Below are 56,104 nucleotides of genomic sequence, written 5' to 3' on the forward strand. Positions count from 1 at the left end.
TCAGTGGACGCCTACGTATCTGCCCGCACCATCTCCACCCCCGCCGGCCCGCGACGCGATGGCCAGCCTTCCTGGAACACCCAGCGCAACTCGTCGATGCCGGTCAACCGGTACCGCTCGTTTGCCAGTGAAGTCGAACCGGTCACCCTGCCGGACCGCACCTGGCCCGACAAGGTCATCGAGCACGCACCGTTGTGGTGTGCGGTCGATCTGCGCGACGGCAACCAGGCGCTGATCGATCCGATGAGCCCGGCCCGCAAGCGCCGCATGTTCGAACTGCTGGTCAACATGGGCTACAAGGAGATCGAGGTCGGTTTCCCGTCGGCCAGCCAGACCGATTTCGACTTCGTCCGCGAGATCATCGAGCAGGGCGCCATCCCCGACGACGTCACCATCCAGGTGCTGACGCAGTGCCGCCCGGAGTTGATCACCCGCACCTTCGAAGCCTGCGCGGGAGCGCCGCGAGCGATCGTGCACTTCTACAACTCGACGTCGATCCTGCAGCGCCGCGTGGTGTTCCGCGCCGACCGCGAGGCTGTCAAGAAGATCGCCACCGACGGCGCCCGGCTGTGTGTGGAGGAAGCGGCGAAATACCCCGGCACCCAGTGGCGCTTCGAGTACTCCCCCGAGTCCTACACCGGCACGGAGTTGGAGTACGCGGTCGAGGTGTGCAACGCCGTTGCCGAGATCGTGCAGCCCACCCCGGACGTACCGCTGATCGTCAACCTGCCGGCGACCGTCGAGATGGCCACTCCCAACGTCTATGCCGACTCGATCGAGTGGATGCACCGGCACTTGACCCCGCGAGACTCGATCATCCTGAGCCTGCACCCGCACAACGACCGCGGAACCGCGGTCGCCGCAGCAGAATTGGGCTACCAGGCCGGTGCGGACCGCATCGAGGGATGCCTGTTCGGCAACGGTGAGCGCACCGGCAACGTCTGCCTGGTGACGCTGGGCCTGAACCAGTTCTCCCGCGGGGTTGATCCGCAGATCGACTTCTCCAACATCGACGAGATCCGCCGCACCGTCGAGTACTGCAACCAGCTGCCCGTGCACGAGCGGCACCCCTACGGCGGGGACCTGGTGTACACCGCGTTCTCCGGCAGCCACCAGGACGCCATCAACAAGGGCCTGGACGCGATGAAAGTAGCTGCCGACGAAGCAGATTCGGATGTCGACGACATCCTGTGGCAGGTGCCGTACCTGCCGATCGATCCCAAGGACGTCGGCCGCACCTACGAGGCCGTCATCCGGGTCAACTCGCAGTCCGGCAAGGGCGGCGTCGCCTACATCATGAAGGCCGACCACGGACTGGTGCTGCCGCGCCGGCTGCAGATCGAGTTCTCCCAGGCCATCCAGGCGATCACCGACGGTGAGGGCGGCGAGGTGTCGCCCAAGGAGATGTGGGACGCGTTCGCCGACGAATACCTGTCACCGGTACGGCCGTTGGAGCGCATCCGCCAGAAGGTCGTCGGCGCCGAGGTCGACGGCGGTACCGATGTCATCGAGGCCGTCGTGAAGATCGACGGCACCGAGACCGAGATCACCGGCCAGGGCAACGGACCCCTGGCCGCGTTCGTCGACGCCCTGGGCACAGTCGGTTTCGACGTCAGCGTGCTGGACTACTCCGAGCACGCGATGTCGGCGGGCGAGGAAGCCGCCGCGGCCGCCTACGTCGAGGCATCGATCGGCGGGCGCACGGTGTGGGGCGTGGGCATCGCGACATCGATCACGACGGCATCGCTGCGAGCCGTGGTCTCCGCGGTGAACCGAGCTGCCCGAATCGGCGCCATCCCAACGACTTAAGGTTCTCCCGACAATGTGAGGAGTAGGTCATGGACTGGGGTTCGACATGGGATTTCCTCTGGCACTTCCTGATCATCTTCGCCTGGATTGCCTACCTGCTGGTGTTGTTTCAGATCCTGGTGGACCTGTTCTGGCGTGATCACACGACATCCGGCTGGATCAAGGCCGTCTGGGTGATCTTCCTGATCGTGTTCCCATGGGTGACAGCGCTGATCTACCTGATCGCCCGCGGTCAAGGCATGACCGAACGCGCGCGCGAAGCCGCGATAGCGGCGAAGAAGGACACCGACGCGTACATCCGCGAGGCCGCCGGGCGTTCGCCCGCACAGGAGATCGAGCATGCCAAACAACTCTTGGATGCCGGAACCATCTCCCAGCAGGAGTTCGAGTCACTGAAGGCCAAGGCCCTCAGCTAGATTCGGCGGTCTGGTGCGAAGCGACCCCGGAAACTCAGGTTTCGAACACCACATCGAGCACGCGGTCGATCAGCCCGGCAGGGTCATATCCGTCGGGCTGATCGATCGTGAGGTTGCTGAACGTCAGCCCGTTCAGCAGCCGGGTCAACTGGTCCACCTGCTCGGGTGATGCGTCGATAGCTGCCGACGCGAGGATCAACCCGGCCGTCTTCATCGCGGCGTGCTGCAATTCGAAGAGGAACGGTCGCAGTTCGGGTCGGCGGGTGGCCTCGATGAACAGCTCGAAACGCGCCAGATGCCGTCGGCGCGCAGCCTCGTCGGGATCGGCCACCATCCGCGTCAGCAATGCGGCCACCCCGGCCCGGTCCATCGGTGACGGCAGCGCGGACGTGAGCACTTCCACATGACGCCAATGCATGTCGACCACGTGTGCGGCGGTCGCCTCCAGCAGGGCCAGCCGGGTCCGGAAGTAGTTCGACGTGGTTCCCGACGGTAGGCCGGCGCGTTCGTCGACCTGACGGTGGGTGAGGCCGCCGATCCCCGCGTCGACGATGATGTCGATCGCGGTATCGAGGATCGCGGTCCGGCGTTCTGGGTTGGGCGGCATCAGGAATGCCAGCGTAGCCGCCCGATCAGGGCACCGCAGGCACCATCGTCGTGGTCACGGCCCCGGAAACCTCCGCAGGCGGCGGCGGGGTGGGGGTAGGGAATTTCGATTCCTGCCCCGAATCGGCCGTGGTGTGGGTGGTGGCCGCAATATCGGCGCCGTCGGTGACGGCGAACAGCGCGAGCATCGCGATCGCCCCTGCACCGATCAGGGCGGTGAGTGTCTGTTTGTTCAATTTTCAGCCTCCTGCCAACAATGCTGTCAGTGGCCCCAACTCGACGGTACGCCAACATATTTCGCCGAAAGCCTCGCCTCAGGGTCTTGGGGACAGATACACAGGATCCTGCGAGGGTTCCTACTGCCGCGCTTGGGCCGCCACCAGCTCCGAGATGTCAGTCGAGGAGACCGGCATCGAAAAGTAGTAGCCCTGTCCGATGTCGCAGTTGTGTTCGCGCAGCCATGAAGCGGTTTCGGCGTCCTCCACACCCTCGGCGACCACCGTGATCCCGAGATTGTGGGTCAGATCGATCACGGCGCTGACCACGGCCGCCGCCCTGGCGTCCGTCGCGACCGAGGCGATGAAATGGCGATCGAACTTCACTTCGTCGATCGGCAGATCGCGCAGGTAGCTCAAAGCTGAATAGCCGCTGCCGAAGTCATCGATCGCAATCCGGATCCCGTCGTCGCGCAGCTGTTGCAGCACGCTGGTCACCCGGCCCACCTCGTCGAGCACCAGATCCTCGGTGATCTCGATGGTCAGCAGTCCGGGCGGCAGATTCCGTTCCTGCAGTACCCGCCGCACGGTGTCGGGCAATCGCGCGTCGCGCAGCAGCGGTGCGAACAGATTCACCGCGACCGGGACTTCCAGCCCCATGGACGCCCACCGCGCACAGTCGTCGAGAACCTTCCGGAACACCAGATCGGTGACCGGACGCATCAACCCGTGACGCAGGATCAGCGGCATAAACGCCCCTGGCCGAAGCACATTCAGCCGTGGGTGCGGCCAGCGCAGCAGCGCCTCCACACCCGCGATCCGTCCGGTCCGGAGGTCCAGCTTGGGCTGATAGACCATCTCGAGGCCGCCGCGGTCGATCGTGCGACGCAGTTCGCCGAGCAGCCGCACCTGTTCGGCGCCGCTCTTGGCCGACCGGGGTTCGCCGTCGCGGGCCAGTTCCTCGATGTCCGGATCGAGCAGCGTCATGTCCGCGCTGAACGTGTGCACCGTCGAGTTGCGTGATCGCTTCGCGAAGTACATGGCGGTGTCGGCACGTTTCACCAGATCCTCGGCTGTGATGTCGTTGTCCGCCAACGACGTAACAGCCATCCCTGCGCTGGGGTGCATCAGCACCTCATGTCCGTCGATCAGGAACGGGGTGTCGAATGCGGCGATCACACGCTCGCACACCAGGTGCGCCTCGTCGACGTCGCCCTCGAGCAGCAAGGCGAACTCGTCACCGCCGAGCCGTGCCACCGTATCGCCGGCGCGCAGACAACTTGCGATGCGCTCACCGACGCGGATGAGCAGGCTGTCGGCAGCGGGATGCCCCATGCTGTCGTTGATCAGCTTGAAGTCGTCGAGATCAAGCGACAACACCGCGACGCACCGATTGTCGCGGCCGCGCAACGCCATTGCGTGCGCAAGCCGATCCTGGAACAACGTGCGATTAGCCAGCCCGGTCAGCGGATCACGCAACGCCTGATCGGCTGCGGCCGCGAGCAATCGCCGGTTCTCCCAGCCCGAGAGCACCTGTCGGGCGCAGATGAGGGTCATCAGAATGGGAACCAGGATCCGCAGCAGACCGGTCATGACAAGCGCTGGACCCACGGTGCCGGCGATCAGCAGCGGCACATAGGGCAGCCACAACGCGATCGAGGATTGCGGGACCGGCGTCGGCAGGACCGGTGGGCGCGGCCGGCGACTCAGCAACGCGGCCGCACCGAAGCACGACATTCCCAGTACCCAGCCGATACTCGTGATGTGTCCCGGGTGATACCGGTTGGAGCCTTGCAGGAACGCGAATGCGACTCCGGAGAACGCCATCAGCGTGACCCCGCCCATCAGAAGCCACATCACAACGCTGTTGACTGCGCCGGCTCGGACGACGAACACCACCGCCCCGACGAACACGAACAGGATGAACAGCGGGTACAACAGCGCGCGCCCCTGCTCGACGGTGCCCACTCCGGTGGCCTGATACACGTTGCCGAGCACCACCACCCACAACACGAGGAACAACGACGTGGCGACGATCAACGCGTCGAACAACAGCCGAATACGTGAACCCTGCATGGGTTCGGCCGGGAATTGCAGGAAAGCGACCGGAGCCAACACGACGAAGATCAGGTAGAGGAAGTCCGCCGGCGACGGGAACAAACTGCGTTCCAACACCAGAGTCAGATATGCGCGCGTCAGCTCGCCTACGGTCCACGCCGCCAAGGCGATGGCCATGGTGGTCCAGGCGAGGCGGTTTCGTCCGTGGGCGGCACGGGCCGCGACAGCCGCGCACACCGCTGCGTAAGCCCCGAAAGCGGCGAAAGCCACTCCGTCGACGATGCGGACGGCATCGTCGCCGCCCCAGGTGAACGCGAATTCCAAAGCGAGCAGCAGACAGCTGAGCGCCGATACGAGGATGGGCACGGCCGACTGCAGCGGGCTCCTGCGATCGTCCACGGCATCATCACCTCGGTGGACGATGCTAGTGGCGCGACCAGTTAGAAAAGGGCGAACTGCTGACCCTGGTCGACCGAGGGCACGAAGTCGTCGAGTCCGGTGCCATTGGCCACCGAATCGACCGAATCCATGAACTGCCGATCGGACACCACCGGAACCCCGAGTTCCCGGGCCAGATACCCCTTGCCCTGCTCGGGCGTGCGCGCGTTGCAGATGACCAGCGAGGTCTCCGGGTCGACGGCATCGGAGTAGGCGAGGCCGGCGTGGATGATGCGCTCCACGAGTTCTTCGTGGGTCCGATCCACCTCGGCCGACAGCGCGACGCGCATGCCTTGCACCAACGGCGCACCCCGTCGGTACGGCCCCGGGTTCTGGTACGGGCATGGCATCCGGGAGGCCAGCATTTTCAGCGGCCGCAGCTCATCATGGGTGACCCTGCCGTTGGGCCAGCGGCGCCGGGTCACCGGCCGCACCGGCAACCAGACCTCGCGCTCACGAGCACGCTGCAACGCCGGACTCAACACCCGAGACAGCACCAGGGCGTCGTCGAACGCGTCGTGGGCGCGGGTCTGCGGTACCGCCCAGTGCCGCGCCAGCGTCTCGAGCCGCAGGTTGTCCAGGCCGAGGTCGAGCCGTCGAGCGAGCTCAACGGTGCACATGACGGTATCGACCGGCAGCGCCGTCTCGGCGAGCTCAGCCTCGCTGGACAGGAACGCGTAGTCGAACGCGACGTTGTGGGCGACCAGCGTGCGGCCGTGCAGGAGATCGATGACATCGGGGGCGATGTCGGCGAACGTCGGCTGGTCCTCCAGCATCTCGGCGGTGAGGCCATGAATGTGGGTGGGGCCGGGATCGACACCGGGATTGAGCAGGCTGACCACGGAATGCTCGACGCGGCCGTCGGGATCCAGCGCCAGCGCGGCGAGGCTGATGACCCGGGCGTGGCCGGGCCGAAAACCGGAGGTCTCGACGTCAACCACGACCCAGCCGTCCCCCGGCTCGCGGGCTGGTCGACCCCAGGTGTGGCTCACACAGTCAGGATGGCACGCAGGTCCGACAGTCCCCGGGACATCGAATCCGTGTCGGCCGGCCCGTCATTTCACGCATAAACTGCCTTGCGATGCCCAGGCCGACCATGACACTGCGGGGGCGCGCCGCGCTGGCCGCCGGATCCGCCGCGCGCTGGGCTTCCCGGGCGACCGGGCGCGGTGCCGGCGCCATGATCGGCGGCCTCGTCGCGATGACGTTGGACCGCTCGATCCTGCGCCAACTCGGGAGCGGGCGGCGCACCGTCGTCGTGACCGGCACAAACGGCAAATCCACCACCACCAGGATGACCGCGGCCGCGTTGGCGACGCTGGGGCCGGTGGCGACCAACGCCGAGGGCGCCAACATGGACGCCGGGCTGGTGGCCGCGCTCGCCGGCACCCGGGACGCGGCGCTGGCTGCCCTCGAAGTCGACGAGATGCACGTGCCGCACGTCGCTGATGCGGTGGACCCGGCGGTGATCGTGCTGCTGAATCTGTCCCGCGATCAGCTGGACCGGGTGGGTGAGATCAACCACATCGAGCGCACGCTGCGGGCCGGGTTGGCCCGTCACCCCGATGCGATCGTCGTCGCCAATTGTGACGACGTCCTGATGACCTCGGCGGCCTACGACTGTCCTCGGGTGGTGTGGGTGGCGGCGGGCGGCGGCTGGGCCAACGACTCGGTCAGCTGCCCGCGCAGCGGCGAGGTGATCGTCCGCGACGGGGTGGACTGGTACTCGACGGGTACTGATTTCAAGAGGCCCAGCCCGCAGTGGTGGTACGACGACGCCACGCTGTACGGCCCGGACGGGCTGGCGGTGCCGATGCGGCTCTCGCTGCCGGGCACGGTCAACCGCGGCAATGCCACCCAGGCGGTGGCCGCCGCGGTGGCGCTGGGCGCCGACCCCGTTGCGGCGGTGGCCGCCGTCTCCGGGGTGGACGAGGTCGCCGGCCGCTACCAGACCGTGCCGATGGGTGACCACACCGCGCGCATTCTGCTGGCCAAGAATCCGGCCGGATGGCAGGAGGCACTGTCGATGGTCGACAGGAGCGCCGACGGTGTGGTGATCGCGGTCAACGGTCAGGTGCCCGACGGGGAAGACCTGTCCTGGTTGTGGGACGTCAACTTCGAGCATTTCGAGGATGTGCCCGTCGTCGCCGCCGGTGAGCGGGGAACGGACCTGGCGGTGCGACTCGGGTATGCCGGTGTCAGTCATACGTTGGTGCACAACACGATTGACGCAATCTCCTCGTGTCCGAAGGGTCACGTCGAAGTCGTCGCGAACTACACGGCGTTCCTGCAGCTGACGCGGACACTCGGGAGGATGCGTGCCTGAGACCGTACGGATCGGGCTGGTGCTGCCCGACGTGATGGGCACCTATGGTGACGGCGGCAATGCCGTCGTGCTCCGAAAGCGATTGCAGCTACGCGGAATTCCGGCCGAGATCGTCGAGATCACGCTGGCCGACCCGGTGCCCGACTCGCTGGACCTTTACACCCTCGGCGGCGCCGAGGACTATGCACAGCGACTTGCCACCAAACACCTTCTGACGCATCAGGGTTTGCAGCGGGCGGCCGCCCGCGGCGCTCCCGTGCTGGCAATCTGCGCGGCGATCCAGGTGCTGGGGCATTGGTATGAGACCTCGGCCGGCGAGCGGGTCGAGGGGGTTGGCCTGCTGGATGTGACGACTTCACCGCAGGAGAAGCGCACGATCGGCGAGGTGGTGTCCACGCCGCTGGTCGACGGGTTGACGCAGCCGCTGACGGGTTTCGAAAACCACCGCGGTGGAACGGTTTTGGGTCCTGACGCTCTGCCGCTGGCGACGGTCGTCAAAGGCGCGGGAAACCGCGAGGGCGACGGATACGACGGCGCCGTGCAGGGCAGTGTGGTCGCGACCTACCTGCACGGGCCATGCCTGGCCCGCAATCCCGAGCTGGCCGATCTGCTGCTGTCGCGGGTGGTCGGACCGCTGGAGCCCCTCGAGTTGCCAGAGGTCGAGCAGCTGCGCCGCGAGCGGCTGGCCGCCCCCCGCCGGATGTAATCCCTTTTTTTGGCGCCCAAACCGACATTACGCAGCGAAAGTGCGAGTAGATCGCGTCATTTCGTCGATCTCGGCGCCGCCACGGCGAAGATATGCTTCCTTCGCGCGCCATAGAACCTCGGCAGGCCTGTCTTCGGCGATGACGCGAATGACTTCCCACCCGAGCCGCTCCAACATCGGTATACGACGGATATCTCGCACGTATTGGCGCCTGTCGCTGCGGTGTTGGTCGCCGTCGTACTCGAAAGCCAGCTTGAGCGCGCGGTAGCCCATGTCCAGGTATGCAATGGGGACTCCGCCGTCGAGCACCGGAATTTGCGTTTCGGGTGCCGGCAGTCCGCCGTCGATCAGCAGGAGACGAAGCCAGCTTTCTTTTGGCGATGCGGCTCCGGCGTCGATCAACGGCAGGAGTTCGCGCAGTTGCCGGACGCCTCTAACCGGGCCATAGCGCTCCATGATCAGCTCGACACTCTCGGAACAGATTGGTGCCACACGCATTAACGCGTCCAGCCGCGCGAGCGCCGTCGCGCGTTTCTGATATCGACCCAGGTCGAAGGCGGTGCGCGCGATGGTCGTCACCGGCAAACCATCCACGGTCGTGACTTCGTCGTCGCTCACACGATCCATTCGGACTGTCAGCCCGGGTTGTCGTCGTCGTTCGCCCACGAGCACTTCGATCACTACGTCGTCGTCGACCCATTGAGCGCCATGCAATGCCGAGGCGGCGACGCCACCGATTACACCCGTTCGGTCGGTATACAGCCACGCGCCGAGCGCGCGGTCGCACACGGATGGCGTGGCGTACTTCGGGATGTAGACGCCTCGATACATCTGCCGGTACCAACGCTGCAGATCGTGGCGGGAGCGGCCACCGGCCAGCCATTCCCTGCCCAGAAATACTTCAGTCATGTCGGCATCGTCGCTGCGGGGTCCGACAACTCGCCGAGATCGACGAAATGTTGCGATCTACTCGCACTTCTTCTGCGAAGTGTCGGTTTGGGCGATCAGGCGGCCGCGCCCACTTCGGGATTGACGTCGGCGACACTTTCGAATGTCGGCCGGGCGATGTAGTAGCCCTGGAATAGATGCACACCCAGGTCTTGCAGGCACTCCATCTCTTCACGGCTTTCGATCCCCTCCGCGATGAGCCCGATCCCCAGATCGTCGCTCATCTGGACGATGCCCTTGCAGATGGCCCTGCGCGCCTTGTCCTGGTCGACGTCCCGGACCAGACCCATATCGATCTTGACCAGGTCGGGCTGCAGATCCGCCAACAGGTTGAGTCCGGCATGCCCGGCGCCGAAATCGTCGATGGCGACGGTGAATCCGCGCTGCCGGTAGTCGGCCACGATCGCCTGCAGATGCCCGAAGTCCGCGATCTTCTCCGCTTCGGTGAACTCGAAAACGATCCGGTCCGCAGGAAAGTCGTACGTCTCAGCAGCTTCCAACGTCGTTCGTATGCACAGTTCCGGGCGGTAGACGGCGTTCGGCATGAAATTGACGTTGAGGTAGGTCGAAATCCCCAACTGGGCCGCCAATCTGATCGCCGTGACTCGGCACACCTGATCGAACCGGTACAGGTTGTGGTCGCCGACTTGAGCGAACACCGCCGACGCCGGCTCGTTGCGCACGCCGCGAACCAGCGCCTCGTGCGAGTGGACCTGCTTGGCGTCGCTGTCGAAGATCGGCTGAAAAGCCATCGAGATCTCGAATCCCAAACCGGCACCGTCGACGCAGGCCCCGCAGTTCAGTTGGACAAAGTCGTTGGGCCTCGCCATGTAGGCGATCCTACGGAAGCTAAACCATCTGGCGGCGGCCGGACAGCGCGCGGCCCAGCGTCAGCTCGTCGGCAAACTCCAGGTCGCCGCCCATCGGCAATCCCGATGCGATCCGCGACACCGTCAACCCGGGGATGTCGCGCAGAATCCGCACCAGATAGGTGGCTGTGGCCTCACCTTCGGTGTTCGGGTCGGTCGCGATGATCACCTCGGTGATGTCCACCCCGTCAATCCGTTCGCCAATCCTGTTGAGCAGCTGGCGAATTCGAAGTTGTTCAGGCCCGATGCCGGACAGCGGGTCGAGCGCTCCGCCCAACACGTGGTAGCGCCCGCGGAACTCGCGGGTGCGTTCCACCGCCTGCACATCCTTGGGTTCCTCGACCACGCACACCAGCGCCCCGTCACGCCGCGCGTCACTGCAGATGCGGCACCGATCGGCATCGGAGACGTTGCCGCACACCTCGCAGAACTGCACCCCGTCGCGGACCCTGCCCAGCGCCGCGGTCAGCCGGTCGATGTCCGGCGGCTCCACCGACAACAGGTGGAACGCGATCCGCTGCGCACTCTTGGGACCGACGCCCGGCAGCTTGCCGAGCTCGTCGATCAAATCCTGGACGGGTCCTTCGAACAACGCGTCAGGCCCCCGGAATGCCTGGGGCCTGCCCGGCCAGCGGGCCGAGGTGGGTCTGCGCCAAGATCGTGAACTGACGGGCCGAGTCGGCGAGCGCGCCGACGATCAGGTCCTGCAGCGTCTCGACGTCATCGGGGTTGACGACCTTCGGGTCGATCCGGATCCCGACGACCTCGCCGCTGCCCTTCATCGTCACCTGTACCAGACCGCCGCCGGCCTGGCCGTGCACCTCGGCGGCGGCCAGCGCGGCCTGCGCCTCCATCAGCTTCTGTTGCATCTCCTGGGCCTGCGCCAGCGCGGCCTGCAGACCGGGCATGACCTGGTCGCGCATCTGCTCCGCCTGCTCGCGAAATCCTTCGAGGTTCGGAATCTCACCGGGTTGCATGACAGTCTCCTTGCGTCTCGGTCTCGACTTGGTTTCGCCTGCGAATTCGGGCAGTCAGTGACTTCAAGACTAGACGGCGAAGAGTTACGGTGACGCGCGTGCTTATGTCCGCCCGCGCTCGTGTCGTGGCCGCAGCATGCACCAGCGTCATGCTGGTTGTATCGACGGTGACCAGTCCGCTTGTCCATGCCGCGCCGACCAGCATCGCCGGGATGATCGTGTTCCTCGATCCCGGCCACAACGGGGCCAACGACGCATCGCTGACCAAACAGGTGCCGACCGGCCGGGGCGGGACCAAGGACTGCCAGACGTCGGGAACCACCACCGAGGACGGGTTCCCCGAGCACACCTTCAACTGGGACACCGTCCTGCTGGTCCGCCAGATGCTGACCCAGCTCGGCGTCCGGACAGCGATGTCCCGTGGCAATGACAACCAGGTGGCCGCCTGCGTCGATGAACGCGCGGCGATGGCCAACGCACTCAAGCCGAACGCGATCGTGTCGATCCACGCCGACGGCGGCCCGGCCACCGGGCGCGGCTTCCACGTCAATTACTCCAGCCCGCCGTTGAATCAGGCCCAGGCCGGCCCGTCGGTGCAGCTCGCCCGCGCGATGCGCGACCAGATCCTCGCCGCGGGCATTCCGGCCGCCAACTACATCGGCTCCGACGGTCTCTACGGCCGGGCTGATCTCGCCGGGCTCAACCTCGCCGAATACCCGTCGGTGCTGGTCGAGCTCGGCAACATGAAGAACCCCGCCGACTCGGCACTGATGGAAAGCCCGGAGGGCCGCCAGAAGTACGCCGCCGCCGTCGTTCAGGGCATCGCGGCGTTCCTGGCCACCCAGCCGGCGCGCGCCAGCTAAGCCTTCCCGGCCTCGACGGCCTTCTTGAGGTTGCCCAGCAGTTCGTCCTGAATCCGGCGCAGGCCCAGCGGCGCGAACGTCTTCTCGAAGAACCCGCCGATACCGCCGGCCCCTGTCCACGTCGTCTTCAGCGTGACGCTGGAGCCCGGGCCGGCCGGCGCGACGGTCCAGTTGATCACCATCGAGGAGTTCGCGTCCTTCTCGATGACGGTGTGGCCGGCAACGTCGACGACGGCCTGCACCTCGCGCACCCGCGACTTGGTGGCCTGCAGCTTCCACTTGGCGACGGTCCCCTGGCCCTTGCCGCCCTGCAGCACCTGATAGTCGCTGTACTGCGGCGAGAGGATCTTCGGGCGCACGTTCTGGTAGTCGGCGATCGCGTCGAGCACGGCGGCCGGTTCGGCGTCGATCAAGATCGAACTTGCGGCGCTGACCTGTCCCATCAGGTAAAACTCCTCGGGTGACGGCGGGTTGCAGTGTGATCCACCGGCCGTGCGGTCGCATCGGCTGTGGCTGCGGACTAGCGTAGTCGTGTGCCTGTATCCACAGCACTATCAGCGCATGCCCAGGGCGTGGAGCGGCTTCTGGCCAGCTACCGCGCCATTCCTACGAACGCCCCCGTCCGTCTGGCGAAACCGACGTCCAACCTGTTCCGCGTGCGCGCCAAGAGCAACGCGCCCGGATTGGACGTCTCCGAGCTGACCAACGTGATCTCCGTCGACCAAGCGGCGAAGACCGCGGATGTCGCCGGCATGTGCACGTATGAAGACCTGGTTGCCGCGACCCTGCCCTACGGTTTGTCCCCGCTGGTGGTTCCGCAGCTCAAGACGATCACCTTGGGCGGTGCGGTGACCGGTCTGGGGATCGAGTCGGCGTCGTTCCGCAACGGTCTGCCGCACGAGTCCGTGATCGAGATGGACATCTTGACCGGTTCGGGTGAAGTGGTCACCGCCAGCCGTGACCAGCATCCGGACTTGTTCCGGAGCTTCCCCAATTCCTATGGCACGCTTGGCTATTCGGTGCGCCTGAAGATCGAGCTGGAACCGGTGAAGCCGTTTGTCGCCCTCAAGCACCTGCGGTTCCACTCGCTGCCGGACCTGGTTGCCGCGATGGACCGGATCATCGAGACCGGTGGATACGACGGCGCCAGGGTCGACTACCTCGACGGCGTGGTGTTCAGCGCCGACGAGAGCTATCTGTGCCTGGGCGTGCAAACTCCCACCGCCGGAGCGGTCAGTGACTACACCGGCCAGGACATCTACTACCGCTCGATCCAGCATGACGACGGAGTCAAAGACGACCGGCTGACCATTCACGACTACCTGTGGCGCTGGGACACCGATTGGTTCTGGTGCTCGCGGGCATTCGGCGCGCAGAACCCGAAGATCCGTCGGTGGTGGCCGCGGCGGTACCGGCGGAGCAGCTTCTACTGGAAGCTGATCGCCTACGACCAGCGGTTCAACATCGCCGACCGGATCGAGGCGCGGCACGGCCGTCCGCCCCTGGAGCGCGTGGTCCAGGACGTCGAGGTGCCGATCGAGCATTGCGTCGAATTCTTGGACTGGTTCTTGACCAACGTGCCCATCGAGCCGCTGTGGTTGTGCCCGCTTCGGCTGCGCGATCCGGCCGGCTGGCCGCTGTATCCACTGCGCGCCGGGCACAGCTACGTCAACATCGGGTTCTGGTCCTCGGTACCGATGGGGCCCACACCCGGCCATACGAACCGACTGATCGAAGAGCAGATCGGCAAGCTCCACGGGCACAAGTCGCTGTACTCCGACGCCTATTACAGCCGGGAAGAGTTTGACAATCTCTACGGCGGCGAAACCTATAAGACCGTAAAAAAGACCTACGACCCTGATTCACGGCTGTTGGACCTGTATGCAAAGGCGGTGCAACGACAATGACGACCTTTCATGAGAACCAGGCGCATGCGCCAGGAAAGTTCAAGCTGGCCGAGATCCTCGAGATCTTCACCGCCGGTGGAGAACTGCCGCTGAAATTCACCGCGTACGACGGTAGTTCCGCGGGGCCCGAGGACGCCGAACTGGGTCTGGATCTGCTCACCCCGCGGGGGACCACGTATCTGGCGACCGCACCGGGCGATCTGGGCCTGGCCCGCGCCTACGTCTCGGGTGACCTCGAAATGCAGGGCGTACATCCCGGGGATCCGTACAACCTGCTACGCGCGCTCTCCCACCAGCTGGATTTCAAGCGGCCGCCCGCGCGGGTTCTCGTCGATATCGTGCGTTCGATCGGCATCGAGCACCTCAAGCCGATCGCCCCGCCGCCGCAGGAGGCACTGCCGCGGTGGCGCCGCGTCGCCGAAGGCCTGCGGCACAGCAAGAAGCGCGACGCCGATGCCATCCACCACCACTACGACGTGTCAAACACGTTCTACGAGTGGGTACTTGGGCCGTCGATGACGTACACGTGCGCCTGCTACCCCACCGCGGACGCGACGCTGGAGGAAGCGCAGGAGAACAAGTACCGGCTGGTGTTCGAGAAGCTGCGCCTCCAGCCCGGCGATCGTCTGCTCGACGTCGGTTGCGGCTGGGGTGGCATGGTGCGCTACGCGGCGAAGCACGGGGTGAAGGCGATCGGTGTGACGCTCTCCCGCGAGCAGGCCGCCTGGGCGCAGAAGGCCATTGCCGAGCAGGGCTTGGCCGACCTGGCCGAGGTTCGCCACAGCGACTACCGCGACGTGCTGGAGAGCGGCTTCGACGCGGTGTCGTCGATCGGGTTGACCGAGCACATCGGGGTGGCCAACTACCCGGCGTACTTCGGCTTCCTGAAGACCAAGCTGCGCGTCGGCGGGCTGCTGCTCAACCACTGCATCACCCGCCCCGACAACAAGACCGGCCCCAGCGCGGGTGGTTTCATCGACCGCTATGTGTTCCCGGATGGCGAACTGACCGGCTCGGGCCGCATCATCACCGAAGCCCAGGACGCCGGCCTGGAGGTGGTGCACGAGGAGAACCTCCGCCACCACTACGCGATGACGCTGCGCGACTGGTGCCGCAACCTCGTCGAGCACTGGGACGAGGCCGTCGACGAGGTGGGCTTGGCCACCGCCAAGGTGTGGGGCCTGTACATGGCCGGATCACGGCTCGGATTCGAGACCAATGTCGTTCAGCTGCACCAGGTTCTGGCGGTGAAGCTCGACGAGAAGGGCGGCGACGCCGGGCTGCCGTTGCGGCCGTGGTGGAACACCTAACCTTCTGATCAGTGGTCAGACGGCCGAGCCGGGCAGCTGGCCGCAGCGGTTCTTGATGTCCAGCAACGGTTGTCGAATTCCGGTGATGTCGGAGGCCGTCTGCGGATTGGCGGCCATGTAGGCCTTGACCCGGGCCCGCACCTGGTCGCGCGGTAGGCCGGCCAGGCTGGTGAAGAACGCGTTCACGTCGGGGTGGGTGAACAGGTACGCCGAAGTCGCGGCCTGCACGCCGGTGCGCACACCTTCCAAATCGGCCGCGGTGCAGTTCGGCGGTGGCGGCGGGGCGTCAGGATCTGCTGCCGCAGAGGGAAGTTGGCCGAACAGGGCCACTGCGAGCGCCCCACACCCGGCGAGCGTCGCCGCAATTCGACGACTGTCGATGATCATGCACCGACGTTAAAGGTGCTGACACACAAGCGCTTCACAGCACAGCAGATCCACAGCGGACCACGAGATCGCGCACAGAACTGCTAACCCTCGATCTTGCGGGCGCCCAACTCGGTCTGCAGTAGCTCGAGAGCCACTTCCTCCGGATCACGCCGCGGCGCCGAGTCATCGTCGCGGCCGACCTCGGCGATCATGCTGTCCTCTTCGGCCCGCTGGCGGTCGACCGGGTCTGGCTCGGGCTCCGGCGGCAGCGGCTGCTCGGCCTGCTGCACCGGCTGGCCGACGCCGACCTCGCACCGCACCCGCCAGTCCACGCCGAGCGCATCTTTCAACGCGTCACGGATGACGTCGGCGTTGCGCTGCTCGCACAGGCGCTTGGCCAGCGGTGCCGACTCGTGGCCGAGGATCAGCGTGTTGTTCTCGACCGCCCGCACGATCGCGCCGGCCAGCATCACCTCGGTGGTGCGGCTGCGCTGACGGACCTTCTCCCGCACCGTCGTCCACATGGTCCGCACGGCGGCCGCGCCCGGTTCACCGGTGGCAGCAGCGGCGGCCGGTGCCGCAGCGGGTTCGGTGGCCCGCGGCGCAGGTGTGGCCTCGGGCACGGGATCCGGTGCGGCCACCGGTTCGGGCCGTGCGACCGGTTCGGGTCGCGCAATCGGCTCCGGCTTGGCGATCGGCTCAGGGACGGGCTGCGGTGCGGGCGGCTCGACCACCGGTGCCGGCGCGGGCGCCGGGGGCGCGGGGGCTGCTGCCGGCTCGGGCGCCGCCGGGGCCTGCTGTGTCTTGCGCACATACTGCTTGGCCGGAGCCGCCGCCGGTGCACCGGAATTCAACCCGGCCTCACCCGCCGGGATAGTGATCTCCATCCGGGTCTCGATGCGTTCGATCCGCTGCAGCAGCGCCGATTCGGTGTCGCTGGCCGACGGCAACAGAAGCCGGGCGCAGACCACCTCCAGCAGCAACCGTGGTGCCGTCGCGCCGCGCATCTCCCCCAGCCCCGCGTGCACCACCTCGGCATAGCGGGTCAGTGTCGCGGGCCCGATCTTCGCGGCCTGCTCGCGCATCCGCTCCAGCACGTCGTCGGGAGCGTCGACCACACCGCGGGTGGCAGCGTCCGGAACTGCTTGCAGCACAATCAAATCGCGGAACCGCTCGAGGAGGTCGACGGCGAAGCGGCGCGGATCATGTCCGGCGTCGATCACCGACTCCACCGCACCGAACAGCGCAGCCGCATCGCCTGCGGCGAGCGAGTCGACGGCGTCGTCGATCAGGGCCACATCGGTGGCGCCCAGCAGCGCGAGCGCGCGCTGATAGTGCACGCGGTTGCCCTCAGCACCGGCGAGCAGCTGGTCCAGAACGCTCAACGTGTCGCGGGGCGAGCCGCCACCGGCCCGGATGACGAGCGGATACACCGCATCGTCGACGGTGACGCTCTCCGAGGCGATGATCTTCTCGATCAACGCGCGCATGGTCTTCGGGGCCAGCAGCCGGAACGGGTAGTGATGGGTGCGCGACCGGATCGTCGGCAGCACCTTCTCCGGTTCGGTGGTGGCGAAGACGAAGATCAGGTGCTCGGGCGGCTCCTCGACGATCTTCAGCAGCGCGTTGAAGCCGGCGGTGGTGACCATGTGCGCTTCGTCGACGATGAAGATGCGGTAGCGCGACTGCGCGGGCGCATAGAACGCCCGGTCCCGTAGCTCGCGGGTGTCATCCACACCGCCGTGGCTGGCGGCGTCGAGTTCGACGACGTCGACCGAGCCCGGGCCGTTCGGGGCCAGCGCCACGCAGGAATCGCACACCCCGCACGGCGTCGGTGTCGGTCCCTGCTCGCAGTTCAGCGAGCGGGCGAGGATGCGTGCGGAGGACGTCTTGCCGCAGCCGCGCGGTCCGGAGAACAGATACGCGTGGTTGATCCGATGCGCCGACAGCGCGGTCGAGAGCGGTTCAGTGACGTGCTCCTGGCCCACCACCTCGGCGAAGGTTGCCGGCCGGTACTTGCGGTAGAGCGCCACGGGTGAAGGCTACCGACCGTCGGTGACAGCCGCGGACCCCAGCATGGACTCGGTGGCCGCCAGCAACGCGCAGGTGGCCAGGCCGTCGATCGCGTCGGTCAAATCCGACACCGGCGGGAACGTCGGCGCGATCCGAATGTTCTTGTCGTCCGGATCTTTTCGATAGGGGAACGACGCGCCGGCCTCGGTGACCGCGATGCCGGCGTCCTTCGCCAGCGCGACGGTCCGCTTGGCCGTCCCGGGCAGCACATCAAGGCTGATGAAGTAGCCGCCCTTGGGCTCGGTCCAGGACGCGACCTTCGAGTCGGTGAGCCGCTTGTCCAGGATGTCCAGGGCGAGCGCGAACTTCGGCGCCAGCAGTTGCTGGTGGCGTTGCATGTGCAGCCGCACCCCGTCGGCGTCTTTGAAGAACAACAGGTGCCGAAGATGGTTGACCTTGTCGGGGCCGATCGACTTCTTCCCGGCGTGCTGCAGATACCAGGCGATGTTGCCCAGCGAGCCGCCGAAGAAGCTCACCCCTGCCCCGGCGAAGGTGATCTTCGAGGTGGAGGCGAAGACATAGGGCCGGTGCGGGTTGCCCGCCTTGTCGGCCAGGCCCAGGATGTCGACCTGCCGCGGGAAGTCCAGCGTCAGCGTGTGCACGGCGTAGGCGTTGTCCCAGAACAACCGGAAATCCGGTGCGGCGGTGTGCATTTGCACAAGCCTGCGGACCACCTCCCACGAGTACGTGGTGCCGGTCGGATTGGAGAACACCGGTACGCACCACATGCCCTTGATCGCGGGGTCGGCGGCGACGAGTTCTTCGATGAGGTCGACGTCGGGGCCGTCCTCGTTCATCGGGACGCTGATCATCTCGATGCCGTAGCTCTCGGTGATCGCGAAGTGCCGGTCGTATCCCGGAGCCGGGCACAGGAACTTGATCGCCGGCTCCTGGCTCCAGGGCCGCGGTGAGTCGACACCACCGTGCAGCAGCGAGAACACCACGATGTCGTGCATAAGTTCCAGGCTCGCGTTGTTGCCGGCAATCAGATTGGGCACCGGGATGCCGAGAAGGTCACTGAAGATGGAGCGCAGAGCGGGCAGCCCGTGCAGGCCGCCGTAATTGCGGGTGTCGGTGCCGTCCTCGTCGCGGTATTGCTCACCGGGCAGGCTCAACAGCGCGTTGGACAGGTCGAGCTGCTCTGCCGACGGCTTGCCCCGGGTGAGATCCAACGACAGCTTCTTTGCCTGCAGGTCGGCGTAGTTCTGCCGCTGCAATTCGTGCTGGGCTCGCAACTCATCGGGGCCCAGGGAGTGGAACGACACCATGCGCCTTTCACGAAGGGGACCCCGCGCACCCGCCAGAGCCCATTGACCCTTGCTGCCTTCCGGCCCTGGGGGAGTTCACAGGATAGACGCCGCGCGGGGTCCGTTGCGAGTGTAATACCCACGGGCGGGTGGCCCGCCGCGGAGGCGGCAAGTCACAGCTGAGCCAGGCAGTCGGGGCGAGACACTTCCCGAGTCCGCTACCATTGCCGACGGAGGATTCGCCTAGTGGCCTATGGCGCTCGCCTGGAACGCGGGTTGGGTTAACAGCCCTCAGGGGTTCAAATCCCCTATCCTCCGCACCTGATCCGAGGTGCGACTGGGGGGTCACAGCACCTGGTCGCACCTCGGATTTTGACTTGAGGAGGGGTATGGGGCGCGTCGGCGCGACTGCACTTCAGCTGGTGCTGTGGGTGCTTGCCGGAGCTCTGTACTTCTTGTTCGTGCTGCCCCGCTGGTGGGAGCTCATGGGCGACACCACCCACACGCTGGGCACGGTTCTGCGCATCGTCACGGGTGTGCTGTTCGCGCTCGCAGCGCTGCCGGTGTTGCTCACTCTGCTGCGCAGCCGCAAGCCCGAGGCCGGCACTCCGCAGCCGGCACTGCGGTTGCGGCTGTGGTCGGTGATCCTGCACGTGGTGGCCGGTGTGCTGATCGTCGGAACAGCGGTCGCCGAGATCTGGGTCAGCCTCGACAAGGGCGGCCCGTGGCTGTTCGGCGTCTACGGCGCGGCCGCCGCCATCGCGGTGCTCGCACTGCTCGCCTTCCAGTTGGCGTACACCGCCGAGTTGCCGCCCAAGCCGGCGAAGCCGAAGAAAGAGAAGAAGGCCAAGAAGAAGCGCGGCGAGGCGGCCGACGACTCGCCAGAGACCACCGAAACCGCCGAGGTCGCCGAAGCCGCGGAGTCCGCCGAAGCCACAGAGTCCGCCGAAGCCGAGGCGAAGAGCGAGCCGGCCGTCGAGGACGAGCGGCCCGCCGAGGTGTCGGCCGAGACCGAGCCCGCACCGGAAGCCGAAGCCGAGCCCGAACCTGAGCCCGAACCCGCAGGTGCGCTGCGCAACAAGCGCCCGACCGGCAAGACGAACCATCGCCTGCGCCGCCGCAACCGCGGCAACGTCGCGGTCGACGAGTAGACGACTGTCAAGTTCACCTAAACAACCTTCTGAACTGCACAGCCGACCCTATGCTGAGCGAGTGCCCAACATTTCCCCCTATCGGGTCGTCCAATGGACGACCGGCAATGTAGGAAAGAGCTCCGTCCAGGCGATCACCGCCAACCCCACTCTCGAACTCGTCGGCTGTTACGCGTGGTCAGCAGACAAGGCCGGCCGCGACGTCGGGGAGCTGGTCGGCATCGAACCGCTGGGAATCGCCGCCTCCAACGATGTCGACGCTCTGCTGGCGCTCAAGCCGGACTGCGTGGTCTACAACCCGATGTGGATCGACGTCGACGAGCTCGTCCGGATTCTGTCGGCAGGCGTCAACGTCGTCGCATCGGCGTCGTTCATCACCGGCCAGAACCTGGGCGAGGGCCGGGCCCGCATCGAGGAGGCCTGCAAGGCAGGCGGGTCGACGATGTTCGGCTCGGGGGTGAGCCCCGGCTTCGCCGAGCTGCTGGCGATCGTTGCCGCCACCTCCTGCGATCGTGTCGACAAGATCACCATTGCCGAGTCCGCCGACACCACCCTCTACGACTCCCCCGAGACCGAACGTCCCGTGGGATTTGATATGCGCATCGATGACCCCGAGCTGCAGCCGATGGCCGCCAAGGGCACCGCGGTGTTCGCCGAGGCGGTGCAGCTGGTCGCCGATTCCCTCGGCCTGGAACTGGACGAGATCACCTGCGTATCCGAATACGCCCAGACCACCGAGGATCTGCCGATGGCGTCGTGGACCATCAAGGCCGGCCACGTCGCCGGGGTTTACGCCAGCTGGCAGGGGATCGTCAACGGCAAGACCGTCATCGACATCAACGTGCGGTGGAAGAAGGGCACCACCCTCGAGCCGGACTGGCAGCTCGACGCCGACGGCTGGAAGATCACCATCGACGGACGGCCGACGGTGAACATGCAGGTCGGATTCCTGCCGCCGATGGACATGATCGAGAACGCGAAGTCGCTCGAAGACTTCTTCGTTCTCGGCCACATCATGACGGCGATGCCGCCGATTCACGCGATCCCCGCCGTCGTCGCCGCGCCGCCGGGCATCGCGACCTACAACGATCTGCCGTTGCCGAAGGCCCGCGGTGTGGTGCCGCCGCGCTAGCGGCCGCTAGATGCAGGCGCCGCCGGTCACCAGCCCGAACGGACCGGTGGCCTGAACACAGGCTGCGGGCGGCCCGTAGAACACGGGACCGTAGTCCGGCCCGCGCCAGTCGCCACGGCCGCGGTCATGGTCGTCCCACTCCCAGCCGTCGTGGCCGTGGCCATGTCCCGGGTCGGCGTAGGCGATACCGGCGCCCACGCCCAGGCCGGCCAAGCCGAGCCCTGCGGAAAGTGCTGCTGCAGCTGCGATCTTCGTCAGTGTCATCGTGTTAATCCTTTACGACCTCAAGACCCCGACCCGTCACACCCGTTTTGCAACAGAGCAGATTTTAGTCGAATTCCCCTAGCCGCCAACAACTTAGGGGTTGCGCGCACCAGCATCGGCTCCTCTGTGTTTGCTCATGACTTCCCGTCGGCATCGGCGCGCCTGGTTCTGGCGCGCTCACCGGGTGCCACCATGCAGCCGTGCACAGGCATTGGGGCGCACCGATTTTTGCTGCGGGTGTGATGGCAATCGCAATGCTGGTGACGTTGCCCACTACATCGATCGCGCGGGCCGACTCCTGCCCCGACGTCCAGGTCGTGTACGCCCGCGGAACCGACACCGTCCCTCCGGTCGACCCGGTCGGCCAAGCTCTGGTCAACGCGATCAGCGCACAGCTCCCCGGGAAATCGCTGTCGGTGTACGGCATCAACTATCCGGCGAATCTGGACCTGAGCGGAGGAACCACCACCGGTGCCGCCGACGGCTGGGTCCACGTCCAGAACCTCGTCGCGGCCTGTCCGGCAACCCGCGTGGTGCTGAGCGGCTACTCGCAGGGCGCCGATGTCATCGACCTGCTCACCACCGCCGCGGGCGCGGCATTCGGCACCGCCACCCCCATGCCGGACGCCGTCGCCGGTCACGTCGCCGCGGTCGTGGTGTTCGGCAATCCGTCCCGCAAGATGGGCGGCGGACCGCTGCCTGCCAGGAGCCCTCTCTACGGCGCCAAGGCCCTCGACGTGTGCCTGACCGGAGATCCCATCTGTTCGAACGGCGCGGACCTGCTCGCGCACAGCAGATACGTCACGTCCGGCGCGGTCAATCAAGCCGCACAGTTCGCGGTCAGCCGGCTCTCACGGGCCGCCGGCTGACCCGGTCCTCAGGGTTCCGGGGTGAATTTGGTCGGATCGGCTGTCGGCAGCGTCAGGTTGATGTTGGAGATGTTGATGACGCCGAACGCGGTGAACCTCTCGTACGCGGTCGCCGAGCTGGTGATCTGCAGAGTCAGATCGTCGCTCGGGTCGGCCGCGGTGTAGACGATGTTCTCCATGTTGATGGTTGCGGTGCGAGTGCGCCCATCCATCGTCACCGCCACCGGCGTCACGAGGTTGCCGACGACCAGACCGGTCTTGTTGTCGACCAGCTGCGCGTAGACGAACCGGCTGTTGCCCAGACCTTGGTAGTCGAAGCTCACAGTGGGCGCGCCCAGGTACGTGGTGCCGACCTGGGTCGGGACGGCCACGTTGATCGCATTGCTCGCCTTGGACGCCAGACCCAGCGAGTACGGAATCGCGGCCTGCGGCGCGGGCCCGGAGCCACCGATGATCGGGACGATGCCCAGCGTGCCGCCCGACGCACCGGTCACCGCTTGGTCCGGTGTGCCGAACAAGTCGCTACCCGCGGTGGGAAGGAAGTCGGACTTGTACCAATTCCCGTTCTGATCGGTGAACTGGAAATTGGGCAGGGCGGGCGCGCCGCTGGTGTTGCCGTCCTTCACGTAGTAGTCCAGCCAGGCGAACGTCGAGGCCAAGTTGGGGTTGACGTCGCCGTCGTTGGTCAGGCACACACCGTGTCCGCCGCAGAACCAGATCATCTTCACCGGCGTGCCATAGGGGTTGGCGATGATGGTCTGCGCGTTGTCGATCGCCTGCTGCAGGGTGAACAGGACGTCGACCGTGCCCTGGATCAGCAGCGTCGGCGCCTTCAGCTGGTTCAGCAGAGAGGTGGGACCACTGCCGGCCAACAATGCCTGAGCACTGTTCCCCAGGACCCCGAACAGATCACCGGTGATGATGCCCTGATAGATCAGGTTGTTGATCCGGGCCTTCGACAGCACCAGCGACAGCAGCAGCAGCGACGCGTAGGACGTCTTGAACGCGCCGCCGGGGTACAGCGAGTTGTTCAGCGAGTTCCACGAGATACCCGGGACGATGGCGTCGATCCGCGGGTCGGTGGCTGCGCTGGTGAGCTGAATGCCGCCGCCGTAGGAGCCGCCGACCATCCCGACTCGAGGATCGTTCGGGCCGTCGAGGAGCGAGTTATTCAGTCCGGCAACATAATTGAGGATCGACGAGACATCGCGTGCCTCGAAGAACGGGCTGTCGAGCTGCAGGATGCCGCCGGAGGCGAACTCGCCGCGAGGGTCCCAGGTGACCACGTTGTAGTTGTCGCGCAGCAGCGAGACACCCGGTGTCAGTCCACCGATGCCGTACTGCGTGTACGGGTCGGTCTGGCCGGCGGTCGCCAGGCCGGGGCCGTCGAGAATCGTTGGCGCCGTGTCGGATCCGGTGAGGCCGAGCTTCGGGAACCAGTTGACGCTGATCAGCGTGCCGTCGAAGGACGGCATCTTGTAGGTGTAGGCCACCGGATCGGTGGCGGGCAGCACAGCCGTCGAGTTGAACGTGGCGATCTGCGAGTACCCGATGATCGGCGCGAGCAGGTCCCCGAGGACCGGAGTCTGGTGCAGGACCACGATCACCTGTCCGGCGAGGCCACCGAGCAGGGGGATGCTTTCCAGGATCTGGTCGAATTGGGTCTTCTGAGCCACCAGAATCTTGAACTGCTCGTTGACTGTTCCGCCGAGCACGGACTGGTCGGGCAGATAGCTGAAGTTGCCGAGCGTGTAGTTCGTATCACCGGTCGCGGAGAAGGTGATCTTCCCGCCCTTGTTGGGGCCACTGATCAGCGTGTAGGTCAGGCCGGACGCCCCGGTGGCGTTGGTGGTGCCGTCGATGATGCCGTCATTGATGACCAGTACCGGATTGATCGCAATCGGATTGCTCGCCAGCGCCGACGCGGACGTGCGGCGCTGCAGTGCCGCGAAGGTCAGCGCCAGTGGCGAGTCGACGGAGGGCCTGGGGAGGCCACCGGAGAACGGGTCGAGCACGTCGTGCAGAGCGGTGGTCAGCACTCCGGAGATCGCACTCGGCGACGGCAGCACGGGCAGCTTGGGAGCCAGCGAGGCCACCGCCGTCACTGCTGCGGCAGTCGAACTCACCGACGGTGCGACGACATCTACGCTGCCGCCGGAACTGGATTGCGATCCCGAGTTGTTTGCCGCTGCGGCAGTCGAACTCGTCGTCTGCGCGGACACTGCGGAGTCGGCGCGCACTTGCGCGGGGCCGGCCTTGGAGTGCTTGGAGCTGGTCTTGGCGCCGCCGGTACCGACTGCTTGACCCGACCCGGCAGTGGTCGTCCGCTTGGACGACCCAGTGGATGCCGACGCCCCCTTCGACCCGGTCCCGGACGAGTCCGCGGCGCCGCTCGCAGAGCTCGAATTCGAGCCTGCCGCCGACGATCCCGTCGACCCGTCCGCCCATGCGACGCCGTAACCCGTGGAGAACACCGCGGCACCCACTCCGAGGGCCACCGCCAATCCGCCAACGCGTCCGACAAACTTCGAAGCACCCATGACTTTCTACCTCCCGACCAGCAACGGCGACAGCGCCTCAGCGGAGGGTATGCCTGCGAACGGACGCGGGTTCACGAAACGCCCAAACTGTCAGCAACAAATTTGCTACAGCGACAAAACCGGGCGAGTCGCGTTGCGCGCCAAAGAATCAGGCGTAGTCGAAATGCGTCGCGCCCTGGCCGTCCGACGTCGTGTAGTCGAGGTAAACCGGGCCATGCTGGTACGGGACGTAGCCGGTGTTGATGAGCCCACTCGTGATCACCGTCGGCCTATTCTGCGACGTGACGGTGTAGGAGTACAGCAGCACTCCTTCGGGGGTGTACACCGAGATCCTGGTCCCCACCGGCACGCTGCTGGCGCCGCCGATCATCGAGGACAGGATCGTTCCGTACACGCCGCCGGAGTCGATGATCGCGCCGACGGTCGTCGGGGAGTTGTTGTTGATTTTCACGTTCAGGTAGGCGTCGGGTGCGCCGGACACCGAGGTACGGCTCGGCAGCGGGTTGGGGCCGAACACCATCACGCCGGCGATGCCGAGGAACAGGCTCTGGTAGAGGAACACCCCCTGGCTGAGGTCGCCGGGCAGCGCGGTGGTCGGTAGGCCCTGGGGTCCGGGGCCCGCCGCGTTGGCGCCGATTCCGAGCACGCCGGACGCGCCGCCCAGCTGGTGGAAGAAGGCCAAAGCGGCTGCGGCGTCCTGGGAATCGACGATGTTGACGTTCGTCGGCCCGGAGACGATGCCGTTTCCGAAGTTCACCGTCGTCGTGTACGTGGTGGCCGTGTAGGTGAGGCCGCCGCTGTAGCCGCTGGTGACGGTGCCGGTCGGCGCGCCCAGCGGCGCCGCGTCGCCCACCGAGGCCATGGTGACCACCAGTCCCGACGAGCCGGTGTCGACCAGCACCGGTGTGCTGGGTCCGCCGTTGATCGTGATGTAGACGATCGGCTCAGTGGTGGACCGCATGGTCACCGGGACCAGCGCGTACACCCGGCTGTTGAGCGCGGCCGTACTGACGGCGTTCTGCACCGGCGTGATAGCGCCGGTTCCCTCGAGGGCGCCGACGAGCGGGAGGAACAGTCCCGTGCTGTTGAGCGCGGTGGTGGCCAGCGTCGGGAGCAGCAGTGCGCCGATCAGGCCCACCCCGGCCAGCTCGTGCACGATCGGGATGCCCGAGGTCCTGGCGTAGAGCGACTGGGCCGGAGTGATCGCCGTCCCCCAGGTGTTCAATGCCAGCGCGGCCTGCGACAGCAGCACCTGCGGGACGATCGCCACCAGCCCCGCGGGGATGTTGCCGCTGCCCCAGGTCTGTTGCTGCAGCTCCGCCTGTGCCTGCGCGATCTGCTGCAGAGCCAGGCTCACCGCGACGTTGGCGACCACCGGCGGCGTCGACGGCAACCAGGAGTAGCTGCTGGGAGTCGCATTGGCGGCGGCGGGGGTGGTTGTCACCGCGGCCACCGCGGGCACGCGAGCTGAATGACCGGTCGACGGCGCCGGCGTGGTCGTCGTGGTCGTCGTGGTCGCTGTCGCGCTCGCCGCTTCGGTGGATCCGGTGTCGACGGCGGCCGCCGCGGCCGGTGCGTCACTCGCCGCGGCGGACGACGCCTTGCGCGAGCTGACGTTTCCGCCCGACGACGTCACGGCACTGTTCCGCGCCGAGCGGGCGGTGGACTTCTTCACCGCGGTCGAGTCGGTGGCGCTCCACGACGTCGAGCTGCTTTCCGAGCTGGTGGCCGAGGCCTTGCCCGCCCCCGAGGCGCCGGTGTCGGCATACGCGACAGCGGATCCACTGGCGAGGGCGGCGCCGACCCCCAGGGTCACCGCGCCGGCACCCAGCCACGCGTAAGGCTGGCGGCGAGGTCGCCGGGCGCGGTGCGCGCCCTGTCCGCTGCCGCTGTGCCTCATGGTTCCCCCTGTACTCCGGCCACATCTCGCCTGGCTGAGAAATTCCTAAGCGAGTTTGCTGAGTGTTTACCACAACTTGCGTCGTCAGCAATAGGCAACCCGCCTGGCGATTACGTGTGGATCTGCCAGCCGGCCGAAGGGTCGACCAGGATGCCGGACACGTCGACAACCTCGAAGGCACTCAGCGGGACCGTGTTGAGCTCGGATTGAGCAGTCAGGTGCTCGGTGCCTGCCCAACCGTTGCTCATCGCCAGCAGCTTTGCGCCGTCCTGGCCGGGCGCGGTCGAGTCGTAGATCACCGCGCCGTGTTGCTGCAGCGCCCGCAGCACCACCTGCGTCGCGGCGGAGTAGCCGGACATGTCGAAATCGGCGCGCAACCGCAGCACGCTGCCCATCGGCACCCCGTCGGGGTTGACGCCGGTCCCGTCACCGGCGCCTGCCGGCCAGGTATACCCGGTGCCCCGGTCCTTGGCGATGACGATGCCGAGCATGTGGTCGACGCTGCCGCGGGCCAGATCGTCAGGGCGCAGGATGAGCGGCAGGTAGGGCAGGTGCGAGGCGTTGGCCCAGCCGACGGACGGGTACAGCGGGGAGCTCATGTCGTAGTGCACCCCGGCCTCGGCAATCCATTTCGACCCGTACCTGGCGCGGTAGAGCGCGTTGCCGAGCCCGTCGAGCGGACTGTTGGCCGGCATCTCCACGCCGTTGGCGACGTTGTACAGCTCCTGCGAAATGCATGTTCCCTCTTGGAACACCAGCAGGTGCCGGTCCCAGGCGGGCAGTGTGGGCATGCCTTCGACGATGGGCCGGTTCGGGATCGCGTACGGCCTGGGGTCGATGCTCGGTCCACTGGTGGAGTAGCCGCGGTTGAAGATCACCGTCTCGGTGGGATGCGTTGCGCCCACAACGTTTACCGGCATTCCACCGGTGCTCTTCATCCATTGGTTGCCCCAGTTGGCGCTCAGTGTGGCGCCTCGCCCGGCACCCAACACACCAAGCCAGGTGCCCGACTTCGCCAGTACCGGCAGGTCGCTGATGTCGGCGTGGAAGATCGTGTCGGCCGGCATCAGGGTGCAGCCGCAGAACGTGGTGAGCCCGTTGGCCGCGATCGTGTTGCCCGGGCTGACGGTGATGGTGACCGCCACCTTCGTGGTGCCGCCGTGCGCGTCGGTGAGGGTGACCGAGAAGGTGTCCACCTTGTCGGTCGCGGGCCCGCTGAAAACCGAGGCCTTGGCGCGCGCCGCCGCGGTGGGTGTGTAGGTGAAGCTGCCGTCCGGGTTGACCACTACCGAACCCTTGGCGGTGCTGATCGATCCTGCGAAGGTGACGGCGTCACCGTCGGCGTCGGCGCCGAGGACCGCGCCGGTGACCACCCCGCTGGTGACGTCGCGCGGTCCGATGGCGGGCTTGCCGGTCGGCGCGGTGTTCTTCGGGCTGATCACCACGGTCACCGGAACGGCCAGGGTTCCGCCGTGGCCGTCGTCGATCGTCACGGTGAACGTGTCGGTCTTGGCGATGCCGGCTGCGGCGGTGTGCCGTGCTTGCGGTGTGGGTGTGTAGCTGAATGCGCCGCCGCCGTTGACGGTGACGGTGCCGCCCTTCGCGGTGGTGGGGTCCACGCTGTAGAGCAGGCGGTCTTTGTCGGCGTCGGCACCGACGACCTTCCCGTAGACGATGCCGGTGTTGGCGATCGGCGCGTTCACCGTGGTCCTGGCGGTGGGAACGGCGTTCTTTGGCGCGATCGGCACGGTGATCGCGCTGGTGGCGGTCGCGCCGGCAGGGTCGGCGACGACGATGTTCACCGTGTCGGTGGCCAGAAGGGCGTCGGCGTTGCCGAGCGCCGCGTTGTGTCGGGCCACCGGGGTCGGGGTGTAGGTGAACACACCGGCGGTTGTGATCGTCACCTTTCCCTTGCCGGAGGTGCTGGCCCGGTAGGTGATGGTGTCGCCGTTCGGGTCGCTTGCGGTGACGGTGCCGGTGAGCGCACCGGTGGCCGACGAGGGTGCGCCCAGGCTGATGTTCTGAATCACCGGGGCTTGGTTCACGGCGGCCGATTCCGATCGTCGGGCCACCGCCAGCGCCGCCAACGACAGCGGCGAGTCCGGCGGCGGTGCCACCGGACGGGGAGCCGGCCTGGTTACCGGCTTGACGCGAGGCGTCGACGAAACTCGCTGGCTCGCAGCGGGTTTCTTTTCAGCCGACCTATTGACGTGCCCGGTTGAATCCGGCGGCGCGGCCGATGCCGCACCGCGACAGGCAACTGCGATTGCGATCCCCAGGCCTAACGCAACCGCGAGTCCACTGATTCGCCCTACATACGCTGCAGCAGCCATGTCGTGCCCCTCCCCCGAGACGGCGATTCCACCATAACGAGGGAATCAACGGATTCCGGCGATTCAGCAAAGTTCGCCACTGCGCCGAGCGCAAGCCTGGCGGTGCGTTCGCGGGACGACGTAGGTCAGGCGGCGAACTGCAGCGTGATCACCGCGTCGCTGGCGATGACCTGACCGGGCGCCGGGGTCTGCACGGCGATCTGATTGCGCGCATAGGGGGTGTTCGTCAGACTCGGGCCTTTGTCGAGCACCCCTGACCAGCCCAGCGTCGCCAGCGCCGGATCGGCGTCGGCCCAGTACATTCCCCGCAGGTCGGGCATGACCAATGCGTCGCGTGAACGCGCCTGTGGGCTCCGCGTGATCGCCGGCGCGGCAGTTGTGGCAGACGATTCAGTCGCGACGACGGGTTGCCCGGCCGACGAGCACGCTCCGATGAAGAACACCGTCGACGCCGTAATGATCAGTCCGCGTGGCAGTTTCACTTCTTCGGGTTGCCGTGTTCATCCCAGTGTGCCGCCACTTTCTTGCTCGGCTGCACGCGCGGCGGTTCGCCCGGCATCTTCGGATAGTTGGGCGGATAGGGCAGGTCACCGAGTCCGCGCTCCTCATCGGCTGCCGCCATCTCCAGCAGCGCGTCGATCGAGTGCGCGACCTCGTCCAGGCCGGCCATCGGGTCGCCGCGCTTGGCGATCAGCGCCGGCACCGTGGCCATGGTGAACTCGTCGGGATCGGCGTCGACCAGTTCCTCCCACGTCAGCGGGGTCGAGACGGTGGCGATGGGCGTCGCGCGCACCGAGTAGGCGCTGGCGAAGGTTCGATCGCGAGCGTTCTGGTTGTAGTCGATGAAGACCCGCCGGCCGCGTTCCTCTTTCCACCACGACGTGGTCACCAGCTCCGGCGCCCGGCGTTCCACTTCGCGCGCCAGCGCGATCCCGGCGCGGCGCACCGCGGTGAAATCCCAGTCCGGCCGAATGCGGACGAACACATGCACGCCCCGCCCGCCGGAGGTCTTCGGATAGCCGACCAGACCGAGTTCGTCGAGCACCGGCTTGAGGATGTCGACGGCGATGGTGCGCGCCTCGGCGAAGCCGGTACCGGGCTGCGGGTCGAGGTCCACCCGCAGTTCGTCGGGGTGGTCAGTGTCCGGACAGCGAACTTGCCACGGGTGCAACGTGACTGTGCCCATCTGCGCGGCCCACACGATCGCCGACGGGTGCGTCACCTTCAGTGCGTCGGCGGTACGTCCGGACGGAAACGTGACGCGGCAGGTCTGCAAGTAGTCGGGGTGCTTTTCGGGCACCCGCTTCTGGTAGATCTCCTCGCCGTCGATGCCGTCCGGGAAGCGCTGGAGGTGAGTCGGGCGGTCGCGCAATGCGGTCAGCAACTGTCCGCCCGTGGCCACTGCGCGGTAATACTCGACGAGCTTGCCCTTGGTGCCGTTCGACCCGAGCTTGGGGAAGTACACCTTGTCCGGGTTGGTGAGCCTGACGGCGACGCCGTCGACGTCGACCTCTTCGGCCTTGGTCGCCATCAGAACGACCGGTTGAATCGGGGACTGCTCACGCTCTTCAACCTACTCACGCACGAAGCCACCTCGCACGGGACGAGAATGAACCCATGCAGCTGCCCGTCAATCCCCCGGTGTCGCCGATGCTCGCCAAATCGGTGCGGGCCATCCCGCCCGACGCGTCCTATGAACCGAAGTGGGACGGGTTTCGCTCGATCTGCTTTCGGGACGGCGATGACGTGGTCCTGGGCAGCCGCAACGAGAAGCCGATGACGCGCTATTTCCCCGAGTTGGTCAGCGCCGCCCTCACCGAGCTGCCCGAGCGATGCGTGATCGACGGTGAGATTGTCATCGCCACCGACGCCGGTCTCGATTTCGAGGCGTTGCAACAGCGCATACACCCCGCGGACTCCCGGGTCCGCATGCTCGCCGAGAAGACGCCGGCGGCGTTCATCGCGTTCGATCTGCTCGCGCTCGGTGACGACGACTTCACCGGGCGCCCGTTCAGCGAGCGCCGCGCCACGCTGACGGCGGCCCTGGCTGATGCCGGCCCGTCCTTTCATGTCACGCCCGCCACCACCGATGCGGAGACCGCGCAGCGGTGGTTCTCCGAATTCGAAGGTGCCGGGCTCGACGGGGTGATCGCCAAACCCCTGACGATCACCTACCAGCCCGACAAGCGGGTGATGTTCAAGATCAAGCACGAGCGCACCGCGGACTGTGTGGTCGCCGGCTACCGCGTGCACAAGTCGAGCGACGACGCGATCGGTTCGCTTCTCCTCGGGCTCTACAAGGATGACGGGGCCTTGGCGTCGGTGGGCGTGATCGGCGCGTTCCCGATGGCCGAGCGGCGGCGGCTGTTCACCGAATTGCAGTCGTTGGTAACCGAATTCGACTCCCACCCGTGGAACTGGGCCGCGCTCGAGGCGGGTGAACGCACGCCCCAGAAGAACGCCGGGTCCCGATGGAACGCGGGAAAGGACTTGTCCTTCGTGCCGCTGCGGCCCGAGCGGGTGGTCGAGGTGCGCTACGACCACATGGAGGGTGAACGATTTCGGCACACCGCCCAGTTCAATCGTTGGCGGCCCGACCGCGATCCGCGTTCGTGTACGTACGAGCAACTGGAGCAGCCCGCGACCTTCAGCCTCGGCGATATCGTGCCCGGATTGGGCTAGGCGGTCAGCGCCGCGATCGCGGCTCCGAGCTTGTCGGCCACTTCTTGCGCCACGGGCTGAAGTCGTGGTTCGTCCGTCACGTCCACGAGCAGCTGCGGATTCATGGCCTCGACGAGGGTGCGATCCGCATCATCCGGGTCGCTGCGAACGACGACGTTGCACGGCAGCAGCAGACCTATCTGCCGGTCGACCCCGATCGCGCGGTGCGCCAGCGGCGGGTTGCAAGCACCGAGAATCAGGTAGTTCTCCATGTCTTCGTTCAGCTTGTTCTTCATCGTCGCCTTGACATCGATTTCGGTGAGAACTCCAAAACCCTGATCTGCCAATGCCTTACGCGTTCGGGCGACGGCGTCCTCGAACGGCGTGTCGAGACTGGCGGTTAACGCGATGCTCATGGTGACTCCTGTGTCGTCGAGGCTAAGCGAGTGCGAGGAACAGCTTTTCCAGCTCCGCCTCGGTCATGGGCTTGTCCGCCCCGGATGCCTCACCGGTGACGCACTCCCTCAATCCGGTGGCGACGATCTTGAAGCCGGCGCGGTCGAGTGCGCGTGAGACGGCAGCCAACTGGGTGACCACGTCTTTGCACTCACGCCCCTGCTCGATCATCGAGATGACGCCGCCGAGTTGACCTTGCGCCCGGCGCAACCGGTTGAGCACGGCTTCGATGGCGTCCTGATCGCCGACCATGGTGAATCCCTTCGTTCGCTACGTAGTGTCAGCTTACCCGTGGGGGTATCCAACACACGTAACAACTACCCGCCCGGCGGGTCCATTCCCCGCTCCCACTCCTTGTCACGATACCCAGCTGGGTATCGTCCATTGATGGGAATATATACCCCCGTGGGTATGTAGAACTGTATGACGGACCGTCGCAACCGGCGGCCGAGAGGATTGAAAGGACGTTCCATGATCCTGGAGCAGTACTACATCGAATGCCTGTCGCATGCTTCGTACCTGGTCGGTGACGAGACCACCGGGCGCGCGGTCGTCGTCGACCCGCGCCGCGACATCAGCGAGTACCTGGCCGACGCGCGCAGGTATGGGCTCACCATCGAGGGCGTGATCAACACCCACTTCCACGCCGACTTCGTCTCCGGACACCTGGAATTGGTCGACGCGACCGGCGCGTGGATCGGCTTCGGCGAGTCAGCGGAGACCGACTACCCCATCCGTAGGCTGGCCGACGGCGAACACCTGTCTCTTGGCGACGTCGAACTCGAGATCGTGTCGACCCCCGGCCACACGTGGGAGTCGATCAGTGTTCTCGTTCGCGAGCGCGCCGGATCCGAACCGGCCGCTGTGCTCACCGGCGACTCGCTGTTCATCGGCGACGTCGGCCGACCGGACCTTGTCAACATCGGCGACAGCTCGACCAGCGATCTGGCCCGGGCGATGTACCACACGATCCACGACAAGCTCCTGCGTCTGCCCGACAGCGTTTCGGTGATGCCTGCCCACGGCGCCGGCTCGTCGTGCGGGAAGAACCTGTCGAGCGAACTGATCTCGACCATCGGCGAGCAGCGCGCGAGCAATCCGTCCGTGCAGCCGATGACCGAGGAAGCGTTCGTCGCGCTGGTCACATCGGGCCAGCCCGCGGCACCGGCATACTTCGCCTCCGACGCCGCGATGAACAAGCGGGTCCACCCCCTGCTGCGGCACGACCGCACAGTGCCCGAGATGACGCCACAGCAGATCCGACAAGCACTCGATGCCGGCGTGCGGGTCATCGACGCGCGAACCGTCGAGGATTTCGCCGCCGGACATCTCCGCGGGTCGATCAACGTCGGGTTCGACGGCCGATTCGCCGAAACCGGCGGCATGGTGGCCGAAGTCGGTGAGCAGATCGTCCTGATCGCCTATCCGGGCGAGGAGCAGCAGGCGGCGGTGCGGCTGGCGCGCATCGGATCTGACGACTCGATCGGCTACCTCAGCGTGAGTCGCGGCGGAACGTTCCCCGCCGAACTCGAGGACCTGGTGCAGATCGCACCCCGCACCACCGTCACCGAATTGGATGGGCTGCTGGCCGATGACGCGGTGACGCTGATCGACATCCGCAACCCTGGCGAGCGCGACGGCGGTGCCATCCCCGCGTCACTCCATATCCCGCTGGCCCAACTGCGCCTTCGTCTCGACGAGGTGCCCACCGACAAGCCGATCGTCGTGCACTGCGCGGGTGGCTGGCGTTCCAGCGTGGCCGCGTCACTGTTGCGCGCCAACGGTATTCAACACGTGTCCGACCTGCTCGGCGGATACAACGCGTGGGTCGACGCGCACGCGACCTTGTGACGTGGGCTCCGAGGACCGCTGAGGTCTAGTCGAGCGAGCCCGGCGGACGTGACACGCACTGCGCCGAGTAGAGCTCGACACCGAGCTTGTTCATCAGCTCCAACTGCGTCTCGAGGTAATCGATGTGGTGTTCCTCGTCGGCGACGATGTCCTCGAAGAGGTTGGCAGTGGTCGAGTCCTGCTTCTCACGGCACAGCACGATGGCCGGCTTCAATCGGTTGACCACTTCGTACTCCAGCGCCAAATCGCTCTCGAACTGTTCGCGAATCGTCTGGCCGATGTTCAGCGTGCCGATCCGCTGGTAGTTGGGCAGGCCATCGAGGATCAGGATTCGGTCGGTGACGCGCTCGGCATGGCGCATCTCGTCGAACGACTCGTCGCGGGTGTGCTTGGCCAGCTCGGTGAAGCCCCAGTTGTCCTGCATCTTGGAGTGCAGGAAGTACTGATTGATGGCGGTCAGTTCACTCGTCAGCTGCTGATTCAGGAGTGTGAGAACCTCGCTGTCGCCTTGCATTCAATTTCTCCTGTCATCGCACTGAAGCCAATTAGCGGGCTGCCGAATTGGGCTGTAACCACTCAATACCGTATGAGGTGAATCTAGTACAGGACCACCGCACGCGTGCCGCTTCGCAGCAGCTAGATCGGTGTTGTCGCGCTTGCACTTTGGCACGTCACGCGACCCGTCGGCAACTTAGATGAGGCTGGGCTGTCCTCACGCCGAAATAGTTAGTCTGGGCTTAGTCATTGATGAAATAAGACCCGAGCGACATCTCGCCATTAATTAATTTTCGCCAACGCAAGTTTTCAGATTCCCGCCGACGGCTCGTCCTGCCGCACTCGCCCCCAACGCGGCCATAGGGAGGCCCGTCGAGGTAGTTAGCTTAGGGTAAGCTAACTACCTCGACGACTTGCGAGCAGAGGACACCGTAAATGGGACGAGGTTTCCAAGGCGCCATGCTGCGCGGGTTCGGCGGGCGCGACCACCTCGCGACCGTCGAACAGGTCGAGCACATCGCACCGCACTGCGTCCGGATCACCATGTCCTCGCCGACCTTGTTCGACGACGTCGACGCCGGGCCGACAACCTGGCTGCGGTTCTGGTTTCCCGATCCGGCCGGGGGAAGCACCGAGTTCCAACGCGCCTACACGATCGTCTGGGCCGATCCCGACTCCGGCCGCTTCGCCATCGACGTCGTGCTCCACGAGCCTGCCGGCCCGGCCTGCACGTGGGCCTCGACGGCCGCGCCGGGCGCGACCATCCCGGCGGTGCCGCTGGGGTCGTCGCCGTTCGTGGTGCCCGAGGAACTCCCCGCGGGCTTCCTGCTCGTCGGGGACTCGGCATCCATCCCGGCGATCAACTCGATCGTCGCCGCGCTTCCGCCCGAGGTGGACGTCGAGGTGTACCTCGAACGCCATTGCGACCACGACGAACTCATCCCACTAGCCGAGCACCCGCGCCGTCGGCTGCACTGGGTGACACGAACCGACGACACGTCACTGGCGGCGGCCATCGAGGACCGGGACTGGTCCAACTGGTCGGTGTGGGCCGGCCCCGAGGCCGGTGCGCTCAAACATCTGCGCAAGCGCCTGAAAGACGCCTTCGGATTCCCCAAGACAGAAGTGAAGGCCCAGGCGTACTGGACGCAGGGGCGCGAGATGGGCAGTACACGCGACGACGACGCCACCGCGCCCGCCGCTGAAACCCCGGCGCCCACAACGACACTGGCCCACTCGACCGCCGCCAAGGGCACCTGGCGTTCCCAGGCCGGCAAAGACCTTCTCGCCCCGGTGAAGTCGCAGCTGATCGTCGCCGGCGTACTGCAGGCACTGCTCACCCTGCTGCAGCTCGCTCCGTTCGTGGTCCTGGCCGAGCTGGCGCAGCAGTTGCTCAGCGGGGCCGACCAATCCCGGGTGTGGAACACCGTGACCGTGTTCGTCGTACTGCTGACCACCGGTACCACGCTGGGTGCGGTGCTGGTGCTGTGGCTGCACGTGGTCGACATGCGGTTCAGCGCCGAGGTCCGGCGCCGGCTGCTGGACAAACTGGCCCGAATACCGTTGGGCTGGTTCACCGATCGCGGATCGGGCTCGGTGAAGAAACTCATCCAGGACGACACCCTGTCGCTGCACTATCTCGTGACGCACGCGGTGTGCGACGCGGTCGCGGCGGTGGTCGCGCCGATCGCGGTGCTGATCTACCTGTTCGCCGTCGACTGGGGCATGGCGTTGATCCTGTTCCTGCCGATCCTCGTCTACATCGTCACCACGTGGACCATGGTCTATCAGAGCGGCCCGAAGATCGCCGAGGCCTCCCGCTGGGCCGAACAGATGAACGGCGAGTCGGCGGCATTCCTGGAGGGCCAGCCGGTCATTCGGGTGTTCGGCGGCGCGGCGGCCTCGTCCTTCCGCCGCCGACTGGACGGCTACATCGCGTTCCTCAACGAATGGCAGCGCCCGTTCATCGGCAAGAAGACCTTCATGGATCTGGTGACCCGACCGAGCACGTTCTTGTGGCTCATCGTCACCGCGGGCACCGCGTTCGTGGCCGCAGGGTGGACGACACCCACCGCACTGCTGCCATTCCTGTTGCTGGGCACCACCTTCGGCAGCCGCTTGCTGGGCATCGCCTACGGCCTGGGCGGCATCCGGGAAGGGACGCAGGCGGCCCGGCGTATCGCGGTCACGCTGGACGAAACCGAATTGAGCACCCGCCCCGAGGAAGCGCAGCCGTCCCGCGCGCCGGCCGGCGTCACCTTCGACGCCGTCAGCTTCGGCTATCGCCCGGGCGTGCCTGTGATCCACGACGTGGCGCTGACTCTGAAGGCGGGAACGGTGACCGCTCTGGTCGGGCCGTCCGGGTCGGGCAAGTCCACCCTGGCGGCACTGCTGGCGCGCTTCCACGACGTCCACACCGGCGCGATCCGGATCGACGGCCGCGACATCCGCACCATGTCCCCCGACGAGCTGTACACCCGGGTCGGATTCGTATTCCAGGACGTTGCGCTCGTCGCCGGTACCGTGCGTGACAACATTGCGCTCGCCCGGCCGGAGGCCGCGCCTGCCGACATCGAACGCGCGGCGCGCAACGCGCAGATCCACGACCGGATCCTGCAGCTCCCCGACGGGTACGACACCGTCATCGGGGCGAACACGCCGCTGTCGGGCGGCGAGAAACAACGCCTCACCATCGCCCGCGCACTACTGGCCGACACCCCGATCCTGATCCTCGACGAGGCCACCGCCTTCGCCGATCCCGAATCCGAATATCTGGTGCAGCAGGCACTGAGCTCATTGATCGACAACCGCACGGTGTTGGTGATCGCCCACCGGCTGCACACCGTCACCGGTGCCGACCAGATCGTCGTGCTCGACGGTGGCCGCGTCGCCGAGGTGGGCACCCATTCTGAACTGCTCGCCACCGACGGCCGCTACCGCCGCCTGTGGGACAGTCGAGTGACCGCCGAGGCCGCGCGATGATCCGCACCCTGATCCGGCTGATTCCCGCCGAGAATCGCGGCCAGCTCACCAGCTACGTTGCGCTGACGCTGATTTCGGTGACCCTGCGGGCGGCCAGCGCGCTGCTGCTGGTACCACTGCTCGCCGCGCTGTTCGGTCCACACGCCTCGGACGCATGGCCGTGGGTCGGTGCGCTCACCGCGGTGACCGTCGGCGGGTGGGTCGTCGACATGATCTTGGCCCGCATCGGTTTCAGTCTCGGCTTCACCCTGGCCGACACCACCCAGCACTCGATGGCCAACCGGCTCACCGACGTTCCGCTGCGGTGGTTCACCGCCGACAACACCGCCGTGGCCCGCCAAGCCATCGCGGCCAGCGCGCCGGACCTGGTCGGTTTCGTGGCGAACCTGCTCAGCCCCTTCGTCGGTGCGCTGCTGTTGCCCGCCGCGATCACTGCCGGCCTGTTCTTCATCTCCTGGCAGGTCGGAGTGGCAGCGGCGATCGCGTTGCCGTTCCTCCTCGGGGCTCTGGTCGCCAGCCAGCGGCTGGTCCGAGCCGCCGACGCCGCCGACGCCGGCGCCCACAGTGCCCTCACCGAACGCCTCGTGGAATTCGCCCGCACCCAGCAGGCGTTGCGAGCCAGTCGCCGCGTCACCGCGGCCAGAAGCCAGACCGGAGAAGCTCTCACCGCCGTGCGCGGCGCAACCGCGCGGCTGTTGCTGTTCCAGATCCCCGGTCAGCTGTTGTTCAGCGTGGCCAGCCAAGTCGCGCTGATCCTGCTGGCGGCCACCATCACGACGCTGACGCTGCGTGGCGAGCTCGGCGCGGCCGAGGCGGTGGCACTGGCGATCGTGATGGTGCGCTTTCTCGAACCGTTCACGGTGCTGGCCGACTTGTCAGGCGCCGTGGAGTCCTCGCGCGGCCTGCTGGACCGGCTCGACACGGTTGTCAGCGCACCGGTGACTGCACAGCCTGGACGCAGTGCGCTGCCGACGGGCGAATCCCGCCCGCCCAGAATCGAATTCCGCTCGGTGAGCTTCGGCTACCAGGGAACCGAGGTGCTCAAGGACCTGTCGTTCACCCTTGAACCCGGGACCACCACCGCGATCGTCGGCCCGTCCGGTTCCGGCAAGAGCACGATCCTGTCGCTGATCGCCGGACTGCACACTCCTGAGCGCGGCCAGATCGTGCTCGACGGCACCGACACCGCCGATATCGATCCCGACACACGACGCACCGCGGTCAGTGTGGTGTTCCAGCATCCGTACCTGTTCGACGGGACGATCGCGGACAACATCCGCGTCGGACATCCGGAGGCCGGCGACGACGCGCTGCACCGGGCGATGAGCTTGGCTCGTGTCGACGACATCGTCGAACGCCTTCCTGACGGCGCACAGTCCACCGTCGGCGAGGCGGGTACCGCACTGTCCGGCGGCGAACGCCAACGGGTCAGCATCGCAAGGGCATTGGTCAAGCCTGCGGGCGTTCTGCTGATCGACGAAGCGACCAGCGCGCTGGACACCGAGAACGAAGCGGCGATCACCCAGGCGATCAACGACGATCCCCAGCCGCGGACCCGGGTGATCATCGCGCACCGCCTCGACGCCATCCGGCACGCCGACCAGGTGTTGTTCGTCGACGCCGGCACGGTCGTCGAGCAGGGCAGCATCGACGAACTCACCGCGCTCGGTGGGCGTTTCGCCGAGTTCTGGCGTCACCAGGAATCCAGTGCCGGTTGGCGGATCGCCGCGGACAGGGCCGACCAGCACGTCGGATGAGCGGCCGGCGAACCCCCTGAGCTACATTGCGGGCGTGACCCGCCCAACGCCGGGCGCAGGCCGGTTCGCCCCCAGCCCGTCCGCTGACCTGCACATCGGCAACCTGCGCACCGCCGTGCTGGCGTGGCTCTTCGCGCGCTCGACCGGCCGGAGCTTCCTGATGCGGGTCGAGGACCTCGACGACCGCACACACGACGATGTGGCGCAGCGCCAACTCGATGATCTGGCCGCCATCGGCGTCACATGGGACGGTGAACCGCAATGGCAATCCCGGCAGCGGGAACGCTACGACACGGCGATCGCGGGGTTGGTAGAGAACGGTCGGGTGTACGAATGCTATTGCAGCAGAAAAGATATCCTCGGCGCGCCCCGGGCGCCGCACGCGCCGGAGGGGGCATATCCGGGCACCTGCCGTGATCTGACTGCCGCCGAGCGGGCCGCCAGGCGCGAGACGGGGCGCCCGCCAGCACTGCGGCTGCGTGCCGATACCGGAGAGTACACGGTCACCGACGTCATCCACGGCAGCTACACCGGGGTGGTCGACGACTTCGTGCTGCGCCGCGGTGACGGGGTGCCGGCCTACAACCTGGCCGTCGTCGTCGACGATGCCAGCTCCGGCATCGACCAGGTGGTCCGCGGCGACGACCTGCTGGCGTCCGCCCCCCGGCAGGCCTACCTGGCCGGGCTCCTCGGCTATCCGCAGCCGGAGTACGCCCACGTCCCCCTGGTCCTCAATGTCGACGGCAAGCGGCTGGCCAAACGCGACGGCGCGGTCACCCTGGCCGAACTCGGAGTGTCCAGAACGTTCGCCTTGATCACCGGATCGCTGGGCTGGCCGTCATCGGATATGGCAGCACTGCTGCGCCAGTTCGACCCGGCCAGGTTGCCCCGCGAGCCGTGGGTGTATCAACCGGTTTGATCGCAACCCTTGGCGGGCATCTCCCACAGCATTACTGTCCGCCGAATGCGTCACTTACCACGCGCAGCACTGCTGGCCATCGCGATGATCGCCGCAGTGTTCCTGGGCGGCTGCGCGAAGTCCGATAGCGGCGGCCCGCTGTCCTCAGGTGTGCTGCGGGTCGGCACCGAAGGTACGTATGCGCCGTTCAGCTTCCAGGACCCGGCGACCGGACAACTCGCCGGCTATGACGTCGACGTCGCCAACGCGGTCGGTGAGAAACTCGGCAAGAAGGTCGAATTCGTCCAGACGCCATGGGATTCGATCTTCGCGGCGCTAGCAGCCAACCGGTTCGACGTGGTCGCCAACGAAGTGACCATCACCCCGGAACGCAAGAGCAAATACGACTTGTCCGAACCCTATTCGGTCGGTGAAGGCGTCATCATCACCCGGGCGAACGACAATTCGATCACCTCGCTGAGCGATCTCAAGGGCAAGACCGCCGGTGCCAGTATCACCAGCAACTGGGCCCAGGTCTCCCGCGACGCCGGGGCAACCGTGGCGCCGGTGGAGGGGTTCACCCAGGCGATCACACTGCTCAATCAGGGCCGGGTGGATGCTGTCGTCAACGACAGCATCGCCTTTCATGCCTACCAGGCCGAGACCAACAACCAGTCGGTGAAGATCAGCGCCACGATCGGGGAGAAGAGCGAACAGGGCTTCGCCGCCCGGAAGAACAGCGGTCTGCTGCCGGACCTGAACCGGGCTCTCGACGAACTGAAGGCCGACGGCACCTTGGCCGCGATCTCCCAGAAGTACCTGAAGGCCAACGCCACCGGAGCGCCGGCATCCGGGGGAACCGACGCCGGACACCGCTCGGTGTGGCAGCTCATCGGCGAGAACCTGTGGCCCTTGGCCAAGGCCGCGATCACGGTGACCATTCCGCTGACCGTCATCAGCTTCATCATCGGCCTGGTGATCGCGCTCGTCGTGGCCCTCGGCCGGCTGTCCAGGAATGTGCTGGTGTCGAACGTCGCGCGGTTCTACATCTCGATCATCCGAGGCACACCGCTGCTCGTGCAGCTGTTCATCATCTTCTACGCACTGCCGCAGATCGGCATCAAGCTCGACCCGTTCCTGGCGGCGGTGATCGCGTTCAGTCTCAACGTCGGGGGCTACGCCGCCGAGATCATCCGCTCGGCGATACAGAGCATCCCGAAAGGCCAATGGGAGGCCGCCGAAACCATCGGCTACCACTACGCCGGTGCACTGCGGCGGATCATCCTTCCGCAGGCGGCCCGGGTTGCGGTCCCACCGCTGTCGAACACCCTGATCTCACTGGTCAAGGACACTTCCCTCGCCTCGACCATTTTGGTGACCGAACTGCTGCGCACCGCGCAGGTGGCGGCGGCGCCGACCTTCGAGTTCTTCGCGCTGTACGGCACCGCCGCGGCGTATTACTGGATCATCTGCCTGGTGCTCTCGTTCGGCCAGAGCCGCCTCGAGCACCGGCTGGAAAGGTACGTGGCGCGATGACTGACACCAGCGACGGAACCGAGTACCGCGTCGTCGCCGACGGCGTCGAGAAGGCGTTCGGTGACAACAAAGTACTCAAAGGCGTGTCGTTCACGGTGCAGCGCGGCACGGCGACCGCGATCATCGGACCGTCAGGATCGGGCAAGACGACGTTGTTGCGCACCTTGAACGCCCTGGACCGCGCCGACGCCGGTGTGATCCGGGTCGACGATGTCGAGATCGACTTCTCCACGCCGACAACCAAATCCGAGGTACGCAGGTTCCAGTCACGAAGCGGCTTCGTATTTCAGGGGCACAACCTGTTTCCGCACAAGACGGTGCTGCAGAACATCATCGAAGGACCGGTGATCGTGCAGAAGCGACCCAAAGAGGAAGCGATCGCCGACGCGGTCACGCTTCTCGATCAGGTCGGGCTGGCCGACAAACGCGACCAATACCCCTACCAATTGTCCGGCGGACAGCAGCAACGGGTCGGGATCGCCAGGGCACTGGCGCTCAAACCCAAACTGGTGTTGTTCGACGAACCGACGTCGGCACTGGATCCGGAGCTGGTCGGCGAGGTGCTCTCGGTGATCAAGGACCTGGCCGTCGAGGGCTGGACGATGGTGATCGTCACCCACGAAATCCAATTCGCCAGACAGGTTTCCAATCAGGTCTTGTTCACCGATGGTGGTGTCATCCTCGAACAGGGCCCGCCCGACGAGGTGCTCGGCAATCCGAAGGAAGTCCGGACACGCCAGTTCCTGGAGCGGGTCCTCAATCCTCTGTAGCCGGACCGGCACTGTGCCACAGTGTCCAGATGCCGAAGCAGACGCAGATCGACGCGGACGTCGTCATAGTCGGGGCCGGGCTGTCCGGAATGATTGCCGCCCGCGCTGTGCTGGCGGCCGGGCTGACACCGGTGGTCCTGGAGGCCGACGAGCGCGTCGGCGGTCGCATCCTCACCGAGGAGGTCATACCGGGCCTGCCCGTCGAGCTCGGCGCCCAGTGGATCGGCGACACCCACGAGAGGATGTTCCGGCTGGCCGCCGAGCTCGGCGTCGAGACCTACCCACAGTTCGACGACGGCGAGACGTCCTACGACCTGGTCGGGTCGGGAGTGTTGCGCGAGAGCGAATTCCATGCGCGCTTCGCCGACGAGCTGGCCGAGTTGGAGCGTGTACTGCGCCGGCTGGACGACCTTGCCACCGAGGTGCCCGTCGACGCTCCGTGGTCGGCAACCCAAGCGGCTGAGTGGGATTCCATCACCGCGGGGGCATGGTACGACGCCCAGGGATTGTCACCGGTGGCTCGCACCTTGGTGGAGATCTGTACGGTCGGGATTCTCGCGGTGCCGACCGCCGAGGTGTCGTTTCTGCACCTGCTGTTCACCATTCAGACCTGCGGGGTGACCTCGGAGCTGTTCGCCGAATCCGAAGGAGGCGCACAGACCACCCGGTTCGTCGGCGGCACCGGCGAGATCCCGCGCCGGCTGGCTGCGCTGATCGCCGATCACATCATGCTGACGGTCCCCGTCCAGCTGATCGAGCACTCCGCCGACGGCGTGCGCGTGCACTGCCGCGGCGGAGTGATCGCCCGCGGCCGCCGGGTGATCGTGGCCATCTCACCGACCCTCGCAGGCCGGATCATGTACGACCCTCCGCTTCCCGGGATGCGCGACCAGCTCACCCAGCGGCTGCCCAACGGATCTGCCATGAAGGCTTTCTTTGTCTACGACGAACCGTTCTGGCGCACTGACGGATTCAACGGTCAGCTGATCTCGGACGTCGGCCCCGCCCGGATGTCCAATGACACCTGCATCCCCGGCGACGATCACGGGGTGATCCTGATGTTCCTCGAAGGCGAACAGGCCCGCACCTTCGGTCGCCTACCCGAAGATGAACGGCGTGCCGCGCTGACAGCGGAGCTGGTGCGCCACTACGGCGGCAAGGCCGCCCATCCCGAGTTCTACGTCGACGGCGAATGGTCGGACCGGCAGTGGACCCGTGGCTGCTACAACGCCAACCTGGGCCCGCATGTGTGGACGGCCTACGGTCCGGCCCTGTCGGCGCCTATCGGCGTGATCCATTGGGCATCAACCGATACCGCGACGTACTGGAGCGCCTATATGGAGGGTGCCGTCGATGCCGGCGAGCGGGCTGCTGCCGAAGTGATCGACGCACTGGCCGGCTGAGTTCAGACGGCCACGTCGAGGCGGGCCATGCCGCGCAGCGTGACGTGCGGTTTGTAGGTCGGCTCAGCGGCCAGCCGGGCGTGCGGGAAGCGTCGGGTCACCGCGGTCAGCGCCACCGTGGCCTCCATGCGCGCCAGCGGCGCACCGAGGCAGAAGTGCGGTCCGTGCCCGAATGCCAGGTGGCGGATCGGGTTTCGCGTCGGATCGAATTCGTCGGGCCGTTCGGTCAAGGCCGGGTCGCGATGCGCTGCCGCCAGCAGCAGCATCATGATGTCGCCCTTGGGGATTCGGGTGTCACCGATCTGCATGTCCGCGCCGGCCACCCGGCTGACCAGCTGCACCGGCGGGTCGTAGCGCAGTGTCTCCTCGATGATGTTCGGGGCCAGGCCCGGGCCGGCACTCAATGCCGTCCAGTGCTCGCGGTGCCGCAACATCGCCAGGATGGCGTTGGCGATCAGGTTGACCGTCGTCTCGTGGCCTGCGATCAGCAGCAGGTTGCAGGTCGCGACGATCTCCTCTTCGGTGAGCTGGTCACCGGATTCCTCCACGGCGATCAGACCCGACATCAAGTCGTCGCGTGGCTCCGCGCGGCGGCGCTCCAGCAGATCGCGCAGGTAGCCGCGCAACCACATTCCGGCCTTCAGACGTTCTTCCAGACCCTGGGGCTCACCGGTGAACGTGGCGAAGGGATCCAGCCCTTGGGCCAAAAGTGTTGATGCCGAGCTGAATTGCGGTTCATCCTCGATCGGCACGCCGAGCAGCCGACAGATCACCGCCACCGGGAGCGGATGAGCCAGCTGCTCGATGGCATCGAATTCGCTTGTCTCGGAGGCTTTGTCGAGAAGGTCGTCGACCATCGTGGTGATGTCGGGCTCCAGCGCTTTGACCACTCGCGGCGAGAACGCCTTGCTGACCAGTTTGCGCAACCGGGTGTGATCAGGCGGGTCGAGGAACAGAAAGCCGGGGGTGCCGAACGGCCGGGGCTGCTCGCCGGCTTCGATGGCCCGCTGCGCGGCGGTCGATTTCAGCCGGTCACTGCACGAATCGGGGTGCCGCAGCACCTCGTCGCAGTCGGTGAAGCTGGACATCACGTGCAGGGTGGACTCGGGAATCAGCATCGGGCTGCGCTCGAGGATCTGCCGGTAGACCGGGTACGGGTTCGCCCGGTTGGCGGGGTCGAGCAGTTTTACCAGCAGCTCTTGCGGCTCGGTGGCAGCAGTCATCTACCTATTGTGCACGCTATTGTGCACGCGTCGAATGGCCGTAGTAGCTGCCGAGGACATCCGCCCGGAGCTCGTCGAACTCGCCGGCCACGATCGCGGCGCGGATCTGGTCGACCAGGCGGATGATGAACCGCTCGTTGTGGATCGTGCACAGCGTGGCGGACAGGATCTCTTTGGCCTTGAAGAGGTGGTGCAGGTAGGCCCGGGTGTAGTTGGCGCAGGTGTAGCAGTCGCAGTCGGCGTCGATCGGGGTGAAATCCCGCCGATAGCGTGCGCCGGTGATGTTGAACCGGCCGGTCGGCGAGTACACCGCCGCGTTGCGCGCGACCCGCGACGGCGACACGCAGTCGAAGGTGTCGGCACCGGCGGCGATCGCGGCGAACAGGTCGTCGGGCTCGCTGATGCCGAGCAGATGGCGCGGCTTGTCGTCGGGCAGCTCGTCGACGCACCATCCGACGATCGTGGCCAAGTTCTGTTTTTCCAGCGCTCCGCCGATGCCGTAACCGTCGAAGCCGCGTCCCTCGGAATCGACGATGCCGGCCAGGTCGCGCGATGCCTGACGGCGCAGGTCCTCGTACTGCGCGCCCTGAACCACCCCGAACAGCGCCTGCGCGGGCCGCTCCGGGCGTTCGGCGGTGAGCCTGCGGTGCTCGGCGATGCAGCGCACCGCCCACGCTTGCGTACGCGCCACCGAGTCCTCTTGGTAGCCACGGGTATTCACCAACGTCGTCAGCTCGTCGAACGCGAAGATGATGTCGGCGCCGATCTTGTGCTGAATCTGCATCGACACCTCGGGAGTGAACCGGTGCGTCGACCCGTCGAGATGCGAAATGAATGTCACGCCGTCGTCGTCGACATGCGCCAGCCGCTGCTTGCCCTCGGCGATCACGTCGTCGGCCTGTACCCGGTTGGCGTCCATCGACAGAACCTTGCGGAACCCGGCACCCAGCGACAGGACCTGGAACCCGCCGCTGTCGGTGAACGTCGGACCCGGCCAGTTCATGAACGCGCCCAGGCCGCCGGCCTCGTCGACGATGTCGGGGCCGGGCTGAAGGTAGAGGTGGTAGGCGTTGGCCAGGACGGCTTGCGCACCCAGCTCCCGCATCGTCTCGGGGAGCACCGCCTTCACGGTGGCCTTGGTGCCGACGGCGACGAACGCCGGGGTGTGGATATCGCCGTGGGGCGTGTGGATCACCCCGCTGCGTCCCCGCCGGCCGGGCAGTTCCGCGTCGACGGTGAAGAAGGGCACGTCGACATCTAACCAGCGCGCGGCGCTACTCCAGGAACCGCACGATGTGGCCGGCGAGCTCCTCCCCCGCATCCTCCTGGATGAAATGCCCGGCCCCGTGCAGCGTGGGGTGTTCGCGGCCCTGTGCCCCCGGCATCTGCTGGAAGATCGGGGCCATCGCGCCGGTGATCGGGTCGCCGTCGCTGAAGGCCACCAGCATCGGTGTCGAACCGGCGGTCAGGGTCGCCCACGCGCGCCGGTTCGCCTCGGCTGCGGGATCGTCCGGGGCGGTGGGGACCAAGCCGGGCATGGCCCGCGCAGCGGCGGTGAAGCTGTCGTCGGCGAAGGGGGCGTTGTAGGCATGGCGAACTTCGTCGCTCATCGGTCGCAGGCATCCCGACTCGACGAATCGGCCGACGTCGATGCTGGGCGAGTCCTGGATGGCGCGGCGGAACTGCCACCACACCTCGGGCATGTTGAAGTCACCCGTCGGCAGTCCGGTGTTGGCGACGACGATGCGGGCGAATCGGTCCGCGTTCTCCGCAGCCAGGCGCAGCCCGATCAGCCCACCCCAGTCCTGTCCGAACAACGTCACCCGCTGCAGATCGAGGACGTCGAACGCGAGCGCACGCATCCACTCGACGTGGCGGGCGTAGGTGTGGTCCTCGCGGCGGGTGGGTTTGTCGGAACGCCCGAAACCGACCAGATCCGGACAGATGACCCGATGCCCCGCGGCAGTGAGCACCGGGATCATCGTGCGGTACAGGAAGGACCACGTCGGTTCGCCGTGCAACAACAGAATTGGATCGGCGTGCTTCAGGCCTTCGTCGATCCAGGCCACTCGCAGACGTCCACCCTCGTCATCGTCGAGCTCGCAATAGTGCGGTGTATAAGGGAAATTCGGGATTCCTGCGAATCTGTCGTCGGGAGTACGCAATGTCTGCATGACCGAGAAGATACCGACTTTGCCTGTGCGGCTCGTCATTTGCCCCGATGTCGCGGAGAGTTTCGGTTCCTTGACTGGCAGACGGGTTTTTCGGCCATTCTTGCCATTACCCGGAATCTGCGCACCATAATTTTCTCCGATGATCCGCCAGTGTCGACGGATCACCCTACATAAGGAGAAATCGGTGAAACGTGCCCTGGTGGTGACCGTTGCCGGCGCCGCGGTCTTGGTGGCCGGCTTGTCAGGTTGTTCGAAAGATGACAACAAATCAACGTCGACGACGAGCGAAAAAGCAACTACATCCGCGGCCGCGACGACGACGAGTGCGGCTGGATCCCCCAGCGCGACCGCCGGTGCAGGGACCGCCAAGGTGACGATCGACGGCCAGGCGCAGAACGTCCAGGGTCAGGTCGTCTGCGCGACGGCCGGCGGCAACCTCAACATCGCGATCGGGGAGGCGACCACCGGCATCGCCGCCGTCCTGTCCGCGGACGCCTCGTCGGTGCAGTCCGTCGGCCTGGGGAATGTCAACGGCGTGACGCTGGGCTACACCGCGGGTGTGCCTGGTGGGGCGAATGCCACCGCGACCAAGGACGGCAACACCTACAAGATCAGCGGAACTGCGACGGGCGTCGACATGGCCAACCCGATGCAGCCGGTGACCAAGCCCTTCGAAATTCAGGTCACCTGCCCGTAGCGGCAGGCAGGACGAAGCGGCGGCGCCCCGAGGGGTCGCCGCCGCTTTCGTTGAGTTAGACCCCGACCGCCTTTTCGAGCCCGGCCAGCGAGTCCTCGAGCTGGGTGAGCAGCCGTTGCAGATGCGGAATGCTGCGCCGGCAGCCGACCAAGCCGAAGTCGAGATTGTCGGCGTTGTTGGACATCGTGATGTTGAGCGCTTGGCCATCGAGCGCGATCGACAACGGATAGTTGCCGTCCAGGCGTGCGCCGTGCCAGTACAGCGGCTCGCGGGCGCCGGGCACGTTGGAGATCACGATGTTGAACGGGGGCGCTGCGGCGGCGGCCAGCGCAGGCAGCAGGGTCAGGGCCAGCGGCGCCATGTTGAACGCCGACAAGGCCAGCTGCTGGATCTTGGGCAGCTGCAGGAACACCTCTTTGTTGCCGCTGATCGACGCGTTGATCGCCGCCAGGCGCTTGGCCGGGTCACTCTCGTCGGTGGCCAGGTTGCACAGGATGGCGCCGACCTGGTTGCCGCCACTGGACTGGTCGGCCTCGTCGCGCAGATTGACCGGAACCATGGCGATCAGCGGTTTGTCGGGCAGGGCATCCTGCTCGATCAGGTAGGCCCGCAGGGCACCGGCGCACATCGCCAGGATGACGTCGTTGACGGTGACACCGGCGGCGTCCTTGATCGCGATGATGCGTTTGAGCGGCCAGGACTGCGCGGCCACGCGACGGGCTCCACCGATCGGGACGTTGAACATCGTCTTGGGAGCTTCGAACGGCAGGGTCAGCTGCTGTTCGAGCAGGGCCGCTCGGGCGATGGTCACCGCGGAGGGGGCCAGCCCGGCGAGTGATCCGGCCGCTCGTCTCAGCCCGCCCAGTGGCGACCCGCGGCCCTTGTCTTTGGTGCGTGCGCGCGGCCCGATGGTCCACGGCGCCCGGATCTCGTCGCCCTGCGGATCCGTCGAGAGCGTGCGCCGGGTCAGCTTCATCGCCGAGACGCCGTCGAGCAGCGAGTGGTGAACCTTGGTGTAGACGGCGACCCGCCCGTCGTTGAGCCCTTCGACCAGATGGGTCTCCCACAGCGGCCGGTGCCGATCGAGCAGACTGCCGTGCAGCCGCGAGGTCAGCTCGAGGAGTTCACGGACCCGGCCCGGCTGGGGCAGCGCCGAGCGGCGCAGGTGGTATTCGAGGTCGATGTCCCGATCGAAGGCCCAGGTCAGGTTCGCGATGCCGCCGAAGAACGCACCGGGATGCTTGCGGAACGTCGGCTGCACGTCCTGGTAGGTGAGCAGATCGTTGTAGATCCCGGCCAGGAACTCCGGACCCATGCCCTCGGGTGGCTCGAACAGCTGCAGGCCGCCGACGTGCATGGGATGTTCTCGCGACTCGGCCAGCAAGAACATCGAGTCGGTCGGTGAAATCAGCTCCATCGATGACCTCCGCTTAGATGTCTAACCCGTGTGCCCGTTACACCGGTTTGCCACACGGAATTCATCGCGATGTCGAACCCGGATTCGCGGCGGACGCCACGAGTGTGCGAACTGATACGCCCGCGCCGGAGTGTCGCGGATGAAACCGCACGACGGAATGGTGTTGGGTGCCGCGCGGGTCAGCGGTGACCACCACCGCCTCCACCGCCGCCACCGCTGTGGTTGCCGCCGTTGAAGCCAGGCTCGGCCACCTCGGCCTCGGTGAGCTGATCGCTGGTGTCGGGAATGATCGTCGGGGCGCAGTTCATCGAGAAGCTGTCCTCGGTGTCGCTGTCCTGGCACTGGGCCGCCAGCCGCGGCGCGGGGTCGGCGATGGCGAACACCGCGACAGCCGGGGCGGCCGCGATCACCAATCCGATTGCGGCGTAAAGCAATCGTCGGGTGCTGGTCGAAGCGCTCGTCATGATCTCAAACCCCCTGGCATACACCGTTGAATCCTCAAAGCGCCAGGGTAGGTGAGGTTCCTGGGAATCGCGACGCGTCGGGCGCTATTCACAGCCATGCCGCAGGCAGGGCGGCGATTCACGTAACGACGACCACCAGCAGGTAGACGCTGAACAGGATCGGCAGAACCGGCGCAGACCAGAAGGCCGCGGCCTTGAGCGTGTGCCTGTGGCGGACGGCTAAGGCCACTGCGATCGAGGTGAGGGCAACCAGCACGATGGCACCGGAGAGCACCCAGAAGCGCACTGGCGTAGTTGCCGCGATGATCGCAGTTGCGCCGAGCCAGACGATGTAACCGACTACCGCCCCGATGAGGGCGGACAGCATCCTGCGTATCGGTGTGGTCGCCATCAGACGACGACCACTCCAGGCTGCGGCGGTCGACTCGGCAGCCTGGTGTTGAGATTGTCGGCGAACACCTGCCACACGGCCTTATTCAGCCAGCTGGTGCCCGGTATGAGGCTGAGGTCTGACACGGGACCCGATGCGGCGACGCGCAATTCCCAAGTCAGGCGTCCGGGTATCGGACTTGCCGGCGCTTGGACGACGCTGAAAGTGATTGTGCGGCCGGCACCTTCGTTATGGCCCGGCAGCGATACGAAGGTAAAGCTGTCGGGGGTGACACTCATAACCTTCACCGGCTCGTTCTCACCAAACGGTCCTGTGAGGTTGATCGTGGCACCTTCGACTAGGTCAGCCGGATCCGCGGTGAAGGTGAAGTAATTGTTGAAATGCGCCCGGATCTCACTCATGATCTGCTCTTTCGTCCAGCCCTCCGGTGTGCTGAACGGGTAGCCGTAGTGATAGCTGCCATACCCTCCGCCGGGCGCGGGAGGGTCGCTGGTGTCATCCGCCGGAGAATCCTTAAAGCGGAGGGCGCTTGCGGGCTGCACGACGTTCTCCCCCTCACCGTCGAGGAAGTTCGCAGCACCGACACCTGCCGTGGCATTCCGTATTCGCGCCGCGATCTGGCAATCAGCGACGACGAGTTCGCCTACCCGGGCTCCTATGTCCGTAGCGAAGGCTTCAGCCTCAGCCTGCCAAATTGCCATGTCCGCCGGTCTGACCGTATTGCGGGTGGTGACCGAAAAGTCCTCCCCGACAACGAATCCAGCTTCGCTTGCTCGATGCACCGAATCAATGACTCGCTGTTTGGCATACGCGATCTGATCAGCGCCACGCTCAGCGATTCGCGCGGCTTCGTGAAGCCGGTCAGCCACGCCGGTGACGCGCAGACGGTCCGAGAAAGCCCGTACTTGGGCGGCCTCAGAGGCCGAGCCGTCCCACCGGGTGCCACCCGGAACGGATATCTGCGATGAGACGCGCGCGAAAGCGTCCTCCCACCCAGCCGCTGTGTCAGTCCAGCGGGCCGCCGCCTCGCTGAGGTGGCCGACATCCCAGGCACGGACCTGCGTTAGCGACGGGATCACACCGATGGCGGCCATCTACACCTCGGCTGCCAGAACACGCAGGTTACTGGCCGAGTGATCCTCATTCACTTCATAGTGCGCGGCCGTGATGCTGAGGCTCGCGGCGGTGTCCTGCATCCGTGCACCCATCGCACGGGCGGCGACGGCAGCGTCGGCGTCGGCTTCATTGATGGCCGCGACCGTCGCCTGCCACGTCGACCCACTGGGCGCGTAGTTAGTCCCGGCGGCTATCGCCGCGCCAAGGGACCGACAATCCGTGGCTAGCTGGTTCAATCCGACGCAGCTGGTGTCCAGCAAACCCATAGCGCCGATCTTAGGAGCTGGTCCCCGACCAGCAAGTCACCGCAATCAGCCGGCCGTGCCGATGCCGCTTCGGGAGATCGTGAATCCGCGACCGCCCGCCGCGGTGCAGCTGACCCCGCTCTCTTCGGAGCGGCACGTGAATTGCCCGAGCGCCATCGTCTTCCCGTAGGCGAGCATGGGGATCCCCGGTGCAGCATTGCCGAGGCAGCTCACGCCGGTACAGGACTTGAAGGTGCCGTCGTTGTTCAACGTCACCGACTGGGGCGGGGTGTCGGTCTGGCAGTACACCCCGTCCTCACCGACGCGGCCCCCGGTGTTGATCTCACAACTGATGTTGCGCGACGGCGAGTAGAAGCCGCAGTACTGGCCTACCGATGTGCAGACCGACTCGTCAGCCGCCGCACCCGGTGCATCGAGAAGCGAGCCGACGACGAAAACGGTTGTCGCTGCGACAAACACCCGAGCCCGGAGATCTTTCGCCATGCTTACTACCTTGACTGAAGATCCGTGGATGCGCTGGCGATCGGGCAAACCACCTGCGTCGAGCGTGCGGGTTGTCGTCGACATTTCGTGCCTTTACCACCGAGAACCCGCACGGTCGGCGAACAAAAGCCCCGCAACCCACAACGGGGTCCGGGGCTTATGGCGGTGGCGGAGGGATTTGAACCCTCGGACGGGGGTTACCCGTCACACGCTTTCGAGGCGTGCTCCTTAGGCCGCTCGGACACGCCACCGTCGAAGAGCTTACGTGTCGCGGGTGGGCTAACCCAAATCGCGCTGACGAGCGAAAAAGCCCTCCAACAGTGCGGCGCATTCCTCGGCGAGCACTCCCCCGCGCACCTCCGGCCGGTGCGTCAACCGCCGGTCCCGCACCACGTCCCAAAGTGAGCCCGCCGCACCGGTTTTGGGCTCCCAGGCACCGAAAACCACCCGCGCCACCCGGGCCATCACCAACGCGCCCGCACACATCGTGCACGGCTCGACGGTCACCGCCAGCGTGGTCCCCGCCAGCCGCCACCCGTCGCCGTAGACCTGGGCCGCCGCCCGCAGCGCCAGGATCTCGGCGTGTGCGGTCGGGTCACCGAGCTTCTCGCGGGCGTTGGCCGCCCGGGCCAGCTCGGTGCCGTCGGGTCCGAACACCACCGCACCGATCGGCACATCCTCGGACCCGGCCAGTGCGGCGGCGTCGATGGCCGCGCGCACCTGGAGTTCGTCGCGATTCACCGCTCGAGGCGGTCGAGCACTGCTGACAGCTCGTCGGCGAAACCCATCTCCCGCGCGATCCGGCCGAGTTGTTCGTCGGCGTAAAGATCGGTCTCGTCGAGGATCACGCTCAGCACCGGCTCGGGCAGCCCGATGTCGGCCAGGACAGCGAGATCACCCTCCTCGAAGGGGTCGGCATCTTCGAGATCTTCCGGCGAAATGTCGGCGTCCAGAGTCTCCAGCGCCTCGGCGGCAATGTCGTAATCCAGTGCCGCCGTCGCGTCCGACAACAGCAGCCGAGTACCCGACGGCGCCGGCCGAACGATCAGAAAGAACTCGTCGTCGATGTCCAGTAACCCGAACACCGCGCCGGCGCTGCGCAATTCTCGCAACTCCGTCTCGGCGGCAGCCAGGCTGGTCAAAACCTTTGCGCTCATGGCTGAGCAACGCCACTTGCCGTCCTCGCGAACCACGGCCACCCCGAAGCCATCCGGGGCCTCCGACCCGGGGCTGTTCTGGGCGCGCTGTGCTTCCATGGGCGCATACGCTAGTCGCTGATCAGGCCTTTTGACCAGGTACCCGTCGGCTGTGCGGTTTGGATGTGTAAACCTGGACATGTGACGAAGACACCCGTGTGCGTCCTCGGTCTCGGGCTCATCGGCGGCTCGGTATTGCGAGCGGCGGTCGCGGCCGGGCGTGAAGCACTCGGCTACAACCGATCCGTCGAGGGTGCCCAGGGCGCGCGGTTCGACGGTTTCTCCGCCACCACCGATCTGACCGAGGCATTGGCGTGGGCCGCCGAGCGCGACGCGTTGATCGTCCTGGCCGTGCCCATGCCGGCGGTGTCCCAATTGCTCAGCCACATCAAAGACGTCGCCGCCGAATGCCCACTGACCGACGTCATCAGCGTCAAGGGCGCGGTGCTCGACGCGGTGCGCAAAGCCGGCCTGCTTGACCGCTATGTCGGTGGCCATCCCATGGCCGGCACTGCCCACTCTGGTTGGAGCGCGGGCGACGCCAGGTTGTTCGCGGGTGCGCCGTGGGTCCTCACGGTCGACGAGCACGTCGATGCCCGGGTGTGGGAGCAGGTGATGCACCTGGCGCTGGACTGCCAGGCCGTCGTCGTCCCCGCCACGTCCGACGAGCACGACGCGGCGGCGGCCAGCATTTCGCATCTTCCGCATCTGCTCGCCGAGGCATTGGCCGAGACGGCCGGCGAGGTGCCGCTGGCATTTGCTCTGGCGGCCGGCTCATTTCGGGACGGCACCCGGGTCGCGGCAACGGCCCCCGATCTGGTGCGGGCCATGTGCGAGGCGAACGCCGAGCAGCTGCTGCCCGCCCTCGACCGCGCGTTGGAGCTACTGAACCAGGCCCGCGCATCGCTGGCCGACAGGGGTTCGGTGGCCGAGCTCGTCGAGGCGGGCCATGCCGCCCGCGCTCGCTACGACAGCTTCTCGCGCCCGCAGATCGTGACCATCGCGATCGGAGAAGAGGATTGGCGCGCGGAACTCGCCGCCGCCGGTCGCGCCGGCGGCGTGATCAGATCCGCGTTGCCAACCCTGGGTAGTCGACGATGAAGCCGTCGGCGTCGACCGTGATCGTGGTGTCGGCGACCGGCGAATGCAGCTCGATGCCGTCCCCGGTGTCCGGGCCGGAGCTGCCGTAGCTGATGGTGGCCTGCTTGACGGTCAGGTCGGGCAAACTCACGTACACCACCGGCAGCGCCACCGAATCGACCCGCTGGTACAGGCCGGTGCGCCGGATGGGCAGTGCGTTGAAGAACGGGCTGAAGACGACGTCGACGTCCAACGCCCCTTCGTAGGCACCTCGCGATTGGCCCTGGTGATCGGTGACGAGCCACATGCCTTCCTCGTCGCGGGCGATCGACAGCTGCCGATCCCGCTCGGCGAGGGTGACGCTCATGGACAGCCGTTTGGTCGCGCCGGTCTCGTCGGTCACCAGGTCATAGGAAGCGCTGAAGGCCGGGTTCGTCTCGGCGGCCGCGGCGACGATTCGGCCATAGGCCTTGATCCGCTTGCCTGATAGCTGGACCCGGGCGGATTCCATCCGCGAATCATCGTGCGCGCGCCAGGTCAGGATCGCCGGCCAGGCGCTTTCTGTCGCGTCGTTGGCTGCACTCACCCGTCTACCGTATGCGACGGGCCGCCCCGTTCGTAACCAGGTCGGGAAGTGCGGCTCATCTGTGATGTGGGTACGCGTGCATCCAAACTGACCTCGTCGTCGAGCAACGGTTGCGGCATCCGCCGGAATCGGCCCGAGCCGGGCACCGAAGCCCACACGGCCAGCGCCAGCAGCGCATCGAGCACCAGGGCCAGCACCGTCACCAGCAACGCACCCACCAGCGCGAGGTAGAACTGGCGGACCTTGATGCCGTCGATCAGGTAGCGCCCCAGGCCACCGAGGCTGGCGTAGGCGGCCACCGTCGCGGTCGCCACCACCTGGAGAGTCGCCGTGCGCAGCCCACCCAAAATCAGCGGCAGTGCATTGGGCACCTCGACGCGCAGCAAAACCCTGGTCTCGGTCATGCCCATCGACCGGGCGGCGTCGACCACCGCCGGGTCGACGTTCGCGATCCCGGCATAGGTGCCGGCCAGCAGCGGCGGGATGCCCAGCAGCATCAGCGCGACGGTCGGCGGCAGCAGCCCCAGCCCCCACAGCAACACCCCGAGCAGCAGCACCCCCAGAGTCGGCAGTGCCCGCAGCGCGTTGACCCCGGTGACCACCAGGAAGGTGCCGCGCCCGGTATGCCCGATCAGCAGGCCGATGGGGATGGCGATGAGCGCGGAGACCACGACGGCGACCGCGGTGTACTGCAGGTGCTCGACGATGCGGACCGCCAAACCGGCCCGGCCGCCCCAGTTGGCGCCGGTGAAGATGTAGGCGAGAGCTTGCTGAAGAAAATTCATGAGCTCGCCTTCACCCGGGCCCATGGGGTGATCAGCCGGCCGGCCAGCAGGATCAGCACGTCGATGACGATCGCGAGCAGGAAGATCGCGA

Annotated in this window: 56 protein-coding genes, 2 tRNA genes and 1 other RNA gene (2 of these 59 cut by a window edge); 22 read left to right on the forward strand and 37 right to left on the reverse strand. The window is 66.5% G+C overall.

All coding sequences use genetic code 11. The features are described from left to right. Positions 1 to 1,809: the 3' portion of a 2-isopropylmalate synthase gene (gene leuA / locus D3H54_RS28005; protein WP_286199030.1), read on the forward strand. It extends 69 nt beyond the left edge of the window; only the last 1,809 of its 1,878 coding nucleotides appear in the window; its start codon lies off the left edge, out of view; it ends in the stop codon at positions 1,807 to 1,809. A 29-nt stretch (positions 1,810 to 1,838) separates the two neighbouring features. Further along, the gene (locus tag D3H54_RS28010) at positions 1,839 to 2,225 is read left to right on the forward strand and encodes an SHOCT domain-containing protein (protein WP_149382957.1); all 387 of its coding nucleotides are present in this window, start codon (positions 1,839 to 1,841) and stop codon (positions 2,223 to 2,225) included. Positions 2,226 to 2,259: 34 nt separating this feature from the next. Here the strand turns inward: D3H54_RS28010 and D3H54_RS28015 are convergent, their stop codons facing one another. The 4 genes from D3H54_RS28015 to D3H54_RS28030 all read right to left on the reverse strand — a co-directional run bounded on the left by D3H54_RS28015 (position 2,260) and on the right by D3H54_RS28030 (position 6,534). Further along, entirely contained in the window at positions 2,260 to 2,832 is a 573-nt protein-coding gene (locus D3H54_RS28015; RefSeq protein ID WP_149382958.1) for a TetR/AcrR family transcriptional regulator, read from the reverse strand. 25 nt (positions 2,833 to 2,857) lie between these two features. Further along, on the reverse strand, positions 2,858 to 3,067 hold the full coding sequence (locus tag D3H54_RS28020) for a hypothetical protein (RefSeq protein ID WP_149382959.1): 210 nt from the start codon (positions 3,065 to 3,067) through the stop codon (positions 2,858 to 2,860). A 120-nt stretch (positions 3,068 to 3,187) separates the two neighbouring features. Next, the gene (locus tag D3H54_RS28025; RefSeq protein WP_286199031.1) at positions 3,188 to 5,503 is read right to left on the reverse strand and encodes a putative bifunctional diguanylate cyclase/phosphodiesterase; all 2,316 of its coding nucleotides are present in this window, start codon (positions 5,501 to 5,503) and stop codon (positions 3,188 to 3,190) included. A gap of 41 nt (positions 5,504 to 5,544) precedes the next feature. Further along, positions 5,545 to 6,534 (reverse strand): DEDDh family exonuclease, encoded by a 990-nt coding sequence (locus D3H54_RS28030; RefSeq protein ID WP_149382960.1) that lies wholly within the window; start codon positions 6,532 to 6,534, stop codon positions 5,545 to 5,547. A gap of 104 nt (positions 6,535 to 6,638) precedes the next feature. Here D3H54_RS28030 and D3H54_RS28035 point away from each other — a divergent pair, with 104 nt between their 5' ends. Further along, entirely contained in the window at positions 6,639 to 7,868 is a 1,230-nt protein-coding gene (locus tag D3H54_RS28035; RefSeq protein WP_149383796.1) for a Mur ligase family protein, read from the forward strand. Further along, complete coding sequence (locus tag D3H54_RS28040) at positions 7,861 to 8,574, forward strand: type 1 glutamine amidotransferase (RefSeq protein WP_149382961.1); 714 nt, start codon at positions 7,861 to 7,863, stop codon at positions 8,572 to 8,574. The genes D3H54_RS28035 and D3H54_RS28040 overlap by 8 nt, the downstream gene beginning before the upstream one ends. 27 nt (positions 8,575 to 8,601) lie before the next feature. Here D3H54_RS28040 and D3H54_RS28045 read toward each other — a convergent pair whose 3' ends face one another. The 4 genes from D3H54_RS28045 to D3H54_RS28060 all read right to left on the reverse strand — a co-directional run bounded on the left by D3H54_RS28045 (position 8,602) and on the right by D3H54_RS28060 (position 11,314). Then, entirely contained in the window at positions 8,602 to 9,483 is an 882-nt protein-coding gene (locus D3H54_RS28045) for a type IV toxin-antitoxin system AbiEi family antitoxin (RefSeq protein WP_149382962.1), read from the reverse strand. Positions 9,484 to 9,578: 95 nt separating this feature from the next. After that, positions 9,579 to 10,352: an EAL domain-containing protein gene (locus D3H54_RS28050; protein WP_149382963.1), complete on the reverse strand. Its 774-nt coding sequence runs from the start codon at positions 10,350 to 10,352 to the stop codon at positions 9,579 to 9,581. 19 nt (positions 10,353 to 10,371) lie between these two features. Then, on the reverse strand, positions 10,372 to 10,983 hold the full coding sequence (gene recR, locus D3H54_RS28055; protein ID WP_149382964.1) for a recombination mediator RecR: 612 nt from the start codon (positions 10,981 to 10,983) through the stop codon (positions 10,372 to 10,374). Between the two features lie 4 nt (positions 10,984 to 10,987). Then, positions 10,988 to 11,314, reverse strand: coding sequence for a YbaB/EbfC family nucleoid-associated protein (locus D3H54_RS28060; protein WP_036346464.1), 327 nt, complete (start codon positions 11,312 to 11,314; stop codon positions 10,988 to 10,990). A 203-nt stretch (positions 11,315 to 11,517) separates the two neighbouring features. Between D3H54_RS28060 and D3H54_RS28065 the strand changes: the two genes are divergently transcribed. After that, on the forward strand, positions 11,518 to 12,231 hold the full coding sequence (locus D3H54_RS28065) for an Rv3717 family N-acetylmuramoyl-L-alanine amidase (protein ID WP_149383797.1): 714 nt from the start codon (positions 11,518 to 11,520) through the stop codon (positions 12,229 to 12,231). Here D3H54_RS28065 and D3H54_RS28070 read toward each other — a convergent pair. After that, on the reverse strand, positions 12,228 to 12,674 hold the full coding sequence (locus D3H54_RS28070; RefSeq protein ID WP_149382965.1) for an SRPBCC family protein: 447 nt from the start codon (positions 12,672 to 12,674) through the stop codon (positions 12,228 to 12,230). The genes D3H54_RS28065 and D3H54_RS28070 overlap by 4 nt on opposite strands. A 90-nt stretch (positions 12,675 to 12,764) precedes the next feature. Between D3H54_RS28070 and D3H54_RS28075 the strand changes: the two genes are divergently transcribed. Both D3H54_RS28075 and D3H54_RS28080 read left to right on the forward strand, forming a co-directional pair. Continuing rightward, entirely contained in the window at positions 12,765 to 14,138 is a 1,374-nt protein-coding gene (locus D3H54_RS28075; protein ID WP_149382966.1) for an FAD-binding oxidoreductase, read from the forward strand. Further along, on the forward strand, positions 14,135 to 15,448 hold the full coding sequence (locus tag D3H54_RS28080; protein ID WP_149382967.1) for a class I SAM-dependent methyltransferase: 1,314 nt from the start codon (positions 14,135 to 14,137) through the stop codon (positions 15,446 to 15,448). Before D3H54_RS28075 ends, D3H54_RS28080 begins: the two co-directional genes overlap by 4 nt. 15 nt (positions 15,449 to 15,463) lie before the next feature. Here D3H54_RS28080 and D3H54_RS28085 read toward each other — a convergent pair whose 3' ends face one another. The 4 genes from D3H54_RS28085 to ffs form a co-directional block, all read right to left on the reverse strand. Then, positions 15,464 to 15,835, reverse strand: a complete 372-nt coding sequence (locus tag D3H54_RS28085) for a heme-binding protein (protein WP_149382968.1) — start codon at positions 15,833 to 15,835, stop codon at positions 15,464 to 15,466. Between the two features lie 83 nt (positions 15,836 to 15,918). Continuing rightward, positions 15,919 to 17,850 carry a DNA polymerase III subunits gamma/tau gene (locus D3H54_RS28090; protein ID WP_149382969.1) on the reverse strand — a complete coding sequence of 644 codons (1,932 nt, stop codon included), beginning with the start codon at positions 17,848 to 17,850 and terminating at the stop codon, positions 15,919 to 15,921. A 9-nt stretch (positions 17,851 to 17,859) separates the two neighbouring features. Beyond that, the gene (locus tag D3H54_RS28095; RefSeq protein ID WP_149383798.1) at positions 17,860 to 19,155 is read right to left on the reverse strand and encodes an aspartate aminotransferase type Ic; all 1,296 of its coding nucleotides are present in this window, start codon (positions 19,153 to 19,155) and stop codon (positions 17,860 to 17,862) included. A 13-nt stretch (positions 19,156 to 19,168) separates the two neighbouring features. Then, an RNA gene (gene ffs / locus D3H54_RS28100) (signal recognition particle sRNA small type) lies at positions 19,169 to 19,263 on the reverse strand. A 106-nt stretch (positions 19,264 to 19,369) separates the two neighbouring features. On the opposite strand from ffs, the gene D3H54_RS28105 reads away from it, so the two are divergent. The 3 genes from D3H54_RS28105 to D3H54_RS28115 all read left to right on the forward strand — a co-directional run bounded on the left by D3H54_RS28105 (position 19,370) and on the right by D3H54_RS28115 (position 21,420). Then, positions 19,370 to 19,455 (forward strand) — tRNA-Ser (locus D3H54_RS28105). A gap of 71 nt (positions 19,456 to 19,526) precedes the next feature. Continuing rightward, entirely contained in the window at positions 19,527 to 20,288 is a 762-nt protein-coding gene (gene lucA, locus D3H54_RS28110) for a lipid uptake coordinator LucA (RefSeq protein WP_149382970.1), read from the forward strand. A 61-nt stretch (positions 20,289 to 20,349) separates the two neighbouring features. Beyond that, positions 20,350 to 21,420, forward strand: a complete 1,071-nt coding sequence (locus D3H54_RS28115) for an NAD(P)H-dependent amine dehydrogenase family protein (RefSeq protein WP_149382971.1) — start codon at positions 20,350 to 20,352, stop codon at positions 21,418 to 21,420. A gap of 6 nt (positions 21,421 to 21,426) precedes the next feature. Here D3H54_RS28115 and D3H54_RS28120 read toward each other — a convergent pair whose 3' ends face one another. Next, positions 21,427 to 21,684 (reverse strand): hypothetical protein, encoded by a 258-nt coding sequence (locus D3H54_RS28120; protein WP_149382972.1) that lies wholly within the window; start codon positions 21,682 to 21,684, stop codon positions 21,427 to 21,429. A gap of 242 nt (positions 21,685 to 21,926) precedes the next feature. On the opposite strand from D3H54_RS28120, the gene D3H54_RS28125 reads away from it, so the two are divergent. Further along, positions 21,927 to 22,553 (forward strand): cutinase family protein, encoded by a 627-nt coding sequence (locus D3H54_RS28125; RefSeq protein WP_149382973.1) that lies wholly within the window; start codon positions 21,927 to 21,929, stop codon positions 22,551 to 22,553. Between the two features lie 8 nt (positions 22,554 to 22,561). Here the strand turns inward: D3H54_RS28125 and D3H54_RS28130 are convergent, their stop codons facing one another. Both D3H54_RS28130 and D3H54_RS28135 read right to left on the reverse strand, forming a co-directional pair. Continuing rightward, positions 22,562 to 25,093 (reverse strand): CocE/NonD family hydrolase, encoded by a 2,532-nt coding sequence (locus D3H54_RS28130; protein ID WP_149382974.1) that lies wholly within the window; start codon positions 25,091 to 25,093, stop codon positions 22,562 to 22,564. A 148-nt stretch (positions 25,094 to 25,241) separates the two neighbouring features. Continuing rightward, positions 25,242 to 26,537: a PecA family PE domain-processing aspartic protease gene (locus D3H54_RS28135; protein WP_149382975.1), complete on the reverse strand. Its 1,296-nt coding sequence runs from the start codon at positions 26,535 to 26,537 to the stop codon at positions 25,242 to 25,244. 49 nt (positions 26,538 to 26,586) lie between these two features. Between D3H54_RS28135 and D3H54_RS28140 the strand changes: the two genes are divergently transcribed. Next, the gene (locus tag D3H54_RS28140) at positions 26,587 to 26,934 is read left to right on the forward strand and encodes a hypothetical protein (protein WP_149382976.1); all 348 of its coding nucleotides are present in this window, start codon (positions 26,587 to 26,589) and stop codon (positions 26,932 to 26,934) included. 169 nt (positions 26,935 to 27,103) lie between these two features. Here D3H54_RS28140 and D3H54_RS28145 read toward each other — a convergent pair whose 3' ends face one another. From D3H54_RS28145 to ligD, 3 genes are all read right to left on the reverse strand, one after another. Further along, complete coding sequence (locus tag D3H54_RS28145; RefSeq protein WP_149382977.1) at positions 27,104 to 29,110, reverse strand: cadherin-like domain-containing protein; 2,007 nt, start codon at positions 29,108 to 29,110, stop codon at positions 27,104 to 27,106. A gap of 341 nt (positions 29,111 to 29,451) precedes the next feature. Further along, the gene (locus D3H54_RS32405) at positions 29,452 to 29,808 is read right to left on the reverse strand and encodes a PASTA domain-containing protein (protein ID WP_149382978.1); all 357 of its coding nucleotides are present in this window, start codon (positions 29,806 to 29,808) and stop codon (positions 29,452 to 29,454) included. Continuing rightward, positions 29,805 to 30,857, reverse strand: a complete 1,053-nt coding sequence (gene ligD, locus D3H54_RS28155) for a non-homologous end-joining DNA ligase (protein ID WP_168214995.1) — start codon at positions 30,855 to 30,857, stop codon at positions 29,805 to 29,807. Before ligD ends, D3H54_RS32405 begins: the two co-directional genes overlap by 4 nt. Before the next feature lie 86 nt (positions 30,858 to 30,943). Between ligD and D3H54_RS28160 the strand changes: the two genes are divergently transcribed. Next, the gene (locus D3H54_RS28160) at positions 30,944 to 32,008 is read left to right on the forward strand and encodes an ATP-dependent DNA ligase (protein ID WP_149382980.1); all 1,065 of its coding nucleotides are present in this window, start codon (positions 30,944 to 30,946) and stop codon (positions 32,006 to 32,008) included. Here D3H54_RS28160 and D3H54_RS28165 read toward each other — a convergent pair. After that, complete coding sequence (locus D3H54_RS28165; protein ID WP_149382981.1) at positions 32,005 to 32,403, reverse strand: DUF302 domain-containing protein; 399 nt, start codon at positions 32,401 to 32,403, stop codon at positions 32,005 to 32,007. The genes D3H54_RS28160 and D3H54_RS28165 overlap by 4 nt on opposite strands. A gap of 22 nt (positions 32,404 to 32,425) precedes the next feature. Further along, positions 32,426 to 32,695, reverse strand: coding sequence for a metal-sensitive transcriptional regulator (locus D3H54_RS28170; RefSeq protein WP_115317657.1), 270 nt, complete (start codon positions 32,693 to 32,695; stop codon positions 32,426 to 32,428). A gap of 219 nt (positions 32,696 to 32,914) precedes the next feature. On the opposite strand from D3H54_RS28170, the gene D3H54_RS28175 reads away from it, so the two are divergent. Then, positions 32,915 to 34,294 (forward strand): MBL fold metallo-hydrolase, encoded by a 1,380-nt coding sequence (locus D3H54_RS28175; protein WP_149382982.1) that lies wholly within the window; start codon positions 32,915 to 32,917, stop codon positions 34,292 to 34,294. Between the two features lie 25 nt (positions 34,295 to 34,319). On the opposite strand, the gene bfr is transcribed toward D3H54_RS28175, so the two are convergent. Then, the gene (bfr, locus tag D3H54_RS28180; protein WP_036341926.1) at positions 34,320 to 34,808 is read right to left on the reverse strand and encodes a bacterioferritin; all 489 of its coding nucleotides are present in this window, start codon (positions 34,806 to 34,808) and stop codon (positions 34,320 to 34,322) included. 416 nt (positions 34,809 to 35,224) lie between these two features. Between bfr and D3H54_RS28185 the strand changes: the two genes are divergently transcribed. From D3H54_RS28185 to D3H54_RS28210, 6 genes are read left to right on the forward strand one after another with little or no spacing between them, the layout of a single operon-like run. Continuing rightward, positions 35,225 to 37,771, forward strand: a complete 2,547-nt coding sequence (locus tag D3H54_RS28185; protein WP_149382983.1) for an ABC transporter ATP-binding protein/permease — start codon at positions 35,225 to 35,227, stop codon at positions 37,769 to 37,771. After that, complete coding sequence (locus tag D3H54_RS28190) at positions 37,768 to 39,528, forward strand: ABC transporter ATP-binding protein (RefSeq protein ID WP_149382984.1); 1,761 nt, start codon at positions 37,768 to 37,770, stop codon at positions 39,526 to 39,528. The genes D3H54_RS28185 and D3H54_RS28190 overlap by 4 nt, the downstream gene beginning before the upstream one ends. Positions 39,529 to 39,562: 34 nt before the next feature. Then, positions 39,563 to 40,447: a tRNA glutamyl-Q(34) synthetase GluQRS gene (gene gluQRS, locus D3H54_RS28195; protein ID WP_149382985.1), complete on the forward strand. Its 885-nt coding sequence runs from the start codon at positions 39,563 to 39,565 to the stop codon at positions 40,445 to 40,447. Between the two features lie 45 nt (positions 40,448 to 40,492). Then, positions 40,493 to 41,962 (forward strand): ABC transporter permease subunit, encoded by a 1,470-nt coding sequence (locus D3H54_RS28200; protein WP_149382986.1) that lies wholly within the window; start codon positions 40,493 to 40,495, stop codon positions 41,960 to 41,962. Next, positions 41,959 to 42,732: an amino acid ABC transporter ATP-binding protein gene (locus D3H54_RS28205; RefSeq protein WP_149382987.1), complete on the forward strand. Its 774-nt coding sequence runs from the start codon at positions 41,959 to 41,961 to the stop codon at positions 42,730 to 42,732. The genes D3H54_RS28200 and D3H54_RS28205 overlap by 4 nt, the downstream gene beginning before the upstream one ends. 29 nt (positions 42,733 to 42,761) lie before the next feature. After that, positions 42,762 to 44,135, forward strand: coding sequence for a flavin monoamine oxidase family protein (locus D3H54_RS28210; protein ID WP_149382988.1), 1,374 nt, complete (start codon positions 42,762 to 42,764; stop codon positions 44,133 to 44,135). Between the two features lie 2 nt (positions 44,136 to 44,137). Here the strand turns inward: D3H54_RS28210 and D3H54_RS28215 are convergent, their stop codons facing one another. From D3H54_RS28215 to D3H54_RS28225, 3 genes are read right to left on the reverse strand one after another with little or no spacing between them, the layout of a single operon-like run. Next, a complete protein-coding gene (locus D3H54_RS28215; RefSeq protein WP_149382989.1) occupies positions 44,138 to 45,358 on the reverse strand; it encodes a cytochrome P450 in 1,221 nt (406 codons plus the stop codon). Between the two features lie 16 nt (positions 45,359 to 45,374). After that, positions 45,375 to 46,607 (reverse strand): tRNA guanosine(34) transglycosylase Tgt, encoded by a 1,233-nt coding sequence (gene tgt / locus D3H54_RS28220; protein WP_149382990.1) that lies wholly within the window; start codon positions 46,605 to 46,607, stop codon positions 45,375 to 45,377. Between the two features lie 25 nt (positions 46,608 to 46,632). Further along, positions 46,633 to 47,532 (reverse strand): haloalkane dehalogenase, encoded by a 900-nt coding sequence (locus tag D3H54_RS28225; RefSeq protein WP_149382991.1) that lies wholly within the window; start codon positions 47,530 to 47,532, stop codon positions 46,633 to 46,635. Positions 47,533 to 47,716: 184 nt separating this feature from the next. Between D3H54_RS28225 and D3H54_RS28230 the strand changes: the two genes are divergently transcribed. Beyond that, complete coding sequence (locus tag D3H54_RS28230; protein WP_149382992.1) at positions 47,717 to 48,229, forward strand: lipoprotein LpqH; 513 nt, start codon at positions 47,717 to 47,719, stop codon at positions 48,227 to 48,229. A 55-nt stretch (positions 48,230 to 48,284) separates the two neighbouring features. Here the strand turns inward: D3H54_RS28230 and D3H54_RS28235 are convergent, their stop codons facing one another. The 9 genes from D3H54_RS28235 to D3H54_RS28275 all read right to left on the reverse strand — a co-directional run bounded on the left by D3H54_RS28235 (position 48,285) and on the right by D3H54_RS28275 (position 53,622). Continuing rightward, positions 48,285 to 49,646: a WS/DGAT/MGAT family O-acyltransferase gene (locus tag D3H54_RS28235; RefSeq protein WP_149382993.1), complete on the reverse strand. Its 1,362-nt coding sequence runs from the start codon at positions 49,644 to 49,646 to the stop codon at positions 48,285 to 48,287. Between the two features lie 179 nt (positions 49,647 to 49,825). Further along, positions 49,826 to 50,110: a hypothetical protein gene (locus D3H54_RS28240; RefSeq protein ID WP_149382994.1), complete on the reverse strand. Its 285-nt coding sequence runs from the start codon at positions 50,108 to 50,110 to the stop codon at positions 49,826 to 49,828. Positions 50,111 to 50,228: 118 nt separating this feature from the next. After that, the gene (locus tag D3H54_RS28245; protein WP_149382995.1) at positions 50,229 to 50,501 is read right to left on the reverse strand and encodes a hypothetical protein; all 273 of its coding nucleotides are present in this window, start codon (positions 50,499 to 50,501) and stop codon (positions 50,229 to 50,231) included. Continuing rightward, the gene (locus D3H54_RS28250; RefSeq protein ID WP_149382996.1) at positions 50,501 to 51,595 is read right to left on the reverse strand and encodes a hypothetical protein; all 1,095 of its coding nucleotides are present in this window, start codon (positions 51,593 to 51,595) and stop codon (positions 50,501 to 50,503) included. The genes D3H54_RS28245 and D3H54_RS28250 overlap by 1 nt, the downstream gene beginning before the upstream one ends. Then, on the reverse strand, positions 51,596 to 51,883 hold the full coding sequence (locus D3H54_RS28255) for a hypothetical protein (protein WP_149382997.1): 288 nt from the start codon (positions 51,881 to 51,883) through the stop codon (positions 51,596 to 51,598). A gap of 45 nt (positions 51,884 to 51,928) precedes the next feature. Then, positions 51,929 to 52,366 carry a hypothetical protein gene (locus D3H54_RS28260; RefSeq protein ID WP_149382998.1) on the reverse strand — a complete coding sequence of 146 codons (438 nt, stop codon included), beginning with the start codon at positions 52,364 to 52,366 and terminating at the stop codon, positions 51,929 to 51,931. 160 nt (positions 52,367 to 52,526) lie between these two features. Further along, positions 52,527 to 52,617, reverse strand: a tRNA-Ser gene (locus tag D3H54_RS28265). 28 nt (positions 52,618 to 52,645) lie between these two features. Further along, positions 52,646 to 53,107: a nucleoside deaminase gene (locus tag D3H54_RS28270; RefSeq protein ID WP_149382999.1), complete on the reverse strand. Its 462-nt coding sequence runs from the start codon at positions 53,105 to 53,107 to the stop codon at positions 52,646 to 52,648. Further along, positions 53,104 to 53,622, reverse strand: coding sequence for a tRNA adenosine deaminase-associated protein (locus tag D3H54_RS28275; RefSeq protein WP_149383000.1), 519 nt, complete (start codon positions 53,620 to 53,622; stop codon positions 53,104 to 53,106). The genes D3H54_RS28270 and D3H54_RS28275 overlap by 4 nt, the downstream gene beginning before the upstream one ends. 96 nt (positions 53,623 to 53,718) lie before the next feature. Between D3H54_RS28275 and D3H54_RS28280 the strand changes: the two genes are divergently transcribed. Further along, entirely contained in the window at positions 53,719 to 54,663 is a 945-nt protein-coding gene (locus D3H54_RS28280; RefSeq protein WP_210419778.1) for a prephenate dehydrogenase, read from the forward strand. Here D3H54_RS28280 and D3H54_RS28285 read toward each other — a convergent pair. The 3 genes in view from D3H54_RS28285 to D3H54_RS28295 are tightly spaced (each overlapping or abutting the next) and all read right to left on the reverse strand, a layout consistent with a single transcriptional unit that may run on beyond the window. Continuing rightward, complete coding sequence (locus D3H54_RS28285; RefSeq protein WP_149383002.1) at positions 54,626 to 55,228, reverse strand: putative glycolipid-binding domain-containing protein; 603 nt, start codon at positions 55,226 to 55,228, stop codon at positions 54,626 to 54,628. The genes D3H54_RS28280 and D3H54_RS28285 overlap by 38 nt on opposite strands. After that, the gene (locus tag D3H54_RS28290) at positions 55,225 to 56,013 is read right to left on the reverse strand and encodes an ABC transporter permease (RefSeq protein WP_149383003.1); all 789 of its coding nucleotides are present in this window, start codon (positions 56,011 to 56,013) and stop codon (positions 55,225 to 55,227) included. Before D3H54_RS28290 ends, D3H54_RS28285 begins: the two co-directional genes overlap by 4 nt. Further along, on the reverse strand, positions 56,010 to 56,104 hold the final stretch of the coding sequence (locus D3H54_RS28295) for an ABC transporter permease (protein WP_149383004.1). The gene runs 550 nt beyond the window's last position; 95 of the gene's 645 nt are visible here — the last part of the coding sequence; its start codon lies off the right edge, out of view; its stop codon occupies positions 56,010 to 56,012. Before D3H54_RS28295 ends, D3H54_RS28290 begins: the two co-directional genes overlap by 4 nt.

Source organism: Mycobacterium sp. ELW1 (genome assembly GCF_008329905.1).
Lineage (GTDB): Bacteria > Actinomycetota > Actinomycetes > Mycobacteriales > Mycobacteriaceae > Mycobacterium.

Excerpts from the sequence above, each read along its gene's own strand:
- D3H54_RS28165 (WP_149382981.1), bottom strand. The coding sequence starts at position 32,403 with ATGAGCATCGCGTTAACCGCCAGTCTCGACACGCCGTTCGAGGACGCC.
- D3H54_RS28210 (WP_149382988.1), top strand. The coding sequence starts at position 42,762 with ATGCCGAAGCAGACGCAGATCGACGCGGACGTCGTCATAGTCGGGGCC.
- D3H54_RS28205 (WP_149382987.1), top strand. The coding sequence starts at position 41,959 with ATGACTGACACCAGCGACGGAACCGAGTACCGCGTCGTCGCCGACGGC.
- D3H54_RS28010 (WP_149382957.1), top strand. The coding sequence starts at position 1,839 with ATGGACTGGGGTTCGACATGGGATTTCCTCTGGCACTTCCTGATCATC.
- D3H54_RS28080 (WP_149382967.1), top strand. The coding sequence starts at position 14,135 with ATGACGACCTTTCATGAGAACCAGGCGCATGCGCCAGGAAAGTTCAAG.
- D3H54_RS28250 (WP_149382996.1), bottom strand. The coding sequence starts at position 51,595 with ATGGCCGCCATCGGTGTGATCCCGTCGCTAACGCAGGTCCGTGCCTGG.
- D3H54_RS28125 (WP_149382973.1), top strand. The coding sequence starts at position 21,927 with ATGGCAATCGCAATGCTGGTGACGTTGCCCACTACATCGATCGCGCGG.
- lucA (WP_149382970.1), top strand. The coding sequence starts at position 19,527 with ATGGGGCGCGTCGGCGCGACTGCACTTCAGCTGGTGCTGTGGGTGCTT.
- D3H54_RS28175 (WP_149382982.1), top strand. The coding sequence starts at position 32,915 with ATGATCCTGGAGCAGTACTACATCGAATGCCTGTCGCATGCTTCGTAC.
- D3H54_RS28290 (WP_149383003.1), bottom strand. The coding sequence starts at position 56,013 with ATGAATTTTCTTCAGCAAGCTCTCGCCTACATCTTCACCGGCGCCAAC.
- D3H54_RS28235 (WP_149382993.1), bottom strand. The coding sequence starts at position 49,646 with ATGGAGCTGATTTCACCGACCGACTCGATGTTCTTGCTGGCCGAGTCG.
- D3H54_RS28050 (WP_149382963.1), bottom strand. The coding sequence starts at position 10,352 with ATGGCGAGGCCCAACGACTTTGTCCAACTGAACTGCGGGGCCTGCGTC.
- D3H54_RS28120 (WP_149382972.1), bottom strand. The coding sequence starts at position 21,684 with ATGACACTGACGAAGATCGCAGCTGCAGCAGCACTTTCCGCAGGGCTC.
- bfr (WP_036341926.1), bottom strand. The coding sequence starts at position 34,808 with ATGCAAGGCGACAGCGAGGTTCTCACACTCCTGAATCAGCAGCTGACG.
- D3H54_RS28215 (WP_149382989.1), bottom strand. The coding sequence starts at position 45,358 with ATGACTGCTGCCACCGAGCCGCAAGAGCTGCTGGTAAAACTGCTCGAC.
- D3H54_RS28160 (WP_149382980.1), top strand. The coding sequence starts at position 30,944 with ATGCAGCTGCCCGTCAATCCCCCGGTGTCGCCGATGCTCGCCAAATCG.
- D3H54_RS28275 (WP_149383000.1), bottom strand. The coding sequence starts at position 53,622 with ATGGAAGCACAGCGCGCCCAGAACAGCCCCGGGTCGGAGGCCCCGGAT.
- ligD (WP_168214995.1), bottom strand. The coding sequence starts at position 30,857 with ATGGCGACCAAGGCCGAAGAGGTCGACGTCGACGGCGTCGCCGTCAGG.
- D3H54_RS28085 (WP_149382968.1), bottom strand. The coding sequence starts at position 15,835 with ATGATCATCGACAGTCGTCGAATTGCGGCGACGCTCGCCGGGTGTGGG.
- D3H54_RS28070 (WP_149382965.1), bottom strand. The coding sequence starts at position 12,674 with ATGGGACAGGTCAGCGCCGCAAGTTCGATCTTGATCGACGCCGAACCG.
- D3H54_RS28035 (WP_149383796.1), top strand. The coding sequence starts at position 6,639 with ATGACACTGCGGGGGCGCGCCGCGCTGGCCGCCGGATCCGCCGCGCGC.
- D3H54_RS28130 (WP_149382974.1), bottom strand. The coding sequence starts at position 25,093 with ATGGGTGCTTCGAAGTTTGTCGGACGCGTTGGCGGATTGGCGGTGGCC.
- D3H54_RS28260 (WP_149382998.1), bottom strand. The coding sequence starts at position 52,366 with ATGGCGAAAGATCTCCGGGCTCGGGTGTTTGTCGCAGCGACAACCGTT.
- D3H54_RS28240 (WP_149382994.1), bottom strand. The coding sequence starts at position 50,110 with ATGACGAGCGCTTCGACCAGCACCCGACGATTGCTTTACGCCGCAATC.
- D3H54_RS28060 (WP_036346464.1), bottom strand. The coding sequence starts at position 11,314 with ATGCGCGACCAGGTCATGCCCGGTCTGCAGGCCGCGCTGGCGCAGGCC.
- D3H54_RS28170 (WP_115317657.1), bottom strand. The coding sequence starts at position 32,695 with ATGGTCGGCGATCAGGACGCCATCGAAGCCGTGCTCAACCGGTTGCGC.
- D3H54_RS28245 (WP_149382995.1), bottom strand. The coding sequence starts at position 50,501 with ATGGCGACCACACCGATACGCAGGATGCTGTCCGCCCTCATCGGGGCG.
- D3H54_RS28200 (WP_149382986.1), top strand. The coding sequence starts at position 40,493 with ATGCGTCACTTACCACGCGCAGCACTGCTGGCCATCGCGATGATCGCC.
- D3H54_RS28065 (WP_149383797.1), top strand. The coding sequence starts at position 11,518 with ATGCTGGTTGTATCGACGGTGACCAGTCCGCTTGTCCATGCCGCGCCG.
- D3H54_RS28255 (WP_149382997.1), bottom strand. The coding sequence starts at position 51,883 with ATGGGTTTGCTGGACACCAGCTGCGTCGGATTGAACCAGCTAGCCACG.
- D3H54_RS28190 (WP_149382984.1), top strand. The coding sequence starts at position 37,768 with ATGATCCGCACCCTGATCCGGCTGATTCCCGCCGAGAATCGCGGCCAG.
- D3H54_RS28015 (WP_149382958.1), bottom strand. The coding sequence starts at position 2,832 with ATGCCGCCCAACCCAGAACGCCGGACCGCGATCCTCGATACCGCGATC.
- D3H54_RS28225 (WP_149382991.1), bottom strand. The coding sequence starts at position 47,532 with ATGCAGACATTGCGTACTCCCGACGACAGATTCGCAGGAATCCCGAAT.
- D3H54_RS28185 (WP_149382983.1), top strand. The coding sequence starts at position 35,225 with ATGGGACGAGGTTTCCAAGGCGCCATGCTGCGCGGGTTCGGCGGGCGC.
- D3H54_RS28045 (WP_149382962.1), bottom strand. The coding sequence starts at position 9,483 with ATGACTGAAGTATTTCTGGGCAGGGAATGGCTGGCCGGTGGCCGCTCC.